This is a genomic window from Acidisoma sp. L85, assembly GCF_009765865.1.
GTDB lineage: Bacteria > Pseudomonadota > Alphaproteobacteria > Acetobacterales > Acetobacteraceae > Acidisoma.
In genome coordinates this window covers 264,419-321,152 of the sequence record NZ_LMUQ01000026.1, presented here as the reverse complement: position 1 = coordinate 321,152, position 56,734 = coordinate 264,419, and the positions used below count along the sequence as shown (strand labels likewise).

The window sequence follows — 56,734 nt, the reverse complement described above, 5'->3', positions numbered from 1 at the left end:
CGCGACGTATGACAGCTTCTCGCTGTCGCTCGGCGCGCAGCTTGGCCGCAGTGAGATCCATGCACGGCTCGGCGGCGCTCAGGCAGCAGTGCATCTCAACGCGGCGCAGATCATGGGCGGCACGCAGCTTTCGGATTTCACGACGGTCATCACGCATGACGCGCCGAATTGTGCATCGCGCCAGACGGTGAAGTCGGTGCTGATCGGCCGGGCGCGTGCCGTGTTCCAGGGCCGCATCGAAGTCGCGCGCGTGGCGCAGAAGACCGATGGCTACCAGATGAACCAGGCGCTGCTGCTGTCACCGGATGCGGAGATCAACTCCAAGCCCGAGCTCGAGATCTACGCGGATGACGTGAAGTGCAGCCATGGCGCGACGGTCGGCGCGCTCGATCCCGAGCAGCTTTTCTACCTGCGCAGCCGGGGCATCGCCGCCGCCGAGGCGCGAATGATTCTGGTGCGCGCGTTCCTCACTGATGCTTTCGAGGCGGTGACGCATGAGGGTGTGCGCGCCGTTTTGGAACATGCTGTCGAGACCTGGTGGAACACCACGGGCCGCGCGGCGGAGGCGCTTGCGTCATGAATGTGATCGCGCCAAGCCGTATCGGCGTCGATGACATCGCGCGGCTGCGTGCCGATTTTCCGATTCTGTCGCAGACCGTGCGCGGCAAGCCGCTGGTGTTTCTCGACAGCGCCGCCTCCGCGCAGAAGCCCCGCGTGGTGATCGACGCGATGGTCGGTGCGATGGAAACGCAATACGCCAATATCCATCGCGGCGCCCACTGGATGAGCGAACGCACGACGGAAGCCTATGAGGCGACGCGCGATTCCGTCGCGCGGCTGCTCAACGCAGGCTCCCGCAACGAGATCGTTTTCACCCGCAACAGCACAGAGGCGATCAACCTGGTCGCCCATAGCTACGGGCGCGGTGTGATGAAGCCGGGCGAGGCGGTGGTGATCTCGGAGATGGAACATCACTCCAACATCGTGCCGTGGCAGATGCTGCGGGATGCTCATGGCATCGAGCTACGCGTCGCCGCCGTGACGGATGCGGGCGAGCTGGATATGGCGAGCCTCGAGGCACTGTTGCAGGATGGCCGCGTCGGTCTCGTCGCCGTCACCCATATGTCGAATGTGCTCGGAACCTATACACCGGCGGAGGGTATCGTGGCGCTCGCCCACGCGCATGGCGCGAAGGTGCTGTTCGATGGCTCGCAGGCGGTGGTGCATCGCCGGATCGACGTGCAGGCACTGGGCGCCGATTTCTACGTCTTCACCGGCCATAAGCTGTATGGCCCAACAGGGATCGGCGCGCTCTGGGCACGGCCCGAATTGCTGGAGGCGATGCCGCCGTGGATGGGTGGCGGGGATATGATCTCCTCCGTGACCTTCGAGAAAACCACCTGGGCGCGGGTGCCGCATAAGTTCGAGGCGGGAACCCCCGCGATCCTGGAGGGCATCGGCCTGGACGCCGCGATCCACTATATCGAGGCGGTCGGCTACGATTCCATCTCGGCTCATGAGGCGGTATTGACGGAGCATGCCATCGCGCGGCTGTCCGCGATCGAGGGCCTGCGGATCATCGGGCGGGCGCAGGATCGGGGTGGCGTGATTTCCTTTACGCTGGACGGCGCCCATGCCCATGATGTGGCGACCTTGGCCGATCGCTCGGGAATCGCGCTGCGTGCCGGCCATCATTGCGCCGAGCCGCTGATGCGCCGCATGGGTGTGGACAGCACCGCGCGCGCGAGTTTCGGCCTCTACACGACGATCGAGGAGATCGATTTCCTCGCGGATACGCTGGACCGCGTTCGGGCCTTCTTCGTTTGAGCTTGCTCATCTCATACGAAGAAAGAGCAGTGCAATCTGCTCTGGCCCGGGCGCAATGGAGATGACGATGATGGACCATTCGCCGGAGACCGAGACCGCCCTCCACCACTCCTGGACGCCGGAGGGTGAAGTCGCGCCCGCATCCGCGCAGCGGGTAAGTGAGGATGACGTGATCAGCGCCATCGCGACCGTCCACGATCCCGAGATCCCGGTGAATATCTATGAGCTTGGCCTGATCTACGCGATCGACATCTCCGACGAGGGCCATATCAAGGTCGAGATGACCCTTACTGCTCCTGCTTGTCCTTCGGCTCAGGAACTGCCCGAGATGGTGAAGCAGGCAGTCGAGATGGTGCCGGGCGTGACTGGTGTTGAGGTGGAGACCGTTTGGGATCCGCCTTGGGATATGAGCCGCATGAGCGACGAAGCCCGCCTGTCCCTGAACATGTTCTGAGGGAGCTGAAGCAAGTGAGTGAAGTAACCCAATCCGCCATTTCCGTTCCCGCTGGCGCCCCGCCGAAGCCGCCGCGCCGCGCCTTGCCGCCGCTCATGCAGCTCAGTGACGCCGCGGCTGAACGGCTGGCTTCGCTTTACGCTGGCGGCCAGGCCGGCATGCTGCTGCGCATCAGCGTCAATACCAAGGGTTGCTCGGGCATGGCCTATGAGATGAGCTGGGTGGAAGCCGCGGGCCCAACTGACGAGCGTGTGACCGATAAAGGCCAGACCGTTTTGGTGGATCGCAAGGCCAGCCTTTTCCTGATCGGTACGATCATGGACTACCGCAAGGAGAAGCTCTCGGCCGGCTTCACCTTCACCAATCCGAACGAGAAAGGCCGCTGTGGCTGCGGCGAAAGCTTCCACGTCTAGCGAATCGCCAACGCTTACGAGACACGTGAGTTCGTGTTGATACAATAGACTTTTATCGTCTCGCTACCACTTGCCGCGCGTCGCCTCTACCTGGCACTCGATTTAAATCGCTGAGGCTGCGGGCAGTGCTCCGACCTTTGAGCAGACTGTCGAAATAGCTAGCCCGCCCCCTCATCCCGCGCGCGTTTTCGCCGCGATCGCAATCTTTCGTAAATCTTTAGCCTCCTAGTCTCCGGCCATCGGGTCGCGTGGCCCCATTCCTGCTTGCGCTCCCCTTGCGATGGCACCAAGCTGAGTTGCATGCCACCTATGTCGGACATGGAGGTCCATATGCTAAAGCGACGCTTCCTCGCCTCACTGATCGCTGCCACCGCCCTTACCGCTGTCGTGGGTCTCCCGCACGGGGCCCAAGCCGCTGACAAGACGATCATTATCGGCATTAATCTGCCGATAACCGGTGGTGACGCGGCTGGGGCCAAGCGCATCATGAATGGCGCGCTCCTCGGCATTTCGATGGCGAATGATTCGAAAGCCGTCCCCGGTTACACTCTGAAGCCGATGGTTTTGAACGACGCGACGCCGACCGCCGGGCAATATGACCCTGCTCAGGCAGCCACCAACGCGCGCAAGATGGTGTCCAACGAGAAGGTTCTCGCGGCGATCGGGCCGGAGATGAGCGGCTCGGCCAAGGCCATGGTGCCGATCCTCAGCGAGGGCAACCTCACGATGATCACCCCGGCCGCCACCAATCCGGACCTGACCAACCCGCAATTCGCCGCGCAGTACATGCCGGGCGGCAAGCCGGTGTTCTTCCGGACGGTGACAACTGACGCCTTCCAGGGCCCGAACATGGCGAACTACTTCGCCGAGACGCTCAAGGTTAAGAGCATCTACGTCCTCGATGACAGCGGCGCCTATGGCGTGGGTCTCGCGGATGCCTTCCAGAAGCAGGCAGCGGCTCAGGGCATCAAGGTGCTCGGGCGTGACAGGCTTGACCCAACGGCGGCGGATTACAGCTCGATCCTGACCAAGGTGAAGTCGCTCGGTGCCGAGGCGCTGTATTTCGGTGGCGTTGCCCAGGCGGGTGTCAAGCTCGTCAAGCAGGCCTATGATATCGTGCCGAATATCCCCAAGGGGGCGGGGGATGGCATGTATAGCCCGGACGTGCTGACCGGCGCCGGCTTCCCTGCGGCGGAAGGCTGGTACATCAGCAACGCATCGCCGCATCTCACGGATGATACGAAGCTGTCGCAATGGATTGGCGATTATCAGTCCAAGTTCAACGAGTCGCCCGATGACTACGCGATCACCGCCTTCGACGGTGTTCAGGTCATCATCGCCGCGATTAATAAGGTAGTTGCGAGCGGCGGAACGCCGGACCGTGAGTCGGTTCGCGCGGCGATCGCATCCGGAACTGTCCCGACGCTGCAAGGGGCGGTTTCCTTCGACAAGAATGGCGATATCACCCAGCGCATCGTCAGTGTGTTCCGCATCACGCATGATCCGAAGTTCCCGGACGGTGATCCGCAGCACCAGTTCAAGTTCGTCGGCAACGCGCCGCAGAGCTGATCTTCTCCGCCCGGAGCCGCAATGCGCGCGCTCCGGGCGTTTTATTCTCCAGCTCTAGTCAGGTGCGGATGACCCCTTTCGACCTGCTGCTTCAGCAGCTCATTAATGGCCTCAGCCTGGGCGCGATGTACGCGCTGCTCGCTCTCGGCTTTACGATCGTCTACGGCATCCTAGAGCTGATCAACTTCTCTCACTTCAACGTCTTCATGGTCGGCTCCTTCATCGCCATGGGCGTGCTTCACCTTTTTGGAATTGAGGGCCAGTCCGTGCTACTGCATGGGCTGCCGCTCGTCGGCGTTTTGCTTGTTGTTCTTGTCGTCACGATGATTGCCTGTGGGTTTCTTGGTGTCATCATCGAACGTTTCGCCCTTCGGCCGCTACGCGGTGTGAAGGGGCCGATGGCGATGATCACCACCATTGGCGTCTCGTATATTCTCTCCAACGTCGTGCTGCTGACTCAAGGCGCGAACGAGAAGAACTATCCCAATCCGATCCCGCACTGGTCATTCTATATCGGCGGCATAAACGGCGCCCGCATCACCGTTTTCCAGATTCTCATCTGGGTCATCTCGACCCTGTTGATGGGCGGCCTTTTCTGGTTCGTGCAGCGTAGCCGGCTCGGCAAGGCGATGCGCGCCACGGCGCAGGATCCGGACGCCGCGCTGATGATGGGCGTCGAGGTCAATCGCGTCATCATGACCGCCTTCTTCATGGGTTCCGCCTTGGCGGGAGCGGCAGGCCTGATCTTCAGCCTCTATTACAATTTCACGAGCTTCGGCATCGGCTTCTCCGCCGGACTGCGTGCCTTCACCGCCGCCGTGCTCGGTGGCATCGGCAATATTCCTGGCGCCATGGTGGGCGGTATCATCATCGGCCTCATCGAATCGCTCGCGGGTCAGTACATCGCCGTCAAATGGGCGGATGTCATCATCTTCTCGATTCTCGTTCTCGTTCTCATCTGCCGTCCGGCGGGCCTGTTTGGCCGCCTTGCGCCCACCAAGTCCTGAGGAGAGGCGCGATGGAAACGACCACCACCTCCCCGGATTCCACACCTGACCCCACGATCCTGGACAACACGCCTGGTCATGAGAACGTCAATGCGCTGCACACCGTGCAGGTCGCGACGAGCCGCTGGACACGGCTGACCGCGCCCTTCGAGCGGCCGCGCGTCCAATACGCCGTCATCACCGTCGTCGCGATCCTCGCCTTGATCTTCCCGATCCTCAGCGGAGATCAGGCCAATATCGACGCGGCGGCCAATGCGACGGCTTACGCGACACTGGCGCTCGGCCTGAACATCGTGGTGGGTTTCGCCGGCCTGCTCGATCTCGGCTACGCGGCCTTCTTCGCGATCGGCGCTTATTCCTTCGGCATCCTGACGTCCTGGCAAATCACCCCCGACTGGGGTGTCTTCTGGCAACCCTTCGCCTATCTCGGCCTGGTCCAGAAGGTCGTGCAAAACGGCCATGCCATCGTGCATTTCACCGTCTCCTTCTGGATCATGCTGCCGGTATCCGCCTTCATCGCGGCCTTCTTCGGCGTGCTCTTTGGTGCGCCGACCTTGCGCCTGCGCGGCGATTACCTGGCGATCGTGACACTCGGCTTCGGCGAGATCGTGCCCATCGTGGCGCGCAACTGGACCGGACTCACCAATGGCGCCGCAGGTTTGAACGGCATCGCCGGTGCGCAAATCGGCAGCTATCACTTCGGCATCAACGCCACGCCCTATTACTACGTCGGCCTCGGCCTCATCGCCTTCCTGATCTTCGTCAGCACCCGTCTGCGAGACGGCCGCATCGGCCGCGCCTGGATGGCAATCCGCGATGACGAAATCGCCGCCAGCGCGATGGGCATTCATCTCGTCCGCTTCAAGCTGCTGGCCTTCGGTATCGGCGCCGGCTTCGCCGGAATGTCCGGAACCTTCTATGTCGCAAAGCTACAGACCGCGACACCCGACATGTTCGGTTTCCCCGTCTCCGTCATGATCTTGGTCATGGTGGTGCTCGGCGGTCTCGGCAGCATCTGGGGCGTGGTGCTCGGCGCCATTCTGTTGCAACTGCTGCAGACTTGGTTCCTCGGCTCGCTGACACAGTGGATCGACGCGCTCGGCACCGCCATCGGCTCCGACTACATAAGCTCCCTCGATCTCACCCAGGCGAGTGAACTTATCTTCGGCATTATCCTTGTCGCGATGATGCTCTACCGGCGAGAAGGTCTCATTCCGGCCGCGCGCCGTCAGCGGGCGCTGACCACGGAGCAGCAGCATGCCTCGGTGCAGCGCCGTGCGGCGAGCGATGTTCGCCTGTCGCAGATCAGTGGCGAGCGCTACGCCCACGCGCCGGGTGCGGTGCCGATGCTCGAGATCAATGACGTGACGGTTCGGTTCGGCGGGTTGGTGGCGTTGAACAAGATCAACATCACAGTGCCTGCCGGCAGCGTCGTCGCCGTCATCGGGCCGAACGGTTCCGGGAAATCGACGCTCTTCAACACTATCACCGGCCTCACACGCGCCGCCGAAGGCAGCATCCTCTTCAACGGGGCGGAGATCCTGGGTCTTCAGCCACATGAGATCCTCAAGGCGGGCGTGGCGCGCACCTTTCAGAACCTGCGGCTGTTCCCGACCATGACGGTGCTCGACAATATCCTGGTTGGTCAGCATGCGCGTCTGCGCAGCGGCCCGATCGGCACCGTCTTCTGGGGCCCCAGCAATCTGAAAGAGGAGAAGGTCGCGCGGAGCTGGGTGTTAGAGATCGCCGAAATTTTCGGCAACCGTCTCGTGCCGCGTCTCAATCACACGGTGGAAGGGCTGTCCTACGCGAACCGCCGCCGCGTCGAGATTTCTCGCGCGCTGGCCTCGCGTCCGCGCATTCTGCTGCTCGATGAGCCGACGGCCGGCATGGACACGTCGGAATCGCTTGAGCTCGCGGAGCAGATCAAGGGGCTGAACGCGCTCGGCCTGACCATCCTTATCATCGAGCATAAGCTCGATGTGGTGACGCGCATCGCGTCGAAGGTAATCGTGCTGGACCATGGCGAGAAGCTGACCGAGGGCCTACCCGACGAGGTGCGTCGCAATGAAGCGGTGCTAACCGCCTATCTGGGCAGAGGGGCCGCCGCCCGTGCTTGAGTTTCGTATGGTCAATACGCATTACGGGGACCTTCACGTTCTGAAGAACGTGAACTACCGGCTCGATCAGGGGGAAATCGTCTGCCTGCTCGGCGGCAATGCCTCGGGCAAGACCACCACGATGAAGACGATCATGGGGATCGTCCGCCCAACTTCCGGCAGCGTCATCTATGAGGGCGAGGCCATCGAGGGTCTCGCCACTGTGGAGCGCGTGAAGCGCGGCATCGCGCCGGTGCTGGAAGCGCGGCGGCTGTTTCCCCGCATGACGGTTTTCGAGAATCTCGAGATGGGCGCCTATACGCGCAAAAAGGGCGCCGAATTCGACCAGGATCTCGACCGGGTCTATTCGCTGTTTCCGCGTGTGAAGGAACGGCGCGATCAGGTCTCCGGCACGCTGTCGGGTGGCGAACAGCAGATGGTCGCGATCGGCCGCGCGCTGATGGCCCGGCCGCGGCTGATCTGCATGGACGAGCCGTCGATGGGTCTCTCGCCACTCTATGTCGAGCAGACCTTTGACATTATCCAGGAGATCAATCGCCAAGGCGTCTCGATCTTCATGGTGGAGCAGAACGCCGCCATGGCACTGCTCATCGCCAACCGCGCCTATGTCTTGCAGACCGGGCAGGTTATCCTCTCGGGCTCCGCGGCCGAATTGCGGGAGAATGAGACGGTGCGCGAGGCCTATCTTGGCGAAATGCAGGGCGGTCACTGAGGCAAGGCGAGGGCTCCGCCCTCGACCCGCTGCGGCCGGCGGCCCCAGGCCGCGGTTCGTTTGAGATGACCATCCTTTATGTTGATGGCGATGCCTGCCCGGTGCGCGATGAGGTTTATCGCGTGGCGGATCGGCTTGGGCTGGCGGTGTTTGTGGTGGCGAACGGGTCGCGGCCGATCCGGCCGACCGGGCGGCCCAACGTGCAGATGATCACCGTCGATGCGGGGCCGGACGCGGCGGATGATTGGATCGCCGATCGCGTCGAGGCGCCCGATGTCTGCATCACCGCCGACATCCCGCTCGCGGCCCGCTGTCTGGCTCGGGGCGCACGAGCGCTTTCGCCGAAGGGGCATGTCTGGACCTCGGACAATATCGGCAGTGCCCTCGCTGGACGCGCGGTTGCCGAGCATCTGCGCGCCACAGGCTTGCCCACCGGCGGCCCATCGACGCTGACAAAGCAGGACCGCTCACGCTTTCTCGCCGCGCTGGACAGTGTCATCCAGGCCGCGCGCCGCCCGGCGCCGCCGTCGCTCAGGGTCCCACCTGGCGGGTTTTAGTTGTTACGCCCGCAGCCGGCGAGCAGGTCCAGCGCGTTCCGGGTTGCTTCGCCCAGCGCCGTATTGTCGAAGATGCACCAGCTTTCCGCCGCCTCCGCGTCGCGCATCGACGCCGCGTAGCAGTCGAGTTCCGTCGCGGCATAGCTTGAATAGTAGATCTTCGGTGCGCCATGCAGGCGGCGATAGACGAGATCCGGCCAGCCACCTGGCTCGGCCGCGCGCGCAACTGGCGCTGGGTCGGCGGCGACTCGAGCGACCCGGAAAGCCGCCAGCATTGCTTCGACCCGATCCTCGAACCAGCTCGCATGGCGCGGTTCGCAGACGAGCGCGCCATCGAAGCACTCGCGCATCCGAGTGAAGAAACGCTCGGCCACTGCCTGCTCGCATTCCAGGCTGGGCGGCAGCTGGATCAGCATAGGGCCAAGCCTGTCACCAAGCGCACACACCTCGGTCAGGAATTGGTCAAGCGGTTCCGCCACATCCTCCAGCTTGCGCTCATGCGTGATCGAACGTGGCAGCTTGACCGAGAAGCGAAAATCTTCCGGCACGCTTGCCGCCCAGCGGGCATAGGTCGTGGGGCGATGCGGGCGATAGAACGACGAGTTGATTTCGACCGCCGAAAAGCGCGCGGCGTAGCGCGTAAGGTGGCTGCCGGCCGCTGGAAACGCATCCGCGACCGCCTTCGGAATGCTCCAACCCGCGGTGCCGATTCGCGGAACCCCCGTCGCGTCAGACAACCAAGGACAGGCCGAGCGCCAGAATCAGTCCTGTCACCGAGATGATCGTCTCCAGCACCGACCAGCTCTTCAGCGTCTGAGCCACGCTCATATTGAGATACTCCTTCACCAGCCAGAAGCCGCCGTCATTGACGTGGCTGTAGATCAGCGAGCCCGCACCAGTCACCAACACGAGCAACGGCGCCGAGACGCCGGGCGAATGCAGCGCGATGGGCGCGACGATACCGGCGGCGGTGGTCATCGCGACGGTCGAGGAACCCACCGCCAGACGCACCAGTGCTGCGAGCAGCCAGGCGAGAACGAGCAGCGGCACATGCGCCCCGGTCGCGACGGTCACGATTGCCTGCGACACGCCGCTATCGATCAGCACACGGCCGAAACCGCCTCCCGCACCGATCAGCAAGGTGATCATCGCGGTCGGTGCCAAGCATTCATTGGTGTATTTGAGAATCGTGTCACGCGAGATGCCCCGTGCGATGCCGAGCGTATAGAAGCTCAGGATCGTCGCCAGCAGCAGCGCGATATCGGTATTGCCCAGAAAATTTAGAATCTCGTAAGCCGCTGAGCCCTTGGTGGTGAGGAGGCCGACCCAGCTTCCCAACAGCATGAGGAAGACCGGCAGCAGGATGGTGGCCATGGTGATGCCGAAGCCGGGGAGGACACGTTGTTGCTCCGCGCTGACGAATTGCGCCTCCATCGGATTCTCGTCCGGCAGGCGCATGCGCGGCGCGAGGTAGGAGGCGAAAATCGGCCCGGCGAGGATGGCGGCGGGAACGCCTACAATCAACGCGTAGAGAATTGTCGGCCCGATCGGCGCATTGAAGGCTAGGACCGCGAGCATCGCCGCCGGGTGCGGCGGCATCAGTCCATGGACCACCGAAAGCCCCGCCACCAGAGGCAAAGCGACGAGAATTAGCGGCGTGCCCGTCCGCTTTGCCACGTTGAACGCGACCGGGATGAGCAGGACGAAACCGACCTCGAAGAAGACCGGCAGGCCGATGATCAGGCCGATGAGCATCATCGCCCAGTGGATGCGCTTCGGGCCGAACCAGTGGATCAGCGTCTCGGCGACCCGCTCGGCGCCACCCGATTCGGCCAGCATCTTTCCCAGCATGGTGCCGAGCGCGATGATGATCGCGATATGGCCGAGCGCATGGCCGACGCCATTCTCGAAAGAGGTCACGACTTTCGCCGCGGGCATGCCAGCGGCCAACGCGAGCGCTAGCGAGACGACGAAGATCACGATGAACGCATTAATGCGGAAACGCGCGATGAGGACGATCAGCGCGAGAACCGCGACGACGGCAAGACCGACCGAGACGAGGGGGGCCATCAGCGGTCGCCTTCTGGGGGTACGCTTGCTCGGCGCGCCGTGACTTCGATCTCGATTTTCATGCGCGGATCGAGGAGGCCCGCTGCCAGCATGGTCGCTGCTGGCCGGACCTCGCCGAGATAGCGTTGCAGCACCGGCCAGCACGGCTCGAAATCGGCGGCATCGGGCAGGATGTAGCGCACGCGAACGATATCATTGAAGGAAGTGCCGGCCTCGGTCAGCGCTTGGCCGATATTGCGCATCGCCTGTTCGGCCTGTTCGCGCACATCGGGCGAAATCGTCATGGTCGCGTAATCGAAACCGGTCGTGCCGCTCACAAAGACCCATGCGCCGTCGACCACGGCGCGGGAATAGCCGATGGTCGCCTCGAAGGGCGATCCCGAGGTGATCAAGCGTCGCATGCTTTTCGATTCCCGCCCCAGTCAGGGGTGAAGCCTATGACCAAGCGGGCACATGATCCAGCCGGGACCCCCGGCGGTTGTCGATTTCGGCCAGGATGAAAGACATACCCATGAGCTACGACACGGTGAGTGGCGGCAAGGGCGGTGTGCCGGCCTGGAAGGGTGCGGGCATCGTTTACGACCGTGCCTGGATGATCCTGGAGCACCTAAGGAAGAACGGCTACGGCGCCGGGCGCCATCCCATCTACAAGGAGATGAAGCGCGTGGAAGAGGATATGGCGGCGATGATCACCGCGCTTGAGCAGGGTCACGAGATAACGGTGCGGAATGCGGTCCAGCGCAACATCCGCTTTCTAACCGCACAGCAATTGGCGGCTACAAGCCGTTGATGGTGTTGGGCTAAGGGGGCTTGCTTGCCGGTTGCCCTCCCAGCAACGGAGGGGCTTGGGGTGGGTTCTTTGGGTCGAAACCTACCGTCGCGATGCCGAACCCACCCCCAACCCCTCGCTTGCAGGGCGGGGAGATTCTCCTCATCTCAGCTCGATGAATCCGGCGAACCCCGCATCCGCTTGACGTTGCCTCGGCGGGTCTTGGTGTCCAGCCTTCGCGTCTTGCTGCCGAGTGTCGGCCGCGTCGGACGGCGGCGGCGCGGTACCTCAGCAGCCTCGCGGAGAAGCGCCACCAACCGCTCAGTGGCGTCTTCCCGGTTGCGAATCTGGCTGCGGTAGCTCTGCGCGAAGATCACGACAACACCGTCCTGCGTCATGCGCTGGCCGGCAAGGGTCGCCAGCCGTGGTGCCATTGCGGCAGGCATTTCCGGCCAGCGCCGGGTGTCGAACCGCAGCTCTACCGCGGTTGACACTTTGTTGACGTTCTGGCCGCCCGGGCCCGAGGCGCGGACGAAACGAAACTCGATGGTTTCGTCATCCAAAGTGAGGCCGGGCCTGATCTCCAACAGCGTCATGGCGATCAGGCACCTGTCAGCCTCTTGGCGCGTTAGCCCGCGACAGCGCGGAGCGCCGGGCGCGGGCGGCGCTCGACCATCTCCTCATAGACCGAGAGGTAGTTCTCGGCCATGCGGCGAGATGTGAAGCGCTGCTCGAAGCGGGCGCGCACGCCGTCTCGGCTGATTTCGCCGAGGCGACGCACAGCACGCACCGCGTCTGCCTCATCGCGCGCGACGAAGCCCGTTACGCCCTCGTCGATAACCTCGGGCACGGAACCGCGCTCGTAGGTAATGACAGGGGTGCCGCAGGCCATGGCCTCGATCATCACCAGGCCGAAGGGCTCGGGCCAGTCGATGGGGAAGAGCAGGGCATGGGCGCCGGCAAGGAATTCGGGCTTTTGCCGCTCGTTGATCTCGCCGATGAACTCGACATGCGGCTGCTTCAGGAGCGGCTTGATCACGGCCTGGAAATACTCCTCGTCGGCTGCATCGACCTTGGCGGCGATCTTGAGCGGCATCCCAGCGCGGCCGGCGATGCGGATCGCCTTGTCCACACCCTTCTCCGGCGAAACGCGGCCGAGCACGGCGAGATAGCTCGGCTCGACCGAGCGCGGCGTCAGCAGATTGAGCGGCAGTCCGTGATGGACTGTCCGCAGCCAGTTCAGGTTCGGCACCGGCGCGCGCTGGCTGTCGGAGATGGAGATCAGCGGCACCTTCGGAAAAGCGCCGTAGATGTCTATGAATTCCTGTAGGTCGAGGCGGCCGTGGATGGTCGTCACGAAAGGCGTTGCCTGGCGAGAGAACAGCGAGAAGGGCAGGTAGTCGTTGTGGAAATGGATGACGTCGAACTCATCCACGCGGTCGCGGATCGCCTCCATCATCAACAAATGGGGAGCGATACGATCACGGATCGAGGGATCGAGGCGCAGGGCCTCGGCACACATCGGCTCGAGACGTGCGCGGGTGATAGAGTCACCGCTGGCGAACAATGTTACGTCATGGCCCATCGCCACCAGTTCTTCCGTAAGGAAGGAGACGACACGCTCGGTGCCGCCATAGAGGCGAGGGGGAACAGCCTCATACAGAGGCGAAACCTGGGCGATACGCATGGGCGGGATACTCTCCTGTGCGGTCCGATGCTGAGCGTTCCGGCGAATGCCAGACTCTCCAGTGGGATAGCCGGAAGTCTTAATGGTTGGTCTCAGCCCGATAACGGCAGGTATAAAAATCTTCCGTGAATGTGGCGAAATCTCGGCGCTAAAGCTTTGAAAACTTGGCAATTCCGTAAAATGCGCCCTATTTCCGCTACGATCTTCTCTTAGGTTTCGTTCAAGCAGGCGGCGGGGCCATGGCTTTGGCCAGGCAATCAGCCGCAGCGATATCGAAGTCTATTGGAGTGTTGGCATGCGCGGTTTCAATCGTGCTCGCGAAGCTGGGACGACGGAGCGGACAGTGACGGCGGAGCATGCGCCCTCGCTACTCGGCCTGCGTTCCAAGCCGATCCACTTTCTCCTTCATTTTGCCGGGCGGCATAAGCTTGCCCATATCGGCGTGCTCGGGTCGGTACTGATCGCGGTGCTGTGTTCGGTGCTGACGCAGTACGGCCTGAAGAACGTGATCGACGCGGTCGCGCACGGCCATTCGGCGGCGGCCGTGACGGGCGTTTGGATCGCGTTCGGCGTGCTCGCGGTGCTGATCTGCGCCGATAACCTGATGTGGCGCGTGGGCGGCTGGATCGCGGCCGGGCTGTTTGTTCGGGTCACCGGCGACGTCCGCCGCGACCTCTTCGCGCATCTCGCCGGTCATTCGCCGAGCTACTTCGCTGACCGCCTGCCCGGCACGCTCGCCGGCCGGGTTACGGCGACCGCGAACGCCGTGTTCACGACTGAGAATACGATTGCCTGGAATGTTCTGCCGCCCGTCGTCGCGGTGATTTTCTCGATCGCCCTCGTGACCTCGGTCAATCCGCTTATGGCGATCGTCATGCTCGCGATCAGCGTGGGTCTTGCCGCGGTGATCTTCATGCTGGCCCGCAAGGGCGGTCCGCTTCACCGCACCTATGCGACCTCTGCCGCGCGGGTGGATGGCGAACTCGTCGATATCATCAGCAATATCGGCGTGGTGCGGGCCTTCGGTGCGACGCTGCGCGAATCTCGCCGGATGAGCGAGACCATCGCGACGGAGATGAAGTCGCGCCATGGAAGCCTGATCTACCTTGAGAAGCTGCGTCTCCTGCATGCCGTCGTCACGGCGGGTTTCTCCGCCGGTGTCATGGCCTGGGCGATCCTGCTTTGGCAGGGTGGTCACGCGACCTCGGGCGATATCGTGCTGGTTGGTTCGCTATGCTTCACCATCCTGCACGGCACACGGGATCTTGCCGTCGCGCTGGTCGATCTGACCCAGCATGTCGCGCGGCTTGAGGAAGCGACCGAGACGCTGCTCGTTCCCCATGCTCTGCCGGACATCGCCCAGGCGCGTCCGCTGCTGCTGACCGCCGGTGCCGTGACTTTTGAGGAACTTGGTTTCGGCTATCCCGGCCGTCCGGACATCCTGAAGGGCGTTGACATCAAGATCGCCGCCGGCGAGCGCGTCGGCCTGGTCGGTGCCTCGGGCGCCGGCAAGTCCACCATGCTCAGCCTGCTGCAGCGCTTCTACGATCCGAATGAAGGCCGCATCCTCATCGATGGCCAGGACATCAGCCGCGTGACGCAGGAAAGCCTCCGCCAGGGTATCGCGGTGGTGCCGCAGGACATTTCGCTTTTCCATCGCTCAGTGCTGGAGAATATCCGCTACGCCCGGCCGACCGCGACAGAGGCCGAGGTTCTGGCGGCCGCCGAGATGGCGCATTGCCGCGAGTTCATCGAGGCGTTGCCGGAGGGCTTCGATACCGTCGTGGGCGATCGTGGCACCAAGCTTTCAGGCGGCCAGCGCCAGCGCCTCGCGATTGCACGCGCCCTGCTGAAGAACGCGCCGGTTCTGCTGCTCGATGAGGCGACCTCCGCCCTCGATACCGGCTCGGAACAGGCGATCCAGGCGGCGCTTGATACGCTGATGGAAGGCCGCACGGTGATCGCCATCGCGCATCGTCTCTCGACGCTACAGAGCTTCGACCGGATCATCGTGATGGATCAGGGTCGCGTTATCGACGACGGGTCGCCGCGTGACCTCTCTCTTCGCCCCGGTCCGTATCGCGATCTTTTGTCCAAGCAAAACGTCGTCCACCTCCCCAAGGCGGCTTAGGCCTCCCATATGCTTCGCACGCGGCTCAGCTCATTCGCAGGGACATAGGGAAGCGCTCCCATGGAAGAGACGGTCTTCGGTCGGGCTTACTCGGATCTGCTGGAGCAGGCGCCCCGCCGCTCCTGGCAGGCCCAGGCAGGCAGGCTGGTCGTGGTCTCCAACCGCATCGCCCCGATCGAGGAGGGGCAACCGACCGCTGGGGGGCTCGCCGCCGGTGTGCTGGATGCGCTCAACGAGAAAGGCGGGCTGTGGTTTGGCTGGAGCGGGGAGATCGCCGCCGGAGCCTCTACCGCTCAGCCGGAGAAGGCGAAGGGGCGGATCCTCCTCCGTACGATCGATCTCAGCGCCGCGGATTACGAGGAATATTATCGCGGCTTCGCCAATGGCGCGCTGTGGCCCGTGTTGCACTACCGCACGGCGCTCGCTCGTTTCTCTCGCGATGAATACGCCGGCTATTGCCGCGTCAACGCGCTGTTTGCCAAGACACTGCTGGATAGCATCGCGCCCGATGACGTGATTTGGGCGCATGACTACCACCTGCTGGGCCTCGCGGCAGCGATGCGGGAAGGCGGAGCGACCAATCGCATCGGCATCTTTCTGCACACGCCTTTCCCCGCGGCCTCGGTTTTCATGACCTTGCCGCCGCACGCCGAATTGGCGCGCGCGCTTTGCCAATTCGATTTGGTCGGCTTCCAGACCGAGACCGACCGCCGCGCCTTTGAGGACTATATCCTCCGCGAGGCGGACGGGCATTTGCTGCCCGGCCGCGCCATCATGGCTTTCGGTCGCGTACTGCGCACCGGTGTCTATCCGATCGGCGTCCAGGTCGATGAGATCCGCCGCCAGGCGGAGGCGCCGGCGAACTGCCCGCAGATGAACCGGCTGCGCAACTCTATTGGCGAAAGCCGCCTCATCATCAGCGTTGATCGGCTCGACTATTCCAAAGGCTTGAGCCAGCGCTTCCTGGCCTATGAGCGGTTTCTCGAGCGACAGGACACGTCGCGGGGGGATGTGACCTTCCTCCAGATCGCACCGCCGTCGCGGGCCGATGTCGATACCTATCGCGAGATCCGGCTGGAGCTGGAGCGAGAGGCCGGGCGCATCAACGGCCGCTTCGCCGAGGTGGATTGGACGCCGCTGCGTTACCTCAATAAGGGCTTCGCGCGGCACCAGCTTATGCCGATGTATGCGCTCGCCGATGTCGGGTTGGTGACGCCGATGCGGGACGGGATGAACCTCGTCGCCAAGGAATATGTCGCGGCGCAGGATCCGGCTGATCCCGGTGTTCTCGTGCTGTCGCAATTCGCCGGCGCCGCCGCCGAGCTGACGGCGGCGCTGCTGGTCAATCCGCACGATGCCGATGATATCGCAGATGCGATCGAGAAGGCGCTGGCGATGCCGTTGCGTGAGCGGCGGGAGCGGCACGCGCAGATGATGTCGGTCCTACGACGCAACAGCCTGTCGGCGTGGCGCGACCGCTTCCTGGGCGATCTTTCGCGCCGCGCCTGATGGGGCGGCCAGAGCAACGATTGCCGTCCTTCGTGACCGGCCAGCCTCGGGCGTTTCTGAGCACGCAGGCGGCAACAAAGCGCCACAAAGTGCTACCTAACAAGCTATAAAGCTGCCTCAATCCCCCGCCATCTTCGTCCTTGGTAGGCGGTCCCATCGGCCGTTAACTTCCTCTGGCGGCTAATGCCGTATGGAGACTAAATGTCGATCGCCTCCCAGCCTCAACCCGTAGCCGGCATCGCCGAACGGCCACGCGCGCGCCTCGCTTTATGGGCGGAGGCGAATGCGACGCTGCTGTTATTCTCAGCCGTTTTCCTCGTTGGCTTCTTCGCGCGCTACTACGGTGTTGCGAGCATGCCGTACTGGCTGGACGAAATTACCACGGTCACGCGGTCGAGCCTGCCGTTCTGGGACATGATCGCCGACTCTCTCGCGCATCACCATTTGCCGTCCTACTTCATGATCACCTCGATGCTCGCCTCCTTCGGTACCACCGAGGCGATTCTCCGCATCCCCTCCGTGATCTTCGGATCGGCATCCTGCGCGGTGCTGTTTCTCATCGGACGGCAGCTTGGTGGCTGGCGAGCCGGGTTGATCGCCGGCATGCTGCTGGCACTTTCTCCGCTACAGGTGCAGTACGGCCAGGAGGCGCGCTCCTACAGCTTCGTCATCTGCATGATGGCGATCGGGTTGCTGGGGCTGGTGGAATTGGCCCGCGACCCTCGCGCCGCCTCGGCACCATGGCGCGATTCCTCGGCGCGGCATGCGCCCTGGGTGCTCTATACCCTCGGCACCCTGGCGGCCCTCAATGTGCTAAGCGTTGCGTTCTTCTGGTTGATCTCGGCCAATCTCGCGGCGCTCGCGATCGCCTTTGACGCGCGGGTCGACCGTCGGCGCTTCCTGCTGCGCTGGCTCGTGGCGCAGGCGATCGTGCTGGGCTTCTCGCTGCCCTGGTTCGTCGCGATGGACATCTTTACGCATGGCTATATGGGCAACGCGACCAACTGGGTGCCCGCTTTGACCTTGCGCCACTTCTTCTCGACGATCTCCTCGCTCTATCTCATGCGGACTTCGCGGCTGATCAGCTTCCAGCTGCTGCCGGCTGCCATTCCGGGCTTCGGTGCGGCCATCGTCGTCTTCGCCGCGATGGGACTGGCCTATCTGCAGCGGCAACCGGTCGCGGGCGCCTTGCAGCGCGGCGCGACGCCCGGGTTGTCGCGCACCATGCTCCGCGCGCTGGCTATCGCCGCCTTCATGCCGCCCCTGACTATCCTCCTGATTTCGTTCATCAAGCCGCTATGGATGCCGCGTTACCTGCTGTGGAGTTCGGTGCCTTTCCTGCTCTTCGTCGGCTTGGGCGTAAGCCTGCTGCCGCGGCGCTGGCAGAGTGGGGCCGCCTTCGCGCTCATCCTCCTCGCGGCCATCAATCTCGCGCCCTATTACCGGGCCGAGACCAAGCCGCGCTGGGATTTGGCGGGCCAGGATCTGCGACAGGCAATGTTACCAGGTGACGTCGTGCTCGTTTCTGATGGCCTGCCCGTCTACATGATGAATTTCTTCCTCAAGCGGCAGGGCGACGAGATCCCTGCGGATGCCTGGACGCTCGACGTTTATAAGGCGGCGCAGCATCTTTCGACCGGTGGCCGGGTGTGGGTGCTGTTTGGCAGGGTCGGGCAGGCGGATCGGACCTCTGAGCCGAATTTTGCGCGGATCATCGAGCCGCTTGGGCAACCGATCCTGCAGACCAAGGAAGGCGACCTCATCACGATGAAGCTCTTCGCCGGGCTGCCGACGGGCACTGCGCTCGATTGCGGAACGGTGACCTCGACGATCCCGACCCATCCGACCACTGCGCCGCCCCAGCCTGCGGCCTGCGATACGGTGGCCGACAATATCGAATAACGTGTAGCGCTAACGCGCGAGGACGCGTGGCGCCCCTGACGGCCAGGATGCCCATACTTTCGTACCTGGCACGAAACGCTCGGCGGCGGCGCTGGAGAGGTCGGCCCAAATCTCGCCGCTTCCCGCGTCGTCACCGGTCGGGGCGCCCGTCAGACCCAGCTTGATGCGGCTGAGCGAGCCGAAGAACGTTAGATCCACGACCTCCGCCGCCACGGACCCTGCTGGCGCACCCTCCGGGGCATCATGCAGCGACACATGCTCGGGGCGGAGGAACATCTCGACCTCGGTGCCAGACGGCATGGCGGCGGCGGCATCGGACGGCAAAGCAATCTCGCCGATCCGCACGGTTGCTCCAGAGGTACGGCCAGCGAGCACGCCGCCCGCGCCGATGAAGCGCGCGACAAAGGCGTCTGCGGGCTGGCGATAGATCGCGGCGGGCGCCGCCATCTGCAGCACGTGACCCTCATTCATCACGGCGACGCGGTCGGAAATCGACAGCGCCTCCTCCTGGTCATGCGTCACGAAAACCGTGGTGATGCCGATCTCGCGCTGGATACGGCGGATCTCAGAGCGGAGCTGCACGCGCACCTTGGCGTCCAGCGCCGATAGCGGCTCGTCGAGGAGCAGGATGTCTGGTTGCACCGCGAGCGCGCGCGCCAGCGCCACGCGCTGCTGCTGGCCGCCAGAGAGCTGGTGCGGGAACTTATCGACATGCGCGGCGAGCCCGACCATCGCGAGCAGCCGCTGCGCCTCTTTCGTTTGCTCGGAAGTGGTGCCGAGGCCGCGAACGCGCGGGCCGAAGCGGACGTTCTGCAAAGCCGTCAGGTTGGGGAAGAGGCTGTACGCCTGGAACACCATGCCCATCCGCCGCTTGTTCGGCGGCAGGCTGCTGACATCCTGGCCGTTGATGACGACCTGCCCGGAATCCGGCGTCTCAAACCCCGCCAGAATACGCAGCAACGTGGTTTTGCCGCAGCCGGAGGGGCCAAGCAGGCAGAGCAACTCGCCCTGGTCCAGCTGCATATTGATATCGGCGAGAACGGTGCGCGTGCCGTAGGTTTTGCGGATCGCGGTGAGGGTAACCCCGGTCATCGGGCGCGCTCCTTGATGGGGGTTGGCCGTCTCATCAGCGGGCGCCGATGCGGGTGCGCTGCCGCTTGCCGGCAACGATGACGCCGAGCATGGCGATCCAGGTCAGCACGAAGCTGAACAGCGACAGGGCTGCGGCCTCGGTCACGGCGTTCTGCCCAGTGTCGTTGATGAAGACGGCGAAAGTCTTGAACAGCAGCACGCTGGCGAAGGTGAACTCGCCCATGACGATGGTGAGCGTCAGCAGCGTGGCGCCAACCAGCGCGGCGGTCATGTTGGGCAGCAGGATCAGAACGATGATGCGCCCCCAGCCAGCACCGAGCGACTGCCCTGCTTCGGTCAACGTCTTCACATCCAGCGTGTTGAGTCCGACATCGATCGAGCGGTAGCCATAGGGAAGGGCCAAGAAGAAATATGGGATGACCAGATAGTTCGGTGTTCCGATCAGCCAGTTCGGCCCTGTGTAGAGCGTGCTGAGACCGGCGATCAGGGCGATGGCCGGGATCACGAAGGGCAGGGTGGCGATAAATTCGAAAAGCGGCTTGAGCTTCGGCGCCTTGAGATGGACGAAGATCATCGCAGGCACCAACAGCACGAAACTCAGCAGGATCGTCTCGATCGCCAGTTGCAGAGACAGCAACAGGCTGCGCCAGAAGCCGCTGCTATGGATCAACAGAACATAGGAGGAGACACCATAGCTGTGGCCACCCTCCCAGAGGCTGAAAATTCCCGTCACGATCAGCGGCACGAGGAAGAACAGCCCGCAGGCCAGAATGATGATCCAGTTACCAAGACCGACGCGCGGCCCGCCGCTGCGGGAGAGTGTGGCACTCATGCTAGCGCCTCCACCGCGCGGCGCGCCGCGAGATGAGGCCGTAGATGGCGAGCACCACGATCATCACCACGATCATTCCGGTGGAGAGCGCGGCACCCACTTGCGGATCGGACATGACATTGCCCGAGAGCACATTGCTGATGTCGATCGGCACCAGCGCGATATTGCCGTCAGTCAGGGCAAAGGGCGTGGCGAAGGCCGAGAAGGCATTGCCGAACAGCAGCAGGAAGGCCGCGAGCAACGACGGAAACAACACCGGCAGGCCGACCAGCCGCCAATACTGGCCGCCGGTCGCGCCGAGATTGTCAGCCGCCTCGCGCCACGTCGTCCGCAAACCTTCGAGCGCCGGAATGATGACGATGAGCATGAGCGGGATTTGGAAATAAGCGTAGGTGATGGTCAGACCGGTCAGCGAATAGAGCGAGAAGCCGTGGCTGTAGATGTCGATGCCGATGCTGCGCAACGCCACCGTCACGAAGCCCAATGTTCCTAGCGTCGTGATAAAGGCGAAAGCCAGCGGCACGCCGGCGAAATTCGCGGCGACCGCAGAGAAACTCGTCACAGCTGAACGCAAGAAACCGGGCGCGCCCGGCCGCAGCACGGCATGGGCCAGCAGGCCGCCGAAAATCAACCCGACGACCGCCGAAGCGGCCGACAGGATCACGGAATTCTCGAACGCGACGCGATACTGATAGTCGCCGAGCTGAGCCAGGTACGACAGCGTGAAACCGTTGTCACCGGTGACCGACTGCACGACGAGCACCAAAGTCGGCGCGATGAGGAAGGCGCAGACAAAGGCGAGGAAGAGACCGACGAAGAGCCAGGGAATGAGCGCGCCAATCCGCGCGCCCATCGGCCTTGGTTTGTGAGTGGACAGAGCCTGGCTCAAGACTCGCGGCCGAGCGTCAGATCTTGACCATCCGGGGCCACTGCGCCGCGACTTCCTTCTGCGCCTTGGAAATCTGCTCCTGGGTCGCGAACTTCACCTCGGCATAGGGGCCAGCCGGCGGCAGCTTCTTCTGCAATTCGGCGGGGACGAGATTCCGCTTGGCAATATCCGCATAGCGCGCGGGATGCGCGTAGCCGGCGAGGAACAGAAGCTGTCCCTCATCCGAATACAGGAATTCCTGCCACAGGCGTGCAACGTTGGGATGTGGCGCGTCGGTCGGGATCGCCTGACAGTAGTAGCTGCCATAAGGTGGCGCGCCGCTCGGAACAACAACGTCGATGACCGCTTTGCCGACGGCGGCATCGCGATAGCCGAGCGCCAGGTAATCCCAGTTGATGACGATGGGTGCCTGGCCACTGACCAGCAGCGCGGGACCGGTCGCGGCGGCCGGGTTGAGGTTGCCGCGCTTGGCGAGGTCGGCGAAGAAGGCGATGCCGGGGTCGATGTTGTCGTAGGTGCCGCCATTGGCGAGCGAGGCCGCGAAGACCGCCGAGAAGGCCGCGGCGGCGCCGAGCACGCTGCCGTTCAGCGCGATCATGCCCTTATATTCGGGCTTCTTCAGATCCGCCCAGGTCTGCGGCGAGTTCTTCACGACGCTCTTGTTGATCGCGAAGGAGACGACGCCAAAATAGTCAGCGACCCAATAGCCCTGAGGGCTTTTCATGTTGTGCGGGATCGTCTCCCAGGTCGCGACTTTATACGGTGCGAAAAGCTTTTTCTGCACGCCCGCGGTTGTGAAAGACGGGCCGACATCGACGGCATCCGGCGCCCGGTCCTGCCCCTTGAGGCTGCGGATCGCCTGCATTTCCTGGGCGGAGGAACCGTCCGGGTTCGCGTCGTTGATCTTGATGCCGTATTTCTGGGTGAAGGTGTCCATCAGCGCGCCGTAATTCGCCCAGTCGCGCGGCAGGGCGATGGCGTTGAGCGTGCCTTCCTTCTTCGCCGCCGCGATCAGCGCATTCATGTCGCTGGTGGCATCCATCGCCGCCGCATAGGCGTGGCGCAGGCCGGGAATGGTCGCGGCCGTCGCCAGTGCCGCGGCACCGAAACCGAGCTTGGCGAAGTCGCGTCGTCCGAGAAGGCGGGGGTCGATCGGCATCAGGATCTCCTGGGGTAGGGTCAGATGAGAGGCGGATAGACGCGAAGACAATCCGCACGATGGGGTGCGGAGGGGCGATACAGGCGGCCATGGCGAGCCACAACGTCACTTTTGTGACAGTTGAGGGGGCGCAACGGCGCCCATCGCCGGCCGATATCAGAACTTTAGGCATGGAGTGCGGCCGGCGTCACCTGCTTAACGCAATGTTTCATTGGGCTTTCGGGTGGAATTTGCCGCCGTCGCTGTCGGCGCAAAACCGATGTTCTCTATTCGTTCTTGACGGCGGTGCCCCGCCTGTCCATCTTGTTCTCAGCCAGAAAGCGGGGCGCAAGATGGGCGAAGCAGTCGCGGCCGGGACCGAAACCGGCGGAGTGCCAGGCAAGACCGAACGAAAAGTCCGGATGGTGTTTCGCCAGGCGCTTATGGCGCCGTCGAGGCGTGCCGCCGTGGCGCCGCGACCGACCGTCGCGCCAGCCGTGGACGATGCGGTCGAGGAGGAGCCAGTCGCCGCCGCGCCTAGCCTGGCAAGGAAGGGACGTGGCGCCACGACCAATCCGGGTGTGCGCTTCGAAAGCGCTTCCGCCACGCCCTATGACGACGGCTGGGGTTCGCTGGAGGATTGCTTCGCCGCTCTACCGCCGCTCGAGACCACGCTCATTCGCGACGCGTCGCGCACAGTCATCGCGCGAAACGACAGTCCCGATATTGGCTTTGACCGATCCATCAACCCGTATCGCGGCTGCGAGCACGGCTGCGTCTACTGCTTCGCGCGTCCGACCCACGCCTATCTCGGCTATTCGCCTGGCCTGGATTTCGAGACCAAGCTTGTCTTCAAGCCGGATGTCGCAGCGCTGCTGGACAAGGAATTGCGGCGGCCGCGCTATACCGCGAAGCCGATCACGCTCGGCTCGAACACCGATCCGTACCAGCCAATCGAGCGAAAGCTCAAGCTGACACGCGCGGCTCTGGAGGTGCTGCTGCGGTTTCGGCACCCTGTCAGCATCGTCACCAAGTCAGCGAGCATCGTGCAGGATCTCGACCTGCTGAAGGAGTTCGCGGCGCTCGGGCTGATACGCGTTTTCATTTCCATCACGACGCTGGATGGGGAATTGGCGCGCCGCATGGAACCGCGCGCTTCGGCGCCCAGCCTTAGGCTAAGGGCCGTCGCGGCATTGGCCGAGGCCGGGGTGCCAGTCGGTGTGCTGGCGGCGCCGATGATTCCAGGGCTGAACGATGCGGAGCTGGAGCAGATCCTTGCGGCTTCCGCGAAAGCGGGCGCCAAGCGGGCCGGCTTCACGCTGCTGCGGCTGCCGCTGGAACTCCGCGAGATCTTTGAGGCCTGGCTGCGTGAGCATATGCCTGACCGCGCTAACCATGTGCTGAGCTTGGTGCGGCAGATGCGCGGGGGCGACCTCAATGACTCACGTTTCGGGCATCGCTTCACCGGCACCGGTCCATATGCGGAACTCATTGGCCGCCGGTTCGAGCGTGCGGTGCGGCAGAATGGCCTGGACGCTGGAATGGGTCCGCTGGACACCAGCCAATTTCGAGTGCCGGAGACGGTATCGGCAACGGGCAACAAGCAGATGTCGCTATTCGACGGGCTGGCGATGGCCGGATCCTGAAGTTTCGCTGCTGAGGCGCGTTACTTCGAATGCTAATTCTTTCACTATGCTGCTGGGAGGGGCCAGTCGCCGCCAGCTTGATAAATCTCAGCTCGATAAATCAATGTCACCGATAAGGCGGACGATCTCGCTTCTCGCTCAGGTATTAGCGCCCATATGCGTTGCGTCGAGTGAGGAGCGGGCGGATTGGCGAGACAACCTGGTGTGAGTGCGGCGTCCGGTCCCGCCATCGTGTGGTATCGGCGGGACCTTCGCGTGAACGACCATGCGCCGCTGCGCGCGGCGGCCAAGGCCCATGGCTTCGTTTTGCCGGTCTTCGTGCTCGATGATGAGGGGCCGGGTGGCTGGAAGGCCGGTGCCGCCTCGCAGTGGTGGCTGCATCATAGCCTGGAACGGTTGGCGGAAGGCCTGCGCGCCCGAGGTGCCGATCTGCTGCTGCGGCGCGGTCCGCGCGTCAGCACAATTCTCACGCTCGCCCGCGAGGTCGACGCCGCCGAGGTCCATACCGGGATCATGCCCGAACCTTGGGAGAAGGCGGATGATGCCGAGGTCGGGGCTGGTCTCGCGGCGGAGGGGCGGCGGCTCGTCCAGCATCGCACGAGCCTGCTGCACGATCCCGACGCCGTACGGACGCAAGCCGGCAAGCCCTTCACAGTCTTCACGCCCTTTGCGCGCGCCTTCGCCAAGGCCACGCATGTCCCCGAGCCGGTCCTGGCGCCTCGGCGCCTCAAAGGTGCGAAGCTCTCGACGCCCGACCGGCTCGATGCTTGGCGGCTGCTGCCCGCCGTCCCCTGGGATGCGGCGTTTTCGCGCCGCTGGGAGCCAGGCGAGGCAGGCGCCAAGCGACGCGCTCAAGCCTTCATGAACGATGGTCTCGCGGGTTACGCGACGGGGCGGAACGATATCCCGAGTGATGGCAGTTCCTCGATGTCGCCGCATCTGCATTGGGGCGAGATCTCGCCGGTCCAGCTTTGGCACGCCGTGGCGCAAGCACCGCAGCCGCATGGGGCTGGCGCCGAAGCCTATCGGCGCGAACTCGTCTGGCGCGAATTCACGGCCCATGTGCTGTGGCACCATCCGGAAACCCCCGATGCGCCCCTGCGGGCGGAGTTCAAGAAATTCGAGCGCCGGCATGATCCGGGCCAACTCCGGGCGTGGCAGAAGGGCAAGACCGGGGTGCCGATCGTCGATGCCGGGATGCGTCAGCTCTGGTCGATCGGCTGGATGCATAACCGCGTCCGCATGATCACGGCGTCCTTCCTGGTCAAGCACCTTCTGCTGCCTTGGGAGGAGGGCGAGGCATGGTTCTGGGATACACTGGTGGATGCGGATCTCGCGAACAACGCCGTCAACTGGCAGTGGGTTGCCGGCTGCGGGGCCGATGCGGCGCCGTTCTTCCGCATTTTCAATCCGGTGTTGCAAGGCCAGAAATTCGATCCCGAGGGCACTTACGTCCGGCACTGGGTGCCCGAACTCGCGAAGCTGGAGAGTCGGTATATCCACGAACCGTGGTCGGCGCCCGTGAAGGCGCTGGAGGCCGCTGGCGTGAAGCTGGGCGAAACCTACCCGCGTCCTCAGGTCGATCTGTCCGAGGGGCGGGCGCGCGCCCTGGCGGCACTGCGCGCCATCACAAGAAAGGCCGCTTGAGTCGTTCACAGACGCGCGGCGGGCGGTTGCGAAGCGTGAACGGCCTCCCAGATGTGGCGCAGGTTAAAGGGAGACCACGCATGAGCGAGAACAGGTTCACCGGCGCGGCGCGCGACGCGGCGGGTAAGGTGCAGGAAGCAGTCGGCGATTTCGCCGGCGACGCACGGACGCAAGTGCGCGGCAAGGTCAACCAGGCACGCGGCCAGGCCGAGGATGTGATGGGTGACGCTGCCGACATGATCCGCGACCAGCCGCTGGTAGCGGCACTCGTGCTGATCGGCGTCGGCTACCTGATTGGCCGCCTGCGCCTTCTCTAGGCGGCTAAAAACACCCTTCGCCGCCTGACATGGCGGCGGCGAAGGGTGCCACTTCAGGCAGGGGCTTCCGACTATGGCTCATCGCGGAGTTCGCGTTGATCTATGGCGGAGGCCCTTTGTATGTGCTTTTGGTTCGCTTGCCCGGTGTCTTGTTCCTAGTCTTGTGGGTGAGCGCGCTGATCGCCTACGTCGCCACCCGAGGCGTCCAGCCGGTTCCGAAGGACAGTCGCGCCGAGATCCGCGCAGTGCTCCTCCGCTTCGCCGTGCTGGCACACATTATTACCGGCGCAACATGGCTTCTTTGGCCCCAGAGGTTCCTCAGCCTGCCGCGCGAGCGACCGTTGTTTTGGGCGATCATCATGGTGCTCTACCCGGTCTTATCAGTCTGGCCACAGGAGGTGCTGTATCGCGCACTGCTCTTCATGCGGTACGCGGCTATTCTTCCGACAAATGCGAGGCGGGTGCTGGCGAGCGCGATCACCTTCGGCTTCGCGCATGTCATCTTCCTAAACTGGATCGCGATCGCGATGACTGCGGCTGGCGGCTTCCTTTTCGCGCGCGACTACGGCCGCCACCGCTCGCTCAAACTAGCGTGCCTGGCGCACAGCCTTTCCGGCTGCCTCATATTCACCATTGGCCTCGGCCGCGTTTTCTACACGAGCGCCGCTTGGCACCACTGAGGCATGGGGTGTGCAGCAGGATGTCTTCGGTTCAAACCGTTTTCATTCCACCGTCGTCATGCTCGGCGAAGGCGAGCATCCACGCCTTCCTTTCTCGACAAGCAAGGCGTGGATGGCACGGGGTGCCCCGCACGCCTTCGCGTGCCATGACGGATAGGCGGGTCGCGGTTCAATCATGGGCAAACACGCTTTAGCGGAACACCGGCTCGTCGAAAGCACGCAGCTTGCGCGAATGCAGCGAGTGAACCTGACCGCGCAGCAGCTCGATAGTCTCCAAGCCAATCGCGAGATGCTCACCGACAGCGCGCTGATAAAATGCGGTGGCAGCGCCCGGCAGTTTGATCTCTCCATGCAGCGGTTTGTCGGAGACGCAGAGCAGTGTGCCGTACGGGACGCGCAGCCGATAGCCCTGCGCCGCCAAGGTGCCGCTTTCCATATCCACCGCGATCGCACGGCTGAGATTGATGCGCCGCCGCTCCTGGCTCCAGCGCAGTTCCCAATTGCGGTCGTCATAACTTACGACAGTGCCAGTGCGCAGCCGTCGCTTGAGCGCTTCGCCCCGCTCACCGGTCACGCGTGCCGCCGCTTCCTGCAGCGCGACCTGGACCTCGGCCAGCGCGGGCACCGGGACTTCCAGCGGCAGCAGATCGTCGAGAATGCGGTCCCGCCGGAGATAGCCATGGGCGAGCACATAGTCGCCAATGACCTGGCTCTGCCGCAGACCGCCGCAATGGCCGATCATGAGCCAGCAATTGGGCCGCAGCACCGCGAGGTGGTCGGTGATGTTCTTCGCGTTCGACGGGCCGACGCCGATATTGGCGATGGTAATACCCTGGCCGTCCTCGCGTTCCAAGCTATAGGCCGGCATCTGGAAGCGCTGCCATGGGCTCGCCGCGACGATTTCCGCCGCTTCCGCCGGCGGTGTCTCCCGAGTCACGCGGCCGCCGCCCGGCAGGAGGAGCGCGACATAGGGGCTGTCCGGCCGGGCGATCTCGGTGAGGGCGTGGCGCACGAAGCCCTCGACATAGCGCTGGTAATTGGTGAGTAGGATCCAGGGCTGAAGCCGCCGCCAATCCAGGCCGGTGTAATGAGTGAGGCGCTTGAGAGAGAAGTCCGTCCGCACCGCATCGAACAAAGCGAGAGGGCGGGGCCGGTCGGCATGGAATTGCCACAAGCCATCCGCCACCTCGTCTCCCACCGATGAGAGCATCGGCGTTGGGAAGACACGCGCGAGGTCATCGACCTGCACCTCGCCACGCACGAATTCGTCGCCGACCTCGGTGACGTAGGGATAGGGGATTTCGAGGTCGCTGACGCCGACGGACAGCGTGGCGCCGAATTCCTCCACTAGGGGTTCGAGCTGTTCAAGGAGATAGGCGCGGAAGAAGCTCGGCTGGGTGATGGTGGTCGCATAGTCGCCGGGGGTTTGCAGCTTGGCCCAGGCGCGGGTGGTGTAGCGGATGGCGCCCTTCGGCTGCCAGGATACGCCGAGTTGCGGGTAGCGGAAGGCGCGGCGGTCGGCGGCGGTCGGTGCGACGCCGGTATTGACGTAGCGCGAGAGCGCGTCGCGCAGGGCGTTGCAGGCCCGCTCGTAGTTGAATTCGAGCCGCGCTACCGCTTGGCTCGGGGAAATGCCGCCCATCTCGCCGCCTCCTGACCTCGCGGGCGGCTGACGCCTCCGCAGGGCTCCGGGTAGACGAGACGCCGGTGCGACGCTACCCCCGGCGAATGGTGGCTTTCGAGATGCGGCTTTGAGCTTCCGTTAGAAGCGCGGTTCGATGCGTTTCGCGCGTTTTGTCCCGTCCGGGGTCTGGGGAACGCGATACGGCCCCAAATCGAGAGGGTTCTTCGCCTTCCAGGGTGTCGGATCCGGCCATGGTTCGGCGGCCTTGCGGGCGAGCCAGCGTTCGTGAGGGGTCATTTTCGGGACGAAAGCCCGATAGATCGCAATGGGCAGCAAGATCGCGACAAGCGCCCAAGGGGCGCAGAGCATCACCAATATGACGGTTTCGCCGCCGCGGTCGCTCACGCGGTCCGCGATGACGGCGATCACTAAGACAAGTCCGACGAAGACCCGCGCGCCAATCGTGGTGAGCAAGGAGATGGCCCGGCCCTTGAACCAAAGCTGCGCATAATCTGGTTCGGCGCTGGGGCGGCGATCTCGGGGCACGAGCTTGCTACTCTTTGTTGGGCTTGGTCACGACGGGCGGGAGGCTGCGAGAGGCGGGGGCGTCCGTGCCAGCAGTTCGATAGCACAAAACGTTGCTAAGGCGCACCGAAAACACTCTCGCTTGAACTGCGACGGGGAGCGCGGGACAGGGCTTTCCACCTATCCGGCTGCTATGTGAGCTAAGGTGCCTCTCGCCTGACAGCTATGCCCGGTCCACGGATCGAAGAGATGAATAGAAAGCCCCAGCGCGGGTGTTTTCAGCCTTGAGGAGTCGCCGGGAAACCGGGCGGCGGCAAGGAGCAAGTCATGATGCGGTGCGGAGTCGCTTTGGCGTTGACGAGCATCTTAGGGCTGAGCGCATGCGCGGCGCCTCCCGATGGCCCAACGGTGCTCGAAGTTCCTGGGCCCAACAAGACCTTACCGCAATTCCAGGCCGATGACGCGGGTTGCCGTGACTATGCACAAGCGCAGACCGGACCCACCTCGCCGAACCAGGCGGCGAGGTCGAGCGGTGTCGCGGGCGCCGCGGTTGGAACTGCGGTCGGCGCGGCGGCTGGAGCGGCGATCGGTGCCGCCGCCGGGAATGCGGGCGCCGGAGCAGCCGTCGGTGCTGGGACGGGGCTCGTGCTGGGTGCCGCGACCGGGGCGACGAACGGCGCCTATTCGGGTGCGAGCCTGCAGCGGGTCTATGACGCCTCGTATATCCAATGCATGGCCGCGAACGGCAACAAGCTCGAGGCCTATCCCATCTATGCCGATACGGGATCCGGCTTCTACGCCGACCCCTATGCTGGCTTCGGCTATGGCCCCTATGGCTATTTTGGTGGGCCGGTTTGCGCGTTCGGGTTTTTCAACCATCGTGTCTACCCCCGCTACGGCTACCGTGGCGGCTATTGGCACGGCGGTTACCACGGGGGCTGGCATGGCGGCGGATATCCGCATGGCGGACCGTGGGTGAAATAGCCGCCGGCGCCCCATTCCATCGTCGACGCCCCGATGAAGTCACCGGGCGTCCTCGTCCGGAACCTCCATGGCGCGCCAGGTGAGCGCGTCCAAACCAGGCTGAAGAAGATCGGGATGATCTCTCAGATAGGCGCGCGCCCAGGCTCGTGCTTCCAGCGGGTCCAAAAACCCTGGGGAGTCAGGCAATGGGATGAAGACCGCCGCCCGTAAAATTCCGACCACCAACACCGCCGCGCCTACCTCATGCCCGGCGAAATCATACATTACTGTTTTAGAACGAATCTAGCCCTGCCTTATCCGTGGGCGGTCAGACGCTGAGTGAGAAGAGGTCTGCGACGGTCGCATGAGGCAAGCGCTGGGAGCGCTTGGGCAAGCGGCGCGAGACCCTTAAGATTGTCACGCCGAGGGCCGGACCGGAGCGGAGTTAGTGCCGTTTTGTAGCCCGGTCCCGGACGCGCAAGGAGCGGGGCTAATGGTGACAACCACGCTAATCGACGATGCGGAAGAACGTTTGCGGCGGGCTGTTCTCGCAAACGACGTCAAGGCGATTGGCGATCTTCTCAGTCCAGCACTCGTCTTTACCGATCAGACGGGGCAACGCCTCAACAAGATCGACAGCTTGATCGCGCATTCGTCCGGCTCGCTGCGGATCCGCAGCATGACGATCGAGGATTTCGAAACGAGGCTGATGGGGAGTTGCGCGGTGGTTACGGTGACCGCCACTGTCGGCGGCAAGCTGGACGGCACGGCCTTCGAGGGACGGTATGCCTATACGCGTATTTGGGAGCATCGGGAGGGCCGATGCATGCTCGCCGCGGCACATTGCTCAGCCATCGCGTGAGGCCGCGAGGGTGATGGCGCTGACCCGCATGTGCCGCGGGTTCTCCTGTGTTTCTGGGCGGCTCAGAGCGGTTCGAGAACGTGGATGGCTCGGGATGCGATGAGGTCCTTAACCCGCGCCGCATAGGCCACCATGTGGGCCGAAGCGCTATGAGCCTCGAGTGCCTCTTTGCTCTCCCATTTCTCGATCACGACGAAGGTGTCGGGGCCGAACTTCGCCCAGGTCTCGGGGCCGCCCTCGATATCCACAGTGGCGCGATATTCGACACAGCCTTCTTCCCGGCGGACCTCGAGAATAATGTCCCGGAAGGATGAGAACACCGTCCCGCGCTGGCCGGGTTTCGTGGTGATGATCGCGACAACATGGATCAAGGTCTCGTTCCCTCGTTGGATGCTCTTACAGGCGAGGGAGACTACCACCACCACGGCCCGAGTCACGAAGCGGGTTCGCCGAAGGGAGATCGCCGTCTCGCCGGCGGCAGTTCCGTGGCACTAGATCGCTCAAAGACCATGAGCGTAAGCTGCGATCCCGGCCGGTCGCTTGCCAAAGCCGTCTGAACCACTTTGAGGTGTCGGAATGAAGCTGAGGATTCTGGCGTTCGCGCTCGTCGCGGCAGGTCTGTCCACATCGCCCGCCCTTGCGAAGCGGAACGCGCCCGGAACATTCGCGGTCTATGGCTTTGGCAAGAGTCCTTGTTCCGAGTTTCTCGTGGCGCGGCAGCACAACGATGCGCAGACGGCGGGCTCGAACCAGCCCGGCAAGCCGCCGGAGGTCAAAGACCTCCAATATGAGGGCTATTACGCCTTCATGGCCGGCTCACTAACGATCACCAGCCTCCTGCTCAACAAGGCCTATACGGTGACGATGGAAGACGCGATGGACAAGGTGGCGAAGTTCTGCCGCACCTATCCGAGCAGCCTCTACGTGATCGCGGTGACCGCAGTCGTCGGGCCAGCGAGCTGAGGCGAGTGACGGGGGAAGATCTCCGCAAGCACCTCGGGTTAACAACGACCTTGGGTTAAGCGGCTGACGACCGAATTCATTGGACTGGCTGGGGGACCTGGATTCGAACCAAGGCTGCCCGGGTCAGAGCCGGGAGTTCTACCGCTAAACTATCCCCCACCGGGACAGGGGGCGCGGATTACCACGACGATCCCAGGGGATCAACCATCCTCCCAGGCGCCCTGTAGCCTGCCACTACCAGGGACCGGCCAGAGCGGCTATCTGGAAGCCGATGTCCAACGACTCTTCCGCGACACCAGCTCCGACCGATAACCCGCCCCAGGATCTCGCCGAGGCCGCCCGCTGGCTCGGCCGCGGCTCCGTTCTCGTGGTTGGCGACGCCATGCTGGATCGCTACTACTACGGCGAGGTCACCCGCATCAGCCCCGAGGCGCCAGTGCCCGTGCTGGGCGTGCAGCGCGAAATGTCGGTGCCCGGCGGCGCCGCCAACGTGCTGCGCAACGTCACCGCTCTTGGCGTCAGCGCCGCCTTCGTGTCGGTGGTGGGCGATGATGCTGCGGGATCTGACCTCACCGCGCTGATCGGGAGGCAGGCGGGCGTCGAGCCCTGGCTGCTGGTCCAGGGCGGCCGCGTCACCACGGTGAAGACCCGCTTCGTGGCGCGTGGCCAGCATCTGCTGCGCGCCGATAGTGAGGATCCGGCTCCGCTGCACCCGAAACTCGGGGAGCGGCTTCTCCGCATCGCCTGCGATTCCATCGCAGCGACCACGGTCACCATCCTCTCCGATTACAGCAAGGGCGTGCTTGGCGCCGGGATCGCGGGCAAGCTGATCGCGGCGGCGCGGGCAGCGGGCCGGCCGGTTCTCGTCGATCCGCGCGGCAACCAATACGAGGACTACGCCGGCGCCGATGTCATCATGCCCAACCGCCGAGAGCTTGCGGCCGTAACCGGCCTGCCGGTCGACAGCGATGAGGAGATCGTCATCGCCGCCCAGGCTCTGCGTCACCGGCTGGGCTTCCGCGCGGTGCTGGTGACGCGGTCCGAGCATGGTCTCAGCCTCATCACCGAGACTGAGACCTGGCATTTCCCCGCCGAGGCGCTGGAGGTGCATGACGTCGCTGGAGCTGGCGACACGGTGGCCGCGACTCTCGCCGCTGGGCTTGCCGCCAAGCTGCCGCTGCATGAGGCGGCACGGCTCGCCAATGTCGCGGCGGGAATCGTGGTCGGGAAGGTGGGAACGGCCGTCGCGCGGCAGGACGATATCATCGCGCGGCTCTCCCCCTTCGATGGCAATCGCGCCAAGATCGTGACCCTTGCGGCGGCTGTGGAACAGGCCGAGCGCTGGCGCCGGCGAGGCTGGCGCATCGGCTTCACCAATGGGCGTTTCGACACGCTGCATTCTGGTCATCTTCACCTGCTGGAACAGGCGCGCGCGGGCTGCGACCGGCTGATCGTGGCGGTCAATAGCGATGCGAGCATCGCGAAAATCGTTAATGGCGGCCGGCAACCTCAGCGACCGCGACCGCAGGCCGAGCGCGCCGCGAACCTAGCCTGCCTTTCCTCGGTCGATTTGGTCTGTTTCTTCGACGAGACGACACCTATTTCCCTGATCAATACCCTGCACCCGGATCTCCTGGTCAAGGGATCCAATCATGCGGCGGATGTCGTGGGCGCGGAGATGGTGCGCGGCTGGGGCGGCACCGTCCTGCTGGCGGAGTTGCTGCCGACGGCGGCAGGTTTCGGCAATGGCGGCTCGACGAAACTGAATGAGGAGAAGGTCGATGGAGCGAATTGAGATCGGCGGCCTGTCGGTCGTCACCGCCCTCCATGACTTTGTGAGGGAGGAGGTTGTGCCGGGAACCGGCGTCTCTCCGGAGGCGTTCTGGTCTGGCTTCGGCGCCCTGGTTCATGATCTCGCGCCACGCAACCATGCGCTGCTGCGACGCCGCGACGCGCTGCAAACCGAGATCGACGCCTGGCACAGCCGCCATCCCGGGCGGCCGAGCGACCCCGCCGCCTACCGTGCGTTTCTGGAGAGCATCGGCTACCTGATGCCTGACCCTGCGCCGTTCACGATCCAGACGACCAACGTGGATCTGGAGATTGCTTCAGTGGCGGGGCCGCAGCTTGTCGTGCCCATCACCAACGCACGCTATGCGCTCAACGCCGCCAACGCGCGGTGGGGCAGCCTCTACGACGCGCTTTACGGCACCGATGCGATTCCGGAGGAAGGCGGCGCGCAGCGTGGACGCGGCCTCAACCCTGAACGTGCGGCGCTCGTGATCCGCAAAGCGCGCGCCTTGCTCGATGAGGCGGCGCCGCTCGCCATCGGCTCGCATGCGGATGCGACTGGCTATGCGGTGTCTGACGGTGCGCTGAAAGTGGCGCTAGCGAATGGCACGGAAACCGGGCTGCGTGACCCTGCAGGCTTCGCCGGCTATCGCGGAGATGCCGCGAAGCCAAGCGCGATCCTGCTGCGCAACCATGGGCTGCATGTGGAGCTGCTGATCGACAGCGCGCATCCGATCGGCAAGGGCGATGCGGCGGGCATCGCTGATGTCGTTTTGGAATCCGCGATTTCCACCATCATGGATTGCGAGGACAGCGTCGCCGCGGTCGATGCCGAGGACAAGATCCTCGTCTACCGCAACTGGCTTGGTCTGATGCGGGGCACGCTTACCGCAAGCTTCGAGAAGGGCGGCCATACGGTCGAACGCCGGCTCGAACCCGATCGCATATACAGGGCGCCGGCTGGCGGCGAAGTTGTGCTGCCAGGCCGCAGCCTCATGCTGGTGCGCAATGTTGGGCATCACATGATAACGGATGCGGTGCTCGATGCCGAGGGCAAGGACATCCCGGAGAATTTGCTAGATGGCGCGGTCACCGCGCTCATTGCGATGCATGATCTCAAGGGGCGGAGCGGGCTGCGCAACAGCCGCGAGGGCTCGATCTATGTTGTGAAGCCCAAGATGCATGGGCCGGAGGAAGTCGCTTTCGCGAATGAGGTCTTCGGCCGCATCGAGGATCTGCTCGGCCTTCCGCGCCATACCATGAAGATCGGCATCATGGACGAGGAGCGGCGGACAAGCGTCAATCTCGCCGCCTGCATTCACGCCGCGAAGCATCGCGTGTTCTTCATCAATACCGGCTTCCTCGACCGTACCGGTGACGAGATCCATACCGCGATCGAGGCCGGGCCGGTGGTGCGCAAGAACGCCATCAAATCCACTGTCTGGATCAAGGCTTACGAGGATCGCAACGTCGATATTGGCCTCGCCTGCGGGCTGCCGGGACGCGCGCAGATCGGCAAAGGCATGTGGGCCGCGCCAGACCGTATGGCCGAGATGCTGGAGCAGAAGATCGGCCATCCCAATGCCGGTGCCACAACCGCCTGGGTACCTTCCCCCACCGCCGCGACCCTCCATGCGCTGCATTATCACGCAGTCGATGTGGCGGCACGGCAGCACGCTCTCGCAAGCCGTCCGCGCGCTTCCTTGGACGAACTGCTGACGCCGCCGCTTTCCGACGGCGAGAACTGGTCGGCGGAGGATGTGCAGCAGGAACTCGACAATAACTGCCAGAGCATTCTCGGTTATGTGGTGCGCTGGGTCGAGCAGGGGATTGGCTGCTCCAAGGTGCCGGATATCCACGATGTCGGGCTGATGGAGGATCGCGCGACCTTGCGGATCTCGAGCCAGCATATCGCCAATTGGCTGCTTCATGGTGTCACGTCACGCGCGCAGGTGAAGGAGACCTTGCACCGGATGGCGCTGGTGGTGGACCGGCAGAATGCTGGCGACGCCAACTATCATCCCATGGCGCCGGACTATGACAGCCCGGCTTTCCGCGCGGCCTGTGACCTGGTGCTGAAAGGTCGCGCGCAGCCCAATGGCTATACGGAGTTCATCCTCCATAGCTGGCGGCGTCGCGCCAAGCTCGCCTGAACACTCACCCGCGTACCGCGCTTCCACCGGAGAGAAGGGGCGAGGGCGCCCCGAAAGGGATTGGCATGAGGCAGCTTGGCGTTTTCTTGGTCGCGGCGCTGGTGATCGGTACGGGCGCCGCCTATGCCGCGCCGCCCGATACGCTGACGCTCGGCCTGCCGCTGGAACCGCCCGGCCTCGATCCGACTGCAGGCGCCGCGTCGGCGATCCGCGAGGTGACCTACGCTAATATCTTCCAGGGCCTGACGCATATCGACGAGAACGGGCAGGTTCAGCCCGATCTCGCGAGCGGCTGGGAGATTTCCAAGGACGGGCTAACCTACACCTTCAAGCTGCGCTCCGGCGTGACCTTCCATGACGGCACGCCCTTCGATTGCAGTATCGTCAAGTTCAGTTATGGACGTGCCGCGGCGCCCGAAAGCATAAACGCGCAGAAGCAACTCTTCGCGCCGATCGCATCCGTCGATTGCCCGTCACCGGATACAGCAGTCGTTGAGCTGAAGCAGCCGACATCGACATTCCTCTACGACATGGCCTGGGGCGACGCGGTGATGATCGCGCCGAAAACTGCGGCCGGAAACAAGGCGCATCCGATTGGCACGGGGCCCTTCGTGTTCAGCCGCTGGGTTCCCGGCGACCGTATCGAGCTGCTGCGCAACGATCATTACTGGGGCGCCGCGCCCAAGCTCAAAGCGGTGACATTTCGCGTGATCGGCGATCCCGCCGCGGCGACGGCGGCGCTGCTGTCGGGCACGCTCGACGCCTATACGAATTTTCCGGCACCCGAGGCGGTGGCGCGGTTTCGGCAGGATCCGCGCTTCACCGTCGCGATCGGTCATGACGAGGGCAAGGTGATCCTGGCGCTCAACAACGCGCGCCAGCCCTTCAGCGACGTTCGCGTGCGCCAGGCGATCGCCTATGCCATCGATCGCAAGGCGATCATCGATGCGGCCTATTCGGGGCTGGGTTCGCCGATTGGCTCGCATTACACGCCGCAGGATCCGAGCTACGTGGATCTTACGGGCGCCTATCCCTACGATCCCGCCAAGGCTAAGGCTTTGCTGGCGCAAGCCGGTGTGGCGCCGGGCACGAGCTTCACCATTATGCTGCCGCCGCCGAGCTACGCGCAGCGTGGCGGTGAGTTGATCGCGGCCTATCTGCAACAGGTCGGTCTGAACGCGAAGCTGCAGTCGGTGGCTTGGGCGCAATGGCTGGCGCAGGTGTTCGGACAATCGGCCTTCGACGCGACGGTGATTGCGCATACCGAGGCGCGCGACCTCGATATCTATGCGCGCCCGCATTACTACTTCAACTATGCGAGCGACCAGTACAAGACTCTTTATGCGCAATACGTCGCGGCTACCGATGCGGCGAAACAGGCCGACTTGCTGCAACAATTGCAGCGTCAGCTTTCCGCCGACGAGCCCAATATCTTCCTGTTCGCATTGCCGAAGATCGGCGTGTGGAACGCGAAGCTTCGCGGGTTGTGGACCAATGACCCGATGCCGATCAACGATGTGACCGGCGCATACTGGGCACCCTAAGCCGGCGACGACGGCATGCGCGCCTTTCTCCTGCGCCGTCTGGCGACGCTCGTCGCGGCTCTATTGGTTGCCTCGCTGGTTGTCTTCGTCGTGCTGCAGATCTTACCTGGCGATCCGGCGCTGGTGATCCTGGGGCCAGATGCGCAGCCCGATACGCTGGCGGCGCTGCGCCATCAACTCGGCATCGATCTGCCGGTCTGGCTGCGCTATCTGCACTGGATCGGCAGCCTGCTGAGCGGCGATTTCGGGCGTAGCACAGCGTATGACATTCCGGTCTCCGACCTGATTCTGCAACGCATGGCCGTTACACTCCCACTTGCGGTGATGGCGATGGCGCTGGCTGGCGTGCTGGCTGTGCCGCTAGGCGTCGCAGCTGCAGTACGGAAGGCGCGGCTGGCGGATGTCGGGATCATGGGCCTCACCCAGATTGGCGTGGCGCTGCCGGATTTCTGGGTCGGGCTGCTGCTGATCCTGGTGCTCGCGGTCCACGCAGCCTGGTTCCCGGCTGGGGGCTTTCCCGGCTGGTGGCATGGTGCCGGTGCCGCGTTTCGCGCGCTGATCCTGCCGACTGTGGCGCTCGCTTTGCCTCAGGCGGCGATCCTCACGCGCGTTGCACGTGGCGCCATGCTCGATATTGGCAGCCGCGACTATCTGCGCACCGCGCGCGCGAAGGGTCAGCGCGAGCGCCGCATCGTCTGGCGTCACGCGGTGCCGAATGCGCTCGGCCCGATCATCACGATGATGGGCCTGCAATTCTCGTTTCTGCTGGCAGGAACAATTATCATCGAGAATGTCTTCGCCCTGCCGGGGCTTGGCGCGCTGCTGTTCCAGGCCATCGCGCAGCGGGATCTCGTCGTCGTGCAGGATCTGGTCCTGTTGTTCGTGGGCATTGTCATCATCGTCAACGCGGCCGTTGACTTGCTGAACGCCGCCATCGATCCCCGGCTGGTGGAGGCGACGGCGTGAGGGTGGGGCTGGCAATCGGCGGCGCGCTAACGGCCGGTATGCTCGTGCTCGCCGCGCTCTCGCTGGTCTGGACACCCTATCCTCCCACCGCCATCGACATCATCCACCGGTTGTCACGCCCCTCCGCCGCCCATTGGTTCGGCACAGATCCGTTTGGCCGCGACGTATTCTCCATGGTCATGGTCGGCACCCAGGATGCCGTGGCCGTCGCCGCCTTGGCGGTGCTGCTGGGCACCGCGATCGGTGTGCCCGCCGGGATGCTGGCAGCGACACGCGGTGGCTGGACCGATGAGACGGTGATGCGCGGCGCCGATCTCACTTTCGCCTTTCCGGCCGTGCTGACGGCGGTGATGCTGACCGCGCTGCGCGGTGCTGGAGCGATCACCGAGATCATCGCGATCGGCGTTTTCACCGCCCCTGTGCTGGCCCGCACCACGCGTGGCGCCGCCGCGGCGATCTGGGTGCAGGATTATGCCCGCGCCGCCCGCGCCCTCGGCCGCACTCGCCGAGGCGTCGCGCTGGTCCATGTGCTGCCCAATATCCTTGGCCTGCTCATCGTCCAGGTCACCATCCAGCTTTCGCTTGCCGTGTTGGCCGAGGCGGGGCTGTCCTTCGTGGGGCTGGGCGCCCAGCCGCCGGCGCCGAGCTGGGGGCGGATGCTCAACGAGGCGCAAACCTATATCTACACAGCGCCGCTGCTCGCGGTGTTTCCGGGCCTCGCGATCGCTGCTGCGGTTCTTGGCCTCAATATGCTGGGCGACGGTCTGCGCGACCGCTTCGACCCAAGGCGAAGGAGATCGGCCCAATGAAGCCCGGCGAGTGGACGGTGGCGAAAATCCAAGCGGCGCTGGTGCGCGGCGAGACGACGGCCGAAGCGATCCTCCGACAGGCTCAAGGTGAAATCGACCGCCTCGATGGCAGGCTCAATGCCATCATCACGACCAATCCTGATGCGCTGGAGGAGGCCCGGGCGATCGACCGTCGCATTGCTGCGGGGGGGGATGCCGGGCCTCTGGCGGGCGTCCCAATCGTCGTCAAGGACACGATGGACATCGCGGGACTGCCGACGACCGGCGGTTGGTTCAAGCTCAGCAGCAGGGCGGGTGGCACCGATCTCATTCCCAGCCGCGATTCACCGGTCGTCGCCCGCATGCGTGCGGCGGGCGCGGTGATCCTCGGCAAGACCAATGTGCCGGTGATGAGCGCGAGCGGCACCCACGCCAATGACAGCTGGGCAGGCCCCACGCTCAACGCCATCGCGCCAGATCGCGCGCCCGGCGGCAGCAGCGCGGGCAGTGCCACCGCGGTCGCGGCAGGCTATGCGGTGATCGGCCTCGCCGAGGAGACCGGCGGCTCGATCCAGAACCCGGCTGCCGCGCAGGGCCTGGTCGGCATCAAGCCGAGCTTTGCCCTGATACCGAATGCGGGGGTCATGCCGCTGGCTGGAAGCACGCGGGATGTCGTGGGGCCGGTGGCGCGCACCGTGTCGGATGCCGCAATCGCGCTGGATGTGCTCGCGGGATATACGGCGGCCGATCCGAAGACGGTCGCTGGCATCGGCCACCGGCCGAAAGGGGGTTATGCGGCGTCGCTCCGCCCCGGCGCGCTGAAGGGACGCAAGCTCGGGCTTTATGGGGCGGGATGGCGCGCGGCACCGCTCTCATCGGAGACCGAGACGCTCTACGCCGCCGCGCAGGAGCGGCTGCGGCGCCAGGGTGCGCTGCTGGTGCCCGATCCCTTCGCCGGCAGTGGCTTCGCGGAACTCGCCCGCTTGCTGCGCGGCATGCCCTACGATCCGCGGGGTGAGGAATATGTCGCCTATGACCTGGAGCGCTACCTCGCGGGCTTCGGCCCAGGCGCACCGATCCACTCGATCGAGACTTTGCGGCGCGTCACCGGCGCGGACCCGCTCGGCCCTTCAGGCTCGCTGGGCTATCTTTACGAGCTGGAGAATTTTGCAGCTCTGGTCGAGAATTATGGTGAGGCGCCTGACATGTCGGAGTTCGTTGCGGCGCGCGAAAGCTACCTCGACATATTCGACAAGGTCATGGACGCTGCCGGGCTTGATGCGATTGTGATGCCACAGACGCGCGAGGCGATTCCGCCCCGTGAAAGCGACCTTGTGATCCTGGAGACCGCGGTTTCGGAGATCAATATCTCTGGATTGCCTGGCATCACCGTGTCCGCTGGCACCTACGCCTCCGGCGGCGGTGCCGGGCTGCTGTTCGTGGGGCGGCTGTGGTCCGAGGCGACCTTGCTCAACCTGGCGCTGGATTTCGAGGCATCGTGCTGAAGCGGTCCCGCCAGGCGGGTTTCGCATCGGGATAGGGCAGGGCGGTCGCCTCGAACACGCCGCGCGCGATGGCGCGCGATAAGGTGAGCGCCGCGTGGTGGCAGAGCAGGGTGAGCACCATGGGATCCACTGCCGGTCCCTCGCCTGTGCTGGCGGCGAAGATCGTGTCGCCGTCGAACGGAAGATGCGCTGGCATGATCGCCCGCACGAGCCCGTCCTGCCCGGCGATGGCAAGGCGCTTGGCCTGTGCTTTGGTCAGCGGCGCGTCCGTCACAATGAGGCCGATGGTGGTTCCGGTTTCGGGGGGTGGGGCGGCGCCCTTCAGGCGCGGCGTAAGGGCGTCCGCCGGCATCGGAGACGGCCAGCCGATACCGCCGAATTCACCGTCGCGCTCGAAGGGCGCCGACCAAAAATGCGGGCCATCGCTCAAGCTGGCCGCGCCTACGGCGTTGACGGCCACCAGCGCCGCGACGCGGTAGCCGGTTTCCGTCTCGCTGCTCGCCGAGCCGATGCCGCCCTTGAAGGTCGCGGTTGTGGCACCTGTGCCCGCGCCGACCGAGCCGAGGGCGAAGGCACCCGACCGTGCCGCCTCGGCCGCCTGCCAGCCAAGCTCGCGATAGGGCGGGTAGCGGCCCCAATCCTTGTCGCCGCCATTGAGGAGATCGAACAGGATCGCCTGCACCACGATTGGAACGCGCGCCGCGCCGACGGCGACGCCACGGCCGAGGCCGCGCAACCAGGCCTGCACGCCGCTCGCGGCACTCAGGCCGAAGGCTGCTCCGCCAGAGAGCACCACCGAATCGACTTTCTCGACGGTCATCTCAGGCTCGAGAAGTGTCGTGTCGTGTCCACCCGGCGCGCCCCCAAGCACGCAGACGGAGGCGATGGCCGGCGGGTCAAACAGAATCGCGGTCACACCGGAACCGAGCGCGAGGTCGGTGGCGTGACCGACCATGACGCCTGGAATATCGGTGAGCAGGTTGCGCATCTAGTCGGGCGTCTGGGGACGGAACAGCAAAGCGAGATATTCCCAGACTACCGTCGCCGCGGCCAGCGCGGTGATCTCGCTCACGTCATGCGCAGGCAGAACCTCCACCACATCCATGCCGATGAAGGGAATGCCGCCCAATCGCCGGATGATGGCCTGCGCCTGCCAGGAGGCGAGACCGCCGATCTCCGGCGTTCCCGTCCCCGGCGCGAAAGCGGGGTCGAGGCAATCGACGTCGAAGGTGAAATAGGCGGGACGGGCATTGCCGACGACCTCGTGGACACGAGCGGCCACAGCGGCCGGGCCGATCTCATGGACTTCCTGCGCGCTCAGGATCGTGACGCCCTGGCTTACCGTCCAATCCCAGATCTCGCGCTGGATGGGCGAGCGGATGCCGATCTGGATCATCCGGCGGGGATCGACCAGACCCTCGTTAATGGCGTGGAAAAAGACTGAGCCGTGCCCATAGACTTGGCCGAAGTTATCGTCCCAGGTATCGGCATGGGCGTCGAAATGAACCAGCCCGAGCGGCTCGCCGATGCGTTTCCGCAGCGCGCGCAGCAGCGGTAGCGTGATGCCGTGCTCGCCGCCGAGGGCCAGCAAATGCTTCAGCGGCGCCGCCTGCTCCTCAATGAGGGCGAGGCTGCGCGTCAGGTCGCCCAGCAGGATGCGAAACTCGCCAATATCGGCAAGTGGCAGCGTATCGACGCGGGTCCAGAAATGAGGGTGCTCGCCATCGACCAGCATGCGGCTGGCCTGGCGGATCGCCGCAGGTCCGGAGCGCGCGCCGGAGCGGTTGGTGACACCAATGTCGAGTGGGATGCCAGCGACTACCAGTTCTGCGTGAGGGTCGCCGCCATGTGGCAGGCCGAGGAAGCCCGGCGGGGTAGCGAAGGTCGGCATGTCGGCCATTGCTGATCGCCTTTCCTGGTCCCCGGCTTCTGTAGCGGGGACCCCGCCGCTTGGCGAGGCGATCGCAAAGTTGGCTGTCGCGCGGTCTGCTGCTAGCTCGCCTTTACGCGCGTCACTCTTGTGCTGCTGGCCGTGGCGGCACTGCTGGCTACGGGAGCACCCCTGGTCACAGATCGTGAAGCCAGCGCATTTGCCACTTCAAGGTCAAGCCATGAGGAGGAAGCGTTCGACGCGCCCAGGATTTCGGACAGCTTCGCCTGTTGCTGTTTGAGCCACGACAGCATCTCGACAATTTCGACATCCGAGCTATCGACCGCAAGGCGCTCAAGATCGAATTCTTGGAGCCGTTGCAAGGTCGGCTGGGCACGGAGTGTGCGCGGCGAGCCGGGCAGGTGGGTGGCATCCTCGGCCCGGACCACGGAGAGCGAATGAAGGCGCGAGGGGTCGAGAGAGCGTGCCAGTTGCAAGTGAAAGCCGTGTCGGCTGGAGCCGATGCCGGCCTTACGAAGATCCTCTCGTGGAAGATTGGCGATGACGCGCCCAATCGTCTCGGCGCCATCGCGAATTTCGAGCACCACCGGCGTGTCGGGAAACTCGGGGAGCCAAGCCCAGCCTGAGACGGTTACGTGATCCGCCCATTCGAGGTAGCCGATTAGTGGGCCCTGCTGCGGACGTTCCATGATCTCGGCGGGAATGATGCCCGCGCGCAAAGCGAGGTGTTCGCGGATGCGTTCGAGCTCGGGGCCTTGCTCGACGAGTGGTGCGCAGGAACTCCAGGATGGGGTTAATTCCTGCCGCCGCGCGGCCTCCGCGGATTCTTCCGCGTTCAAGAACATGCCGCGATTGCCACGATCTACATAGCTTTCCGCAAACGCATCCTCAGCAACCAGAAGCGCGGAGCGGCTGAGTTCAATGTGAAAATACGAGACCTCGTCGAGATTCTCGCAACGCAGAATCGTTACACCATTAACCAGCTTGTTCGCGGGCACCAATACGCCACTGACATGGATGCAATGCAGTGGGGACACGCGTAGGTCGCGGGAGGTCGACCCTTGTCGATCGCCCCGGCCTTGATCAGCACTGGAACGATTCCCGGGTTTGTTTTCGTGAAGGGAGCTCGGTACATCTTACGTCCGATCCACCGGATCGGCATGGGGACATTAGGCCAGGCCAAAACATTATCGCCGATGCGTAGATTTTCGACCTTCACGCGACCGCGCTCAGTGAGTATGCGCGTGCCTATATAGAAGCTGGGCATGTGATCCTTTACACTTCGGACTGTGCGAAGCGGCTAGGCGGAGGGCCCCTCGACTAGAAGGTCTCTTCGCTACGAAATTCTCGAAATGCACGGTGTCGAGCATGCTCCTCTCTCGCTTGATCACCCATGACAAACCTTGCGTGCTGTTCAGCCCTTCTACACGAAGATCAGCGCTTGGGGACGATCAAGACCTAGAGCGTGTTGATGATATTTTGTCAGAGCGCAAATTTTTGGATGCACCTAGCGTCGCGAATCAAAGCAAAATTTTTTGGATCGATATCAGAATAATCAAATTACGATATAACAACTAATAGAAGAATCCAAGTCGCGTTTAATCGAGATGGCATCATTTTGAATCGATCTCATAACCATGTGCTTTCGTTACAAGACCGTCCTCGGCTGGCGATGGATTGGAGCGCATCTCAATTTCGGCGAAAATTCTTCTGTGAGGCGGCTTTTTAGACGGGCTCGGCCTGATAGGCGGTGAGGCATGCAAGATCAACGATCTGGCTAACAGAAGCGTCCATCGGCAGGATTTGGACAGGTTTTGCCATGCCGAGCAGGATCGGGCCAATCGTGCTACCGCCACCTTGCGCAGCAGTCATGCGAAATGCGAGCCGCGTTGTAATATGGGCAGCATGCAGTCCGGGCATGACCAATACATTGGCGGGGGCAGTCAGCCGGCAGAAGGGGTACAGCGCGCGCACAGCGGGCTCCAGCGCCGCATCCGGACTCATTTCACCGTCGAATTCGAAATCCACGCCGCGTTCCTCAAGCACGCGGACAGCCTGCCGGCTTGCTTCGCCCACCTCGAACATCGGGTTGCCGAAGGTCGAGTATGAAAGCAGCGCGACGCGTGGCTCATGGCCCAGGCGCCGCGCCGCGGCCGCGGCGCCCACTGCGATGTCGGCGAGTTGCTCGCCTGTGGGCCGTGGGTGGATCAGCGTATCGGCAACGAACAGCGTGCCGCGCGGACCGACCATCAAGGTCAGACCGAAAGCGGCACCACCCGGTGCCGGATCGATCGCACGCTGGATCTCCTCGAGGCAGACATAAGTCGGACGTGTCAGGCCCGTAACCACTGCGTCCGCATCCCCCAAAGCGACCATGCAGGCGGCGAAAACGTTACGATCGATATTGACCATGTGCTGGCAATCGCGAGCGAGATGGCCCTGGCGTTGTAGCCGCCCATAGAGGAATTGCGCGTAGTCGCGATTGCGCCCGGAGCGCTTGGCGTTCTGGATCTCGATCCCGCCAAGATCTCCGAGGCCGAGATCCCGCACGATGGCGTTCACCCGTTCCTCTCGGGCCACCAGGATCGGCGTCCCATAACCGGCATTGCGGAAGGCATAGGCGGCGCGGACGGCTTTCTCCTCTTCACCCTCGGCGAAAACCACGCGCTTTGGCTGCGAGCGCACTGCTTCCATAATTGTGTCGAGTACCAGCGCCGTCGGGTCCAGCCTTCCCGACAATTCCCGGGCGTATTTGCGCAGATCGGGCAGCACCTTGCGCGCCACGCCCGAATCGATCGCCGCTTTCGCGACAGCCGGTGAAATGCGGGAGATCAAGCGCGGATCGAAGGCGTTCGGGATGATGTAGGTCGGACCGAACTTGAAGCGCGCCCCGGATCCGGCAACACCGACTTCGTCCGGCACATCCTCCCGCGCGAGCTGGGCCAGCGCATGGGCCGCGGCGATCTTCATCTCCTCATTGATGGTGCGCGCACGGACATCCAGTGCGCCACGAAAGATATAGGGAAAGCCGAGAACGTTGTTGACCTGATTGGGATAGTCGCTGCGGCCGGTGGCCACGATCGCATCTTGGCGCACGGCATGCGCGTCCTCGGGTGTGATCTCGGGATCCGGATTGGCCATCGCGAAGATGATCGGGTTCGCCGCCATGCTGGCCAGCATCGGCCCGGTCAGCGCACCCTTGGCGGAGAGGCCAAAGAAGACATCGGCGCCCGCGCAGGCATCGGCGAGTGTGCGTTTCGTTGTCGAAACGGCATGTCCCGCCTTCCACTGGTTCATACCCTCGGTGCGGCCCTGGAAAATGACGCCTTTGGTGTCACAGAGCAGGATATTTTCCGCCCGCATGCCCAGCGCCTTGAGCAACTCGATGCAAGCGATACCGGCCGCACCGGCGCCGTTCACGACCATGCGGGTCTCGGCGAGGGCGCGGCCGGTCAGATGGCAGGCGTTGATGAGACCGGCTGCGGCAACGATGGCCGTGCCGTGCTGGTCATCGTGAAATACCGGAATGTCCAGCATCTCGCGGAGCTGGCTTTCGATGATGAAACATTCCGGCGCCTTGATGTCCTCAAGGTTGATGCCCCCGAAGCTCGCGCCGAGGTAGCGCACGCAGTTGATGAACTGATCGACGTCCTCGGTGCTGACCTCGAGATCGATGCCGTCGACGTCGGCGAAGCGCTTGAACAGCGCGACCTTGCCCTCCATCACCGGCTTGGAGGCGAGGGCGCCAAGGTTTCCGAGGCCCAGAACCGCCGTCCCATTGGAGATCACGGCCACCATATTGCCGCGTGTCGTATATTCGTACGCGAGGTCGGGGTCCTTGAAGATGCGCAGGCAAGGCTCGGCGACGCCGGGGGAATAGGCGAGGGAGAGGTCACGCGCCGTAAGCAGCGGTTTGCTGATGCGGGTCTCGAGCTTGCCGGGGCGGCCGGAAGAGTGCAGGAGCAGCGCCTCTTCGGCCGAGACGCGCGTGGTGCGCCGATCCTTGTCGCCTTCGGCCATGGCAGCTTCCCCTAGGTTCGTCTTATGAGCCCATACTGAAGCGCCTCAGCCTGTCGGGGAAGCCCAGTCGCGGTCTTCGCGCCGCTCTAAATGGCGGCTAAACGAAGACTATGGGGATTCCGAATGCGGACGGCGCGTCGCCTTCCATGGCGCAATGGTTCGCGATGAAGGCCGAGCATCCGAACGCGCTGCTGTTCTTTCGGATGGGCGATTTCTACGAGCTGTTCTTCGCCGATGCGGAAGCGGCCGCCGCCGCGCTCGATATCGCGCTGACCGCAAGAGGCGAGCACGGCGGAAGCCCGATCCCGATGTGCGGCGTACCCGCGCATGCGAAGGAGGCATATCTCGCCCGTCTTATTCGCCGTGGTTTTCGCGTGGCACTCGCCGAGCAAACCGAGGATCCGCGCCGCCGCACCGGCAAAGGGCCGCTGAAGCGCGAAGTTGTTCGCCTCATTACCCCCGGAACCTTGACGGAGGACGCGCTGCTCGAAGCCGTGCGGCCGAACTTGCTTCTCGCTATTGTCTCGCTGGCGCCCCCCAAGCCAGTAGCACGCGGCAACCTGGCCCCGCTTGGGGCTGCCTGGCTCGACATCTCGACCGGCCAGTTCGAGACAGCGGCGATTGCGCCGGCCGCACTTCCGGCACTGCTCGCCCGGCTTGATCCGGCTGAAATCCTCGGCGGCGATGGCGTCGACCTCGGCGGCTGGTTGTCGCGGCGCGGCGCCGATCCGGTGGTGGTGCCGAGACCCGAGGCGGCGCGTGCGCGGCTGGCCGGCATGTTCGGCGTCGCCAGCCTGGACGCCTTCGGAAGCTTCACGGATGAGGAAGCCTCCGCTGCCGCCGTCGCCGTCGATTATGTTCGCCGCACCCAGGCCGGTCGGGAGCCGCATCTCTCTCGCCCCCGGCCGGAAGGTGGGCGCGGGTCGCTCGCCATGGATGCGGCCACCCGCACCAGCCTGGAGATCTGCGCGCCTCGGCAGGGCGGTGACGCGGCCCATACTCTGCTCGGAGCCATCCGCCGCACCGTGACACCGGGTGGCGGCCGATTGCTCGAGGCGTGGTTGCAGGCACCGCTGACCGAGCGGGAGGAGATCTTCCATCGTCAGGACGGCTGGGACTTTCTTTCGTCCCATGCGGCAATGGCCGAGGGTCTGCGGCAAAGGCTGCGCGCGGCCCCGGACATCGCCCGGGCTCTGGCGCGCCTCGTGCTGGGGCAACGCATCCCGCGAGATCTCGCCGCGTTGCGGGATGGGCTGCGCGCCGCCTGCGATCTTGCGGAGTTGCTGCAGGGCGCGCTGCCGCCTGTGCTCTCCGGCGTCGCCACGGATCTCGCTTGCCTGCCGGAGCTCGCCGCATTGTTGGAGCGGGCTCTGGCCGATCCGCTGCCGGCGCGGCTGGAGGATGGGCGTGCCATCGCCTTGGGCTTCGACCCGGAACTCGACGCCGAGCGCAGGCTGCGGGACGAGCAGCGCCAAATCCTTGGGCAGGTTCAGCTCGACTACGCGCAGCGTTACGGCGTTGGCAGTCTCAAGATCCGCCACCATGCCCAGATGGGTTATGTGATCGAGGTCCCGGCCGTCGCGGTGGAAGGGCTGCGCGCGCATCCCGACCTCGTGCTGCGCCAAGGCATGGCGAATGGGGCACGCTTCACCAGCGTCGAACTGACCGAACTAGACACCCGCATCGCTGCTGCCGCCGAACGCGCGGCGGACCGCGAGAAGCTCGTTTTCGAGCATCTGGTGGATCGCGTGCTGGCCGAACGCGCCGCCATCACCCGCTGCGCCGCTGCCCTGGCACTGGCCGATGTATTGCAGTCCTGCGCGAGGCTCGCCGCCGGTTCCGGCTGGTGCCGGCCGATCGTGACGGCGGATGAGGCCTTTTGCATCACCGGCGGCCGCCATCCGGTGGTGGAGGCGGCCATCTCCGGCGGTGCTCCCTTCGTTCCCAACGACTGCGATCTGTCACCGGGACGCCGCCTGATGCTGCTGACCGGGCCGAATATGGCTGGAAAATCGACCTTCCTGCGGCAGAACGCCCTCATTGTCATCATGGCCCAGGCGGGTTTGCCCGTCCCGGCGGCCCGCGCGGAAATCGGCATCGTCGACCGGCTTTTCTCCCGCGTCGGCGCGGCGGATGACCTCGCACGCGGCCGCAGCACCTTCATGGTGGAGATGACGGAGACCGCCGCCATCCTCAACCAAGGCGGCCCGCGCAGCCTTGTAGTGGTCGATGAGATTGGTCGTGGCACCGCCACGCTCGATGGTCTGGCAATCGCTTGGGCGGTGCTAGAGGCACTGCACAATACGATTCGAAGCCGCACCATCTTCGCCACGCATTTTCACGAACTCGCCCGCCTGTCCTTCACCCTTCCGCAATTGCAAGCCGCCACGATGAGGGTGAAGGATTGGAAAGGTGGCGTCGTTTTTCTCCATGAGGTGACGCAAGGCGCGGCTGGCCGCAGCTGGGGTGTGCATGTCGCGGCGTTGGCCGGCGTGCCGGCGCCTGTCGTCAAGCGCGCCGGGGCTTTGCTCGCGACTCTCGAAAAGGCGGCGCCGCTGACCGAGTCGGCGGAATTGCCTCTTTTTGCCGCCGCGCAGGACCGGGCTTTGGTGCCTGCCGAAACGGTGGCGGAGGCCCCGGATCCGCTGAGGGCCGCTTTGGCAGGGCTTGATCCTGAAGCAATGAGCCCGCGTGAAGCGCTGGACAGCCTTTACGTGCTGAAAGACTTGCTTTCTAGCCCTGATGAAGAGGAACAGTTACCATTAAAGGAATGTTGACCGAAACCTCTTTCCCGCGTGGCGCGGCAGCGGCGCCCGCGGCCTTGTCCGACGCCCTCGCCGAACTGGCCGGCGAGGCCGGCGGCGTCGCGCGTGAGGCTGCTCTCGGCGCTTTCCGCCGTCACCTGGCACGCGTGCAGCACCAGGTCCAGCACGCTTTCGAGCGCGACGAGATTTCCGGTCTGGCCGCGGCGCGCCATCTCGCCTGCCAGATGGATGCGGTCATCGCGACCCTGGTTGCCTATACCCAGAATGACGCGGTGCCGGGTGCCACCGACCGCATGGCCGTGGTGGCCACGGGCGGCTACGGGCGCGGCTACCTCGCCCCTTTCAGCGACATCGACCTGCTGTTTCTGACCGAGGCCGACCCCTCCGACCGCACGCTGCATGGCGTCGAGTTCATGCTCTATTTCCTGTGGGATTTGGGCCTGAAGGTCGGCCATGCCACGCGCTCCATAAGCGAATGCCTGGCGGAGGCCAAGCGGGACGCGACGATCCGCACGACTTTGCTCGATGCCCGCTGTCTGGTTGGCGATGAGGAACTCTTCGCGAATTTTCGAAACACGTTTCGTGGCCAGTGTCGCGAGGCAGGCGCCGCCGAATACATCCGCGTAAAGCAGGCGGAACGCAGTTCGCGCCATCGCCGCTACGGCGAGAGCCCGTTCATGGTCGAGCCAAACGTCAAGGAAGGACGCGGTGGGTTACGCGATCTGCATTTCCTCCACTGGATCGCGAGCTATGTCTTCGACATCGACAGCGTCCAGGACTTACTGACCAAGAACGGCCCCTTCGGCCCGATGCTGACGACGCGGGAAGCACGGCACTTCAACCGTTCCGCTGATTTTCTTTGGACAGTGCGGTTTCATCTCCACTACGTCGCCGGCCGGCCCGAGGAACGCCTGACGTTCGATCTGCAGCCCATCGTTGGAGCCCGCATGGGCTACACGCGCCATGGTGTGCAGGACGGCGTGGAACGTTTCATGCGCCACTATTTCCTGACGGCGCGCGACGTCGCCCGGATTTCCCATGTGCTGGAGCCTGAGCTCGTCCGCATTGCGCGTGGCACGCCGGCCCTGACGGCGGGCGCTGATGAAAGCTTGGTGCAATCGGGTTTCGCCTTGGCGGATGGCCAACTTGTCTTCGGTGCCGCCCAAGACCCGGCGGCCTCGCCTATCCTGATGTTGCGGATCATGCAGATCGCGCGGGAACGCCATCTGCGCATCCATCCCCTCGCATTGCGCGCCATGATACGCAACGAACGCTCGGCCATCGCCTTGCGTCGCGAGCCCGAGGCGATGGCGATCTTCCTCGACCTGCTGTGCGGCTGGGACGGTGAGGAGCCGCGCTCGGATGGCGCGCGCTGGATGACGATGCTGAACGAGACCGGCCTTCTCAGCCGGCTCTTGCCAGATTGGGCGCGCATCGTCGGCCAGATGCAGTTCGACACCTACCACGTCTTTACCGTCGACGAGCATACGATCGAGGCGTTGCGCATTCTCGCTTCGCTAGAGCGCGGCGATCTCGCAGAGGCGGCGCCGATTGCCTCCAGCATCGTCGATCACCTGCAATCCCGTCGCGCGCTTTACACGGCTGTGTTGCTGCATGACATCGCGAAGGGCAGGGGCGGTGACCATTCCGTTCTCGGCGCTGAATTGGCCCTCAGCGTTTGTCCCATGCTCGGACTTTCGGCGGAGGAGACCGAAATGGTCTCTTGGCTTGTGCTGCATCATCTCCTTCTTAGCCAGACCGCCTTCAAGCGCGACATTGACGACCCCAAGACCATCCTCGATCTCGTCGACACCATCCAATCCCCCGAGCGACTCAAGCTGCTTCTGGTTCTTACCGTCGCGGATATGCGTGCCGTATCACCGAAAGTCTGGAACGGCTGGAAGGCGACGCTGCTGCGCGAGTTGTATAGCCACGTCGCCGAAGTGCTCGCCGGCGGCCTTGCCACCACCGAGCGCGACGTGCGCGTCGCCCGTGCGAAGGAAGCGGCGGCGGAGCGGCTGGAGGGCTGGTCGCAGAAGGACATCAACACCTTCCTCAACCTCGGCTATCCCGCCTATTGGCTGAGCTTTGATCCATCCACCCATGAGCGCCACGCGCGGATGATCCATGATGCGAGTCACACCAATGCGCCGCTGAGCGTCCGCACCGAAGTGCTGCACAATCGCGCGGTGACCGAGGTGACGGTCTATGCCGCTGACCATGCCGGCCTGTTCAGCCGCATCGCTGGCGCACTCGCCATAGCGGGCGGTTCGATCGTGGACGCACGCATCCACACGCTGACCAACGGCATGGCGCTCGATACTTTCTGGATCCAGGATGCGGCGGGCGGCATCTTCGCATCTCCGCAGCGCCTGGCTCGGCTTTCGGTGCTCATCGAGCAGGCGCTTTCCGGCCGCTTGCGTCTTGCGGCCGAGATCCGCAGCCTGTCGGATGCGCTGCTAGGGCAACGAATGCGGGCGATCCATGTGCCGCCGCGCGTGGTCATCGACAACCACGCTTCCAATACCCATACGGTCATCGAGGTGAACGGCCGCGACCGGCCGGGCTTATTGCATGACGTAACGGCGGCCATCACCGACCAGGGCATGCAGATCGCCTCGGCCCATGTCAGCACCTATGGCGTGCGGGCTATCGACGTCTTCTACGTCAAGGATGTCTTCGGCCTGAAGGTTCAGAACGAACGCAAGCTGACCGGTTTGCGCCAGGCCATTCTCGATGCGCTCGCCTCGGATGAGTCCGGTCGCACCCCCGAGCAGGATAGCCGGCGAGATCGCCGCGCGGTCGACGCGGCTTAGAGACTTGCTATCAAGCGGTCTCTTAGTGTGACGCCGGAGTGACGTTGGCGGTCGGGCTCTTTTCGCTATCCTGAGGTAAGACCATCTGACCAACGGATGCTGCTTGCAAGGACGCGCCGATGAGCGACATGAAGACCGCGAGACTGGTGCTGGACAGCCGTTGCGGCACCGCGGAATCCCCGGTCTGGGACAGCGAAGCGAGCCTGCTGTATTTTGCGGATATCCCGCGCGGCCAGCTTCATCGCTTCGACCCCGCAACCTCCGCGCATCAGGTCTGGACCTTCCCTGACTCGCTTGGCAGCCTTGGTCTCTGCCGCTCGGGTCGGATTTTGATTTGTCAGAAGCAGGCTCTGGCGATCTTCGATCTCGGCCGTGAGACATTGACGCCGCTCGCCGCGATCAGCGAGCCTACGGGCAACCGCCTCAATGACGGCAAGGTCGGGCCCGATGGCTGTTTCTGGGTAGGCACGATCAACGAGAGCGGCGACGGCGCGGCAAGCGGCAAGCTCTACCGCATCACGCCGCAGGGTAAGGTCGAGATCAAGGTCGAGGGGCTGAAGAACTCGAATGGCCTTGCCTGGACCGCGGACGGCCGGAAGATGTTCCACTCCGACACTCGCGGCCCGTGGATCGATACCTGGGATTTCGACACCGCTACTGGCGAGATCAGCAACCGGCAGCGCTTCGCGGATCTGACCGAGGCGGAAGGGCGGCCAGACGGTGGCGCCGCCGACGTGGAGGGCGGCTACTGGTCGGCGGGCGCCGGAGCGGGGGTGGTCAATCGCTTCGCGCCGGATGGGCAGCTGGTCGAGAAGATAGCGATTCCTGTGCCCAATCCGACCATGCCCTGCTTCTCCCCGCATGGCCTGTTCGTGACGACCGGGCTGCCCAAGGAACCCGAGGTGCAAGCACGCTATCCGCAGGCCGGCGGGCTCTTTTTGCTGCCCAGCCCGGTGGCGGGCGTCCCGGTGACGCGCTTCGCGGATTGAGGCTGGTATCTTTGGTTCGCACCAAGGCCGGATGTCTCTAATCCGATCCGCGCTCATGCCACCGCGTCATGCTCGGCGAAGGCCGGGCATCCACGCCTTCGCTTGTGGGACAAAAGGCAAGACGTGGATGGCACGGGCTGCCCCGCACGCCTTCGCGTGCCACGACGGGGTCTGGGTCAGGGTTGAGCTTGGATGATCACGCTTAGGCGTGACAGTCCGCCTCGCGCGCGGTGAGTAGTGACAGACTGATTTTAAAGCATTTTTCCGAGGACCGCAGTCTCTTAGTCCGCAGCGGACTTGTTCCCCAACGTGCCACTTGCTGGCGTCGCCACCTCGGCAAGCTTGGTCCGGACGTCACGCAACTCCTTCTGCAGCCGCGCCAACTCCCCTCTCAGGGTGGCGATTTCAACCCTCGGATCCGCCGGTGGTGCGGTAGCAGCGCCCTCTTCCACCCCACCCTCGCCCCGGTAGAATGGGCTAAACAGGCTCATCGTCCGCTCGATCATCGCCATGTTCTGGCGGCTGACCTGCTCGATATCGAAGGGAAACAGGTTTCCCATGGTTTGCTGCATCGTCTGGCGAAGCTGCTGCTGTTGTGTCGTAAAATTCGCCATCGACTGTTCGAGGTAGCGCGGCACGGCCCCCTGCATGCTGTCGCCATAAAAGCCGATGAGGTGACGCAGGAAGGCGGTCGGCAACAGGGCGCTGCCCTTGCTCTCTTCCTCAACGATAATCTGAGTCAGCACGCCGCGCGTGATATCCTCGCCCGACTTCGCGTCGAATACCACGAAATCGCGCCCCTCGCGCACCATGAGCGCCAGGCTGTCAAGCGTAATGTAACTTGAACTTTCAGTGTTATAGAGGCGTCTGTTAGCGTACTTTTTGACAACGACCGGGGGCTTGGCGTGAGCCTCCGTACCGGGGGGCGGGGCTTCGGGCTGCGGCATCGGTCCACCTCCGTAAGGGGCTCTGTGGGAAAGGCTAGCGGGCCACCACGACTTCAATATGCCGCGATTCCGCCATAATGATAGCGGGTGACCGACGCCTGGGACACTACCCAATGTGCGGTGCAGGAGTATGGATGCGACATGGACCAGCGTCACCCGCCCGCCGACGACTCGGAGGGCGATCTCCGCAAGCTTGCCGAGGATTGGATCACGATCTGGCAGAGCGAGATCACCGCCTTCATGGCCGACCCGGAGACGCAGCAATCCTGGGGCTCGTTGATGGCGCTCTGGGGCGGTGCCGCCCAGGCGATGGTGCGTGCGATGCCCCAGGGCGTGCCGTATCCCAATGCCGGCTGGCCGCCATCCGGAGCAACAAGTGACCGCTCGCGCCAATCCGCCGGGCCCTCTCCATCGCCGGGGCCCCCGCCCGCTGCTGCTGCACCTGACTCTCGCGATGACGAGATCCGCCGTCTCGAGCGGCGCGTGGCCGAGCTGGAGCGCTATCTGGCCCCAGCGGACAGCGGCGGCGACGGCGCCCCCCCTCGCACGCCTCGCCGAGCTGCTAAAGCGCGACGGGTCGGCAACTGAGGGGCAATTCGCGCAAGCCGTTCTTGCGGAAACCTGGACTCAGGACCGCGCGCTACTGAAAGGCATCGCCGCCTACCGCCGCCACCCCTATTCCCGCGCGATGCCGGAGCCGCCTACGCTGTGGCATGAGGGTAGCAGCCGCTTGCTGGACTATGCCCCGGGGGCCGGCGGACCTATTATTTTGTTCGTTCCAAGTCTTATAAACCGATCCTATATCCTTGATCTTATGGAAAATCGGTCGGTCCTTCGCTGGTTTGCCGCAGCGGGAATGCGACCGCTCCTATTGGATTGGGGCGCGCCCGGAGCGCTCGAGAACAGCTTCACCCTCACGGACTATGTCGCCGGCCGGCTTGAGCGAGTGCTCGGTTCCCTCGAGGAGCCCGTGATCCTCGCGGGGTATTGTATGGGCGGCCTGCTCACCCTTGCGGCCGCTGTCCGTCGTCCCGACCGGGTGAGGGGATTGGCGCTGTTGGCGACGCCTTGGGATTTTCACGCGCCAGACGCAGACCGGGCGAGAAACCTGGCCGCGCAACTCCCAGCGCTGGAGCCCGCCATGGCGGTGACCGGCAATCTCTCGACCGACTTGCTCCAGATGCTGTTCGCCTGTCTCGATCCCTTTGATGTCACGCGTAAATACCGCGCTTTCGGGCGGCTGGAACAGTCCGGCGCGGGCGCGACCATGTTTGTGGCCATCGAGGATTGGCTGAACGACGGGATCCCGCTGGCGGCACCTGTCGCACGCGAATGCCTTGGCGGGTGGTATGGCGAGAATCTGCCGGCACGGGGTGCCTGGCGGATTGCGGGGGCGCCCATCGAGCCCGCTGCCTGGAAAGGCCCGAGCTTCGTCGCCATCCCCGAACGGGACCGCATCGTGCCGCCGGAATCCGCCATAAGCCTGGCGACTGCGCTGAAAAGCGCAGCCGTCCATCGACCAGCGGCGGGCCATGTTGGCATGGCCGCCGGCAGCCGGGCAGAGTCAGAGCTTTGGCGCCCTTTGCGCGATTGGTGCGCGTCGATCTGAGACTGACCGATACCCCGCGCGATCGCAGGCAATTGCGGCCAATTCTTGCCAACGCCGCCCTAGATCCACCGCAACTCCACGCCAAGTTACTCGTCAACGGCATCGGTGTCCCCCGCGCCGCCACTGATACGTAATAGTTACGGAACCTTGGTAAGCTGCGGGACAGGAGGATGAAGCAATGACGATTTTCTCACGCTTTACGCTCAAACGCGGCCTGGCCGCTGGCGCCCTTCTGGTCGCGCTCGCCGCGCCACTGGCCGCTCCGGCACAGGCGCAATACTGGCATGGCGGCGGTGGCGGCTGGCACGGCGGCTATGGCGGGTACGGCGGCTACCACGGTGGCGGCTATTATGGCGGCTACGGCGTTGGCGCGGTGGTCGGTGGTGCCCTGCTCGGCGCCGCGCTCGGCACAGCTTTGGCCGCTCCGGTCTATGCGGCTCCGCCGCCAGTCTATTATGCGCCTCCGCCTCCGCCGGTGTACTATGCGGCACCGCAGCCTTACTATTATGCAGCGCCGCCTCCGCCGCCGCCGGGTTATTATTACCAGCACTGACGGGTAGGCGTACAGAAGAAGCGTCGCGTTCGGCGGCGCTTCTGCCGTCGCGAGCCGATGTTGTTGGATGAACAATTGCTTGGCGCTGAGTAAGAGCGGGCCGCCGCATTCCAGATATTAATGTCCGGTTAAACACTTTCACCGAATGCTCCGCGAACAAAAGACGCGGAGCTGAGCCATGTCAGGCATTCGAATTATTCCCCCCGCCAGTGGCGAGTTTGTGGAAGAGCGAGATGGCTTCGTCTGGCAATGGGGCCGCTGGATACCGGAGGCGAATTTCTCACATCTCTTGCAGCAGAATGCTTCATCGGCGATCACGAACTACCTGACGCAACGGAATGAATGGACGCGGGAGCATGCCGCGGGTGGGGCGTTCGAGGCCGGCTATCAGCGACATCACTTACATGGCCGCCACCATTATCCCCAACTTCGCCATGATAACCGGACCTGGCCCCAGGTGATCGGGGGGTTCTTCGGTAACATCGCCCGCGA

General features: G+C 64.2%; 50 protein-coding genes, 1 tRNA gene and 1 pseudogene (1 of these 52 only partly in view). 33 read left to right on the top strand and 19 right to left on the bottom strand.

Annotated elements, in window-relative coordinates; all coding sequences use genetic code 11:
* From sufD to GSQ83_RS07385, 9 genes are all read left to right on the top strand, one after another.
* A protein-coding gene (sufD, locus tag GSQ83_RS07425) for a Fe-S cluster assembly protein SufD (protein ID WP_158802237.1) crosses the window boundary here: on the top strand, window positions 1-580 show its 3' end. The gene continues 737 nt to the left of window position 1, outside the view; the window shows 580 of its 1,317 coding nt (coding positions 738-1,317); the start codon falls outside the window, past its left edge; it ends in the stop codon at window positions 578-580.
* Entirely contained in the window at window positions 577-1,827 is a 1,251-nt protein-coding gene (locus tag GSQ83_RS07420) for an aminotransferase class V-fold PLP-dependent enzyme (protein WP_158802236.1), read from the top strand. The genes sufD and GSQ83_RS07420 overlap by 4 nt, the downstream gene beginning before the upstream one ends.
* Before the next feature lie 67 nt (window positions 1,828-1,894).
* Window positions 1,895-2,281: an SUF system Fe-S cluster assembly protein gene (locus tag GSQ83_RS07415; RefSeq protein WP_254065548.1), complete on the top strand. Its 387-nt coding sequence runs from the start codon at window positions 1,895-1,897 to the stop codon at window positions 2,279-2,281.
* Between the two features lie 95 nt (window positions 2,282-2,376).
* Window positions 2,377-2,694, top strand: a complete 318-nt coding sequence (locus GSQ83_RS07410; protein ID WP_158802413.1) for an iron-sulfur cluster assembly accessory protein — start codon at window positions 2,377-2,379, stop codon at window positions 2,692-2,694.
* 330 nt (window positions 2,695-3,024) lie between these two features.
* On the top strand, window positions 3,025-4,263 hold the full coding sequence (locus GSQ83_RS07405) for a branched-chain amino acid ABC transporter substrate-binding protein (protein WP_158802234.1): 1,239 nt from the start codon (window positions 3,025-3,027) through the stop codon (window positions 4,261-4,263).
* 68 nt (window positions 4,264-4,331) lie between these two features.
* Window positions 4,332-5,270, top strand: a complete 939-nt coding sequence (locus GSQ83_RS07400) for a branched-chain amino acid ABC transporter permease (RefSeq protein ID WP_158802233.1) — start codon at window positions 4,332-4,334, stop codon at window positions 5,268-5,270.
* 11 nt (window positions 5,271-5,281) lie between these two features.
* Complete coding sequence (locus GSQ83_RS07395; RefSeq protein ID WP_158802232.1) at window positions 5,282-7,390, top strand: ABC transporter permease subunit; 2,109 nt, start codon at window positions 5,282-5,284, stop codon at window positions 7,388-7,390.
* A gap of 7 nt (window positions 7,391-7,397) precedes the next feature.
* Window positions 7,398-8,102: an ABC transporter ATP-binding protein gene (locus tag GSQ83_RS07390; protein ID WP_158802412.1), complete on the top strand. Its 705-nt coding sequence runs from the start codon at window positions 7,398-7,400 to the stop codon at window positions 8,100-8,102.
* A 65-nt stretch (window positions 8,103-8,167) separates the two neighbouring features.
* Window positions 8,168-8,659, top strand: coding sequence for a YaiI/YqxD family protein (locus GSQ83_RS07385; RefSeq protein ID WP_158802231.1), 492 nt, complete (start codon window positions 8,168-8,170; stop codon window positions 8,657-8,659).
* Here GSQ83_RS07385 and GSQ83_RS07380 read toward each other — a convergent pair.
* The 3 genes from GSQ83_RS07380 to GSQ83_RS07370 are packed head-to-tail and all read right to left on the bottom strand — an operon-like array spanning window position 8,656 to window position 11,130.
* On the bottom strand, window positions 8,656-9,396 hold the full coding sequence (locus tag GSQ83_RS07380) for a DUF72 domain-containing protein (protein WP_158802230.1): 741 nt from the start codon (window positions 9,394-9,396) through the stop codon (window positions 8,656-8,658). The two genes, GSQ83_RS07385 and GSQ83_RS07380, sit on opposite strands and share 4 nt — an antisense overlap.
* Window positions 9,389-10,729 carry a gluconate:H+ symporter gene (locus GSQ83_RS07375; RefSeq protein ID WP_158802229.1) on the bottom strand — a complete coding sequence of 447 codons (1,341 nt, stop codon included), beginning with the start codon at window positions 10,727-10,729 and terminating at the stop codon, window positions 9,389-9,391. The genes GSQ83_RS07380 and GSQ83_RS07375 overlap by 8 nt, the downstream gene beginning before the upstream one ends.
* Window positions 10,729-11,130 carry a RidA family protein gene (locus GSQ83_RS07370; RefSeq protein ID WP_158802228.1) on the bottom strand — a complete coding sequence of 134 codons (402 nt, stop codon included), beginning with the start codon at window positions 11,128-11,130 and terminating at the stop codon, window positions 10,729-10,731. The genes GSQ83_RS07375 and GSQ83_RS07370 overlap by 1 nt, the downstream gene beginning before the upstream one ends.
* Window positions 11,131-11,240: 110 nt before the next feature.
* Between GSQ83_RS07370 and GSQ83_RS07365 the strand changes: the two genes are divergently transcribed.
* On the top strand, window positions 11,241-11,519 hold the full coding sequence (locus GSQ83_RS07365) for a hypothetical protein (RefSeq protein WP_158802227.1): 279 nt from the start codon (window positions 11,241-11,243) through the stop codon (window positions 11,517-11,519).
* A 146-nt stretch (window positions 11,520-11,665) separates the two neighbouring features.
* Here the strand turns inward: GSQ83_RS07365 and arfB are convergent, their stop codons facing one another.
* Window positions 11,666-12,094 carry an alternative ribosome rescue aminoacyl-tRNA hydrolase ArfB gene (arfB, locus tag GSQ83_RS07360; RefSeq protein WP_174246636.1) on the bottom strand — a complete coding sequence of 143 codons (429 nt, stop codon included), beginning with the start codon at window positions 12,092-12,094 and terminating at the stop codon, window positions 11,666-11,668.
* A gap of 32 nt (window positions 12,095-12,126) precedes the next feature.
* Window positions 12,127-13,185, bottom strand: a complete 1,059-nt coding sequence (locus tag GSQ83_RS07355; RefSeq protein WP_158802226.1) for a glycosyltransferase family 4 protein — start codon at window positions 13,183-13,185, stop codon at window positions 12,127-12,129.
* Window positions 13,186-13,480: 295 nt separating this feature from the next.
* Between GSQ83_RS07355 and GSQ83_RS07350 the strand changes: the two genes are divergently transcribed.
* From GSQ83_RS07350 to GSQ83_RS07340, 3 genes are all read left to right on the top strand, one after another.
* Window positions 13,481-15,316, top strand: a complete 1,836-nt coding sequence (locus tag GSQ83_RS07350; RefSeq protein ID WP_158802225.1) for an ABC transporter ATP-binding protein — start codon at window positions 13,481-13,483, stop codon at window positions 15,314-15,316.
* Between the two features lie 60 nt (window positions 15,317-15,376).
* Window positions 15,377-16,825 carry a trehalose-6-phosphate synthase gene (locus GSQ83_RS07345; protein ID WP_158802224.1) on the top strand — a complete coding sequence of 483 codons (1,449 nt, stop codon included), beginning with the start codon at window positions 15,377-15,379 and terminating at the stop codon, window positions 16,823-16,825.
* A 201-nt stretch (window positions 16,826-17,026) separates the two neighbouring features.
* The gene (locus tag GSQ83_RS07340; protein WP_158802223.1) at window positions 17,027-18,727 is read left to right on the top strand and encodes a glycosyltransferase family 39 protein; all 1,701 of its coding nucleotides are present in this window, start codon (window positions 17,027-17,029) and stop codon (window positions 18,725-18,727) included.
* A gap of 9 nt (window positions 18,728-18,736) precedes the next feature.
* On the opposite strand, the gene GSQ83_RS07335 is transcribed toward GSQ83_RS07340, so the two are convergent.
* Genes GSQ83_RS07335 through GSQ83_RS07320 form a run of 4 tightly spaced genes read right to left on the bottom strand, consistent with a single transcriptional unit; the run spans window position 18,737 to window position 22,699 of the window.
* Window positions 18,737-19,819, bottom strand: coding sequence for an ABC transporter ATP-binding protein (locus tag GSQ83_RS07335; RefSeq protein WP_158802222.1), 1,083 nt, complete (start codon window positions 19,817-19,819; stop codon window positions 18,737-18,739).
* Window positions 19,820-19,853: 34 nt separating this feature from the next.
* Window positions 19,854-20,651 (bottom strand): ABC transporter permease, encoded by a 798-nt coding sequence (locus tag GSQ83_RS07330; RefSeq protein ID WP_158802221.1) that lies wholly within the window; start codon window positions 20,649-20,651, stop codon window positions 19,854-19,856.
* A gap of 1 nt (window position 20,652) precedes the next feature.
* Entirely contained in the window at window positions 20,653-21,504 is an 852-nt protein-coding gene (locus GSQ83_RS07325) for an ABC transporter permease subunit (RefSeq protein ID WP_158802220.1), read from the bottom strand.
* 52 nt (window positions 21,505-21,556) lie between these two features.
* A complete protein-coding gene (locus tag GSQ83_RS07320; protein ID WP_254065546.1) occupies window positions 21,557-22,699 on the bottom strand; it encodes an ABC transporter substrate-binding protein in 1,143 nt (380 codons plus the stop codon).
* 332 nt (window positions 22,700-23,031) lie between these two features.
* Here GSQ83_RS07320 and GSQ83_RS07315 point away from each other — a divergent pair, with 332 nt between their 5' ends.
* From GSQ83_RS07315 to GSQ83_RS07300, 4 genes are all read left to right on the top strand, one after another.
* On the top strand, window positions 23,032-24,324 hold the full coding sequence (locus GSQ83_RS07315; RefSeq protein ID WP_254065545.1) for a PA0069 family radical SAM protein: 1,293 nt from the start codon (window positions 23,032-23,034) through the stop codon (window positions 24,322-24,324).
* 186 nt (window positions 24,325-24,510) lie between these two features.
* Window positions 24,511-25,971: a deoxyribodipyrimidine photo-lyase gene (locus GSQ83_RS07310; protein ID WP_254065544.1), complete on the top strand. Its 1,461-nt coding sequence runs from the start codon at window positions 24,511-24,513 to the stop codon at window positions 25,969-25,971.
* An 80-nt stretch (window positions 25,972-26,051) separates the two neighbouring features.
* The gene (locus GSQ83_RS07305) at window positions 26,052-26,288 is read left to right on the top strand and encodes a CsbD family protein (RefSeq protein ID WP_158802219.1); all 237 of its coding nucleotides are present in this window, start codon (window positions 26,052-26,054) and stop codon (window positions 26,286-26,288) included.
* A gap of 95 nt (window positions 26,289-26,383) precedes the next feature.
* On the top strand, window positions 26,384-26,968 hold the full coding sequence (locus GSQ83_RS07300; protein WP_254065543.1) for a type II CAAX prenyl endopeptidase Rce1 family protein: 585 nt from the start codon (window positions 26,384-26,386) through the stop codon (window positions 26,966-26,968).
* Window positions 26,969-27,158: 190 nt separating this feature from the next.
* Here GSQ83_RS07300 and GSQ83_RS07295 read toward each other — a convergent pair whose 3' ends face one another.
* Complete coding sequence (locus GSQ83_RS07295; protein ID WP_158802217.1) at window positions 27,159-28,610, bottom strand: AMP nucleosidase; 1,452 nt, start codon at window positions 28,608-28,610, stop codon at window positions 27,159-27,161.
* 120 nt (window positions 28,611-28,730) lie between these two features.
* Complete coding sequence (locus GSQ83_RS07290; protein WP_158802216.1) at window positions 28,731-29,138, bottom strand: hypothetical protein; 408 nt, start codon at window positions 29,136-29,138, stop codon at window positions 28,731-28,733.
* Between the two features lie 306 nt (window positions 29,139-29,444).
* Here GSQ83_RS07290 and GSQ83_RS29790 point away from each other — a divergent pair, with 306 nt between their 5' ends.
* A complete protein-coding gene (locus tag GSQ83_RS29790; protein WP_158802215.1) occupies window positions 29,445-30,101 on the top strand; it encodes a glycine zipper family protein in 657 nt (218 codons plus the stop codon).
* 39 nt (window positions 30,102-30,140) lie between these two features.
* Here the strand turns inward: GSQ83_RS29790 and GSQ83_RS07280 are convergent, their stop codons facing one another.
* Window positions 30,141-30,365 (bottom strand): hypothetical protein, encoded by a 225-nt coding sequence (locus GSQ83_RS07280; protein WP_158802214.1) that lies wholly within the window; start codon window positions 30,363-30,365, stop codon window positions 30,141-30,143.
* A 208-nt stretch (window positions 30,366-30,573) separates the two neighbouring features.
* Here GSQ83_RS07280 and GSQ83_RS07275 point away from each other — a divergent pair, with 208 nt between their 5' ends.
* Window positions 30,574-30,942: a nuclear transport factor 2 family protein gene (locus GSQ83_RS07275; protein WP_158802213.1), complete on the top strand. Its 369-nt coding sequence runs from the start codon at window positions 30,574-30,576 to the stop codon at window positions 30,940-30,942.
* 62 nt (window positions 30,943-31,004) lie between these two features.
* Here GSQ83_RS07275 and GSQ83_RS07270 read toward each other — a convergent pair whose 3' ends face one another.
* On the bottom strand, window positions 31,005-31,313 hold the full coding sequence (locus GSQ83_RS07270; protein ID WP_158802212.1) for a putative quinol monooxygenase: 309 nt from the start codon (window positions 31,311-31,313) through the stop codon (window positions 31,005-31,007).
* A gap of 205 nt (window positions 31,314-31,518) precedes the next feature.
* Between GSQ83_RS07270 and GSQ83_RS07265 the strand changes: the two genes are divergently transcribed.
* On the top strand, window positions 31,519-31,905 hold the full coding sequence (locus GSQ83_RS07265) for a hypothetical protein (protein WP_158802211.1): 387 nt from the start codon (window positions 31,519-31,521) through the stop codon (window positions 31,903-31,905).
* Between the two features lie 85 nt (window positions 31,906-31,990).
* Here the strand turns inward: GSQ83_RS07265 and GSQ83_RS07260 are convergent.
* Window positions 31,991-32,064, bottom strand: a tRNA-Gln gene (locus GSQ83_RS07260).
* Between the two features lie 112 nt (window positions 32,065-32,176).
* On the opposite strand from GSQ83_RS07260, the gene rfaE1 reads away from it, so the two are divergent.
* The 6 genes from rfaE1 to GSQ83_RS07230 all read left to right on the top strand — a co-directional run bounded on the left by rfaE1 (window position 32,177) and on the right by GSQ83_RS07230 (window position 40,652).
* Window positions 32,177-33,700 (top strand): D-glycero-beta-D-manno-heptose-7-phosphate kinase, encoded by a 1,524-nt coding sequence (rfaE1, locus tag GSQ83_RS07255; protein ID WP_158802210.1) that lies wholly within the window; start codon window positions 32,177-32,179, stop codon window positions 33,698-33,700.
* Window positions 33,687-35,849, top strand: coding sequence for a malate synthase G (locus tag GSQ83_RS07250; protein WP_158802209.1), 2,163 nt, complete (start codon window positions 33,687-33,689; stop codon window positions 35,847-35,849). Before rfaE1 ends, GSQ83_RS07250 begins: the two co-directional genes overlap by 14 nt.
* Before the next feature lie 65 nt (window positions 35,850-35,914).
* Window positions 35,915-37,393: an ABC transporter substrate-binding protein gene (locus GSQ83_RS07245; RefSeq protein ID WP_158802208.1), complete on the top strand. Its 1,479-nt coding sequence runs from the start codon at window positions 35,915-35,917 to the stop codon at window positions 37,391-37,393.
* A gap of 15 nt (window positions 37,394-37,408) precedes the next feature.
* Window positions 37,409-38,359, top strand: coding sequence for an ABC transporter permease (locus tag GSQ83_RS07240; protein WP_158802207.1), 951 nt, complete (start codon window positions 37,409-37,411; stop codon window positions 38,357-38,359).
* On the top strand, window positions 38,356-39,168 hold the full coding sequence (locus GSQ83_RS07235; protein WP_254065542.1) for an ABC transporter permease: 813 nt from the start codon (window positions 38,356-38,358) through the stop codon (window positions 39,166-39,168). Before GSQ83_RS07240 ends, GSQ83_RS07235 begins: the two co-directional genes overlap by 4 nt.
* Complete coding sequence (locus tag GSQ83_RS07230) at window positions 39,165-40,652, top strand: amidase (protein WP_158802206.1); 1,488 nt, start codon at window positions 39,165-39,167, stop codon at window positions 40,650-40,652. The genes GSQ83_RS07235 and GSQ83_RS07230 overlap by 4 nt, the downstream gene beginning before the upstream one ends.
* On the opposite strand, the gene GSQ83_RS07225 is transcribed toward GSQ83_RS07230, so the two are convergent.
* The 4 genes and pseudogenes from GSQ83_RS07225 to GSQ83_RS07205 form a co-directional block, all read right to left on the bottom strand.
* Window positions 40,618-41,640: a P1 family peptidase gene (locus tag GSQ83_RS07225; protein ID WP_158802205.1), complete on the bottom strand. Its 1,023-nt coding sequence runs from the start codon at window positions 41,638-41,640 to the stop codon at window positions 40,618-40,620. The genes GSQ83_RS07230 and GSQ83_RS07225 overlap by 35 nt on opposite strands.
* Entirely contained in the window at window positions 41,641-42,552 is a 912-nt protein-coding gene (speB, locus tag GSQ83_RS07220) for an agmatinase (protein ID WP_158802204.1), read from the bottom strand. It abuts the gene before it with no gap.
* Between the two features lie 92 nt (window positions 42,553-42,644).
* Window positions 42,645-43,810: pseudogene (locus GSQ83_RS07215) on the bottom strand (Hint domain-containing protein).
* A 458-nt stretch (window positions 43,811-44,268) separates the two neighbouring features.
* Window positions 44,269-46,563 (bottom strand): NADP-dependent malic enzyme, encoded by a 2,295-nt coding sequence (locus GSQ83_RS07205; RefSeq protein WP_158802201.1) that lies wholly within the window; start codon window positions 46,561-46,563, stop codon window positions 44,269-44,271.
* Window positions 46,564-46,673: 110 nt separating this feature from the next.
* Here GSQ83_RS07205 and mutS point away from each other — a divergent pair, with 110 nt between their 5' ends.
* The 3 genes from mutS to GSQ83_RS07190 all read left to right on the top strand — a co-directional run bounded on the left by mutS (window position 46,674) and on the right by GSQ83_RS07190 (window position 53,133).
* Entirely contained in the window at window positions 46,674-49,340 is a 2,667-nt protein-coding gene (gene mutS, locus GSQ83_RS07200) for a DNA mismatch repair protein MutS (protein ID WP_158802200.1), read from the top strand.
* Window positions 49,334-52,144 (top strand): [protein-PII] uridylyltransferase, encoded by a 2,811-nt coding sequence (locus tag GSQ83_RS07195; protein WP_158802199.1) that lies wholly within the window; start codon window positions 49,334-49,336, stop codon window positions 52,142-52,144. The genes mutS and GSQ83_RS07195 overlap by 7 nt, the downstream gene beginning before the upstream one ends.
* Before the next feature lie 119 nt (window positions 52,145-52,263).
* Complete coding sequence (locus GSQ83_RS07190; RefSeq protein ID WP_158802198.1) at window positions 52,264-53,133, top strand: SMP-30/gluconolactonase/LRE family protein; 870 nt, start codon at window positions 52,264-52,266, stop codon at window positions 53,131-53,133.
* A 281-nt stretch (window positions 53,134-53,414) separates the two neighbouring features.
* Here GSQ83_RS07190 and phaR read toward each other — a convergent pair whose 3' ends face one another.
* The gene (phaR, locus tag GSQ83_RS07185; protein WP_158802197.1) at window positions 53,415-54,080 is read right to left on the bottom strand and encodes a polyhydroxyalkanoate synthesis repressor PhaR; all 666 of its coding nucleotides are present in this window, start codon (window positions 54,078-54,080) and stop codon (window positions 53,415-53,417) included.
* A 141-nt stretch (window positions 54,081-54,221) separates the two neighbouring features.
* Here phaR and GSQ83_RS30355 point away from each other — a divergent pair, with 141 nt between their 5' ends.
* The 4 genes from GSQ83_RS30355 to GSQ83_RS07170 form a co-directional block, all read left to right on the top strand.
* Complete coding sequence (locus GSQ83_RS30355; RefSeq protein WP_254065541.1) at window positions 54,222-54,668, top strand: hypothetical protein; 447 nt, start codon at window positions 54,222-54,224, stop codon at window positions 54,666-54,668.
* A gap of 100 nt (window positions 54,669-54,768) precedes the next feature.
* Window positions 54,769-55,689: an alpha/beta fold hydrolase gene (locus tag GSQ83_RS30350; RefSeq protein WP_371417981.1), complete on the top strand. Its 921-nt coding sequence runs from the start codon at window positions 54,769-54,771 to the stop codon at window positions 55,687-55,689.
* Between the two features lie 178 nt (window positions 55,690-55,867).
* Window positions 55,868-56,242, top strand: coding sequence for a hypothetical protein (locus tag GSQ83_RS07175; RefSeq protein ID WP_158802195.1), 375 nt, complete (start codon window positions 55,868-55,870; stop codon window positions 56,240-56,242).
* A gap of 178 nt (window positions 56,243-56,420) precedes the next feature.
* Window positions 56,421-56,734: hypothetical protein (locus GSQ83_RS07170; protein WP_158802194.1), on the top strand; the 314-nt coding region annotated here is incomplete at its 3' end.

What these genes read in the sequence shown, in the direction of transcription:
- GSQ83_RS07420 (WP_158802236.1), top strand. Translation starts at nt 577, where the DNA reads ATGAATGTGATCGCGCCAAGCCGTATCGGCGTCGATGACATCGCGCGG.
- GSQ83_RS07415 (WP_254065548.1), top strand. Translation starts at nt 1,895, where the DNA reads ATGATGGACCATTCGCCGGAGACCGAGACCGCCCTCCACCACTCCTGG.
- GSQ83_RS07410 (WP_158802413.1), top strand. Translation starts at nt 2,377, where the DNA reads ATGCAGCTCAGTGACGCCGCGGCTGAACGGCTGGCTTCGCTTTACGCT.
- GSQ83_RS07405 (WP_158802234.1), top strand. Translation starts at nt 3,025, where the DNA reads ATGCTAAAGCGACGCTTCCTCGCCTCACTGATCGCTGCCACCGCCCTT.
- GSQ83_RS07400 (WP_158802233.1), top strand. Translation starts at nt 4,332, where the DNA reads ATGACCCCTTTCGACCTGCTGCTTCAGCAGCTCATTAATGGCCTCAGC.
- GSQ83_RS07395 (WP_158802232.1), top strand. Translation starts at nt 5,282, where the DNA reads ATGGAAACGACCACCACCTCCCCGGATTCCACACCTGACCCCACGATC.
- GSQ83_RS07390 (WP_158802412.1), top strand. Translation starts at nt 7,398, where the DNA reads ATGGTCAATACGCATTACGGGGACCTTCACGTTCTGAAGAACGTGAAC.
- GSQ83_RS07385 (WP_158802231.1), top strand. Translation starts at nt 8,168, where the DNA reads ATGACCATCCTTTATGTTGATGGCGATGCCTGCCCGGTGCGCGATGAG.
- GSQ83_RS07375 (WP_158802229.1), bottom strand. Translation starts at nt 10,729, where the DNA reads ATGGCCCCCCTCGTCTCGGTCGGTCTTGCCGTCGTCGCGGTTCTCGCG.
- GSQ83_RS07370 (WP_158802228.1), bottom strand. Translation starts at nt 11,130, where the DNA reads ATGCGACGCTTGATCACCTCGGGATCGCCCTTCGAGGCGACCATCGGC.
- GSQ83_RS07365 (WP_158802227.1), top strand. Translation starts at nt 11,241, where the DNA reads ATGAGCTACGACACGGTGAGTGGCGGCAAGGGCGGTGTGCCGGCCTGG.
- arfB (WP_174246636.1), bottom strand. Translation starts at nt 12,094, where the DNA reads ATGACGCTGTTGGAGATCAGGCCCGGCCTCACTTTGGATGACGAAACC.
- GSQ83_RS07355 (WP_158802226.1), bottom strand. Translation starts at nt 13,185, where the DNA reads ATGCGTATCGCCCAGGTTTCGCCTCTGTATGAGGCTGTTCCCCCTCGC.
- GSQ83_RS07350 (WP_158802225.1), top strand. Translation starts at nt 13,481, where the DNA reads ATGCGCGGTTTCAATCGTGCTCGCGAAGCTGGGACGACGGAGCGGACA.
- GSQ83_RS07345 (WP_158802224.1), top strand. Translation starts at nt 15,377, where the DNA reads ATGGAAGAGACGGTCTTCGGTCGGGCTTACTCGGATCTGCTGGAGCAG.
- GSQ83_RS07340 (WP_158802223.1), top strand. Translation starts at nt 17,027, where the DNA reads ATGTCGATCGCCTCCCAGCCTCAACCCGTAGCCGGCATCGCCGAACGG.
- GSQ83_RS07335 (WP_158802222.1), bottom strand. Translation starts at nt 19,819, where the DNA reads ATGACCGGGGTTACCCTCACCGCGATCCGCAAAACCTACGGCACGCGC.
- GSQ83_RS07330 (WP_158802221.1), bottom strand. Translation starts at nt 20,651, where the DNA reads ATGAGTGCCACACTCTCCCGCAGCGGCGGGCCGCGCGTCGGTCTTGGT.
- GSQ83_RS07325 (WP_158802220.1), bottom strand. Translation starts at nt 21,504, where the DNA reads ATGGGCGCGCGGATTGGCGCGCTCATTCCCTGGCTCTTCGTCGGTCTC.
- GSQ83_RS07320 (WP_254065546.1), bottom strand. Translation starts at nt 22,699, where the DNA reads ATGCCGATCGACCCCCGCCTTCTCGGACGACGCGACTTCGCCAAGCTC.
- GSQ83_RS07315 (WP_254065545.1), top strand. Translation starts at nt 23,032, where the DNA reads ATGGGCGAAGCAGTCGCGGCCGGGACCGAAACCGGCGGAGTGCCAGGC.
- GSQ83_RS07305 (WP_158802219.1), top strand. Translation starts at nt 26,052, where the DNA reads ATGAGCGAGAACAGGTTCACCGGCGCGGCGCGCGACGCGGCGGGTAAG.
- GSQ83_RS07295 (WP_158802217.1), bottom strand. Translation starts at nt 28,610, where the DNA reads ATGGGCGGCATTTCCCCGAGCCAAGCGGTAGCGCGGCTCGAATTCAAC.
- GSQ83_RS29790 (WP_158802215.1), top strand. Translation starts at nt 29,445, where the DNA reads ATGATGCGGTGCGGAGTCGCTTTGGCGTTGACGAGCATCTTAGGGCTG.
- GSQ83_RS07280 (WP_158802214.1), bottom strand. Translation starts at nt 30,365, where the DNA reads ATGTATGATTTCGCCGGGCATGAGGTAGGCGCGGCGGTGTTGGTGGTC.
- GSQ83_RS07275 (WP_158802213.1), top strand. Translation starts at nt 30,574, where the DNA reads ATGGTGACAACCACGCTAATCGACGATGCGGAAGAACGTTTGCGGCGG.
- GSQ83_RS07265 (WP_158802211.1), top strand. Translation starts at nt 31,519, where the DNA reads ATGAAGCTGAGGATTCTGGCGTTCGCGCTCGTCGCGGCAGGTCTGTCC.
- rfaE1 (WP_158802210.1), top strand. Translation starts at nt 32,177, where the DNA reads ATGTCCAACGACTCTTCCGCGACACCAGCTCCGACCGATAACCCGCCC.
- GSQ83_RS07250 (WP_158802209.1), top strand. Translation starts at nt 33,687, where the DNA reads ATGGAGCGAATTGAGATCGGCGGCCTGTCGGTCGTCACCGCCCTCCAT.
- GSQ83_RS07245 (WP_158802208.1), top strand. Translation starts at nt 35,915, where the DNA reads ATGAGGCAGCTTGGCGTTTTCTTGGTCGCGGCGCTGGTGATCGGTACG.
- GSQ83_RS07240 (WP_158802207.1), top strand. Translation starts at nt 37,409, where the DNA reads ATGCGCGCCTTTCTCCTGCGCCGTCTGGCGACGCTCGTCGCGGCTCTA.
- GSQ83_RS07230 (WP_158802206.1), top strand. Translation starts at nt 39,165, where the DNA reads ATGAAGCCCGGCGAGTGGACGGTGGCGAAAATCCAAGCGGCGCTGGTG.
- GSQ83_RS07225 (WP_158802205.1), bottom strand. Translation starts at nt 41,640, where the DNA reads ATGCGCAACCTGCTCACCGATATTCCAGGCGTCATGGTCGGTCACGCC.
- speB (WP_158802204.1), bottom strand. Translation starts at nt 42,552, where the DNA reads ATGGCCGACATGCCGACCTTCGCTACCCCGCCGGGCTTCCTCGGCCTG.
- GSQ83_RS07205 (WP_158802201.1), bottom strand. Translation starts at nt 46,563, where the DNA reads ATGGCCGAAGGCGACAAGGATCGGCGCACCACGCGCGTCTCGGCCGAA.
- mutS (WP_158802200.1), top strand. Translation starts at nt 46,674, where the DNA reads ATGGGGATTCCGAATGCGGACGGCGCGTCGCCTTCCATGGCGCAATGG.
- GSQ83_RS07195 (WP_158802199.1), top strand. Translation starts at nt 49,334, where the DNA reads ATGTTGACCGAAACCTCTTTCCCGCGTGGCGCGGCAGCGGCGCCCGCG.
- GSQ83_RS07190 (WP_158802198.1), top strand. Translation starts at nt 52,264, where the DNA reads ATGAGCGACATGAAGACCGCGAGACTGGTGCTGGACAGCCGTTGCGGC.
- phaR (WP_158802197.1), bottom strand. Translation starts at nt 54,080, where the DNA reads ATGCCGCAGCCCGAAGCCCCGCCCCCCGGTACGGAGGCTCACGCCAAG.
- GSQ83_RS30355 (WP_254065541.1), top strand. Translation starts at nt 54,222, where the DNA reads ATGGACCAGCGTCACCCGCCCGCCGACGACTCGGAGGGCGATCTCCGC.
- GSQ83_RS30350 (WP_371417981.1), top strand. Translation starts at nt 54,769, where the DNA reads ATGCCGGAGCCGCCTACGCTGTGGCATGAGGGTAGCAGCCGCTTGCTG.
- GSQ83_RS07175 (WP_158802195.1), top strand. Translation starts at nt 55,868, where the DNA reads ATGACGATTTTCTCACGCTTTACGCTCAAACGCGGCCTGGCCGCTGGC.